56 protein-coding genes, 1 tRNA gene and 2 pseudogenes (2 of these 59 only partly in view) are annotated in these 57,671 nt (G+C 39.0%); 17 read left to right on the forward strand and 42 right to left on the reverse strand.

Translation table 11 applies throughout. The features are described 5' to 3' along the window. The 8 genes from CR194_RS11985 to CR194_RS12020 form a co-directional block, all read right to left on the reverse strand. On the reverse strand, window positions 1-191 hold the beginning of the coding sequence (locus CR194_RS11985) for a PTS fructose transporter subunit IIABC (RefSeq protein WP_110609877.1). 1,672 nt of this gene lie to the left of the window's left edge; 191 of the gene's 1,863 nt are visible here — the first part of the coding sequence; it begins with the start codon at window positions 189-191; its stop codon lies beyond the left edge, outside the window. Between the two features lie 15 nt (window positions 192-206). Then, window positions 207-1,118 (reverse strand): 1-phosphofructokinase, encoded by a 912-nt coding sequence (pfkB, locus tag CR194_RS11990; protein WP_110609878.1) that lies wholly within the window; start codon window positions 1,116-1,118, stop codon window positions 207-209. Beyond that, on the reverse strand, window positions 1,096-1,872 hold the full coding sequence (locus CR194_RS11995) for a DeoR/GlpR family DNA-binding transcription regulator (protein ID WP_110609879.1): 777 nt from the start codon (window positions 1,870-1,872) through the stop codon (window positions 1,096-1,098). The genes pfkB and CR194_RS11995 overlap by 23 nt, the downstream gene beginning before the upstream one ends. A 260-nt stretch (window positions 1,873-2,132) precedes the next feature. Next, a complete protein-coding gene (locus CR194_RS12000) occupies window positions 2,133-2,393 on the reverse strand; it encodes a metal-sensitive transcriptional regulator (protein WP_110609880.1) in 261 nt (86 codons plus the stop codon). Window positions 2,394-2,609: 216 nt separating this feature from the next. Then, window positions 2,610-3,098: a DsrE/DsrF/DrsH-like family protein gene (locus CR194_RS12005; RefSeq protein ID WP_110609881.1), complete on the reverse strand. Its 489-nt coding sequence runs from the start codon at window positions 3,096-3,098 to the stop codon at window positions 2,610-2,612. 221 nt (window positions 3,099-3,319) lie between these two features. Continuing rightward, a complete protein-coding gene (locus tag CR194_RS12010) occupies window positions 3,320-3,928 on the reverse strand; it encodes a DedA family protein (protein WP_110609882.1) in 609 nt (202 codons plus the stop codon). Between the two features lie 154 nt (window positions 3,929-4,082). After that, the gene (locus CR194_RS12015) at window positions 4,083-6,359 is read right to left on the reverse strand and encodes a glycoside hydrolase family 65 protein (protein ID WP_110609883.1); all 2,277 of its coding nucleotides are present in this window, start codon (window positions 6,357-6,359) and stop codon (window positions 4,083-4,085) included. 350 nt (window positions 6,360-6,709) lie between these two features. Further along, window positions 6,710-7,864 carry a PQQ-dependent sugar dehydrogenase gene (locus CR194_RS12020; RefSeq protein WP_110609884.1) on the reverse strand — a complete coding sequence of 385 codons (1,155 nt, stop codon included), beginning with the start codon at window positions 7,862-7,864 and terminating at the stop codon, window positions 6,710-6,712. A 196-nt stretch (window positions 7,865-8,060) separates the two neighbouring features. Between CR194_RS12020 and CR194_RS12025 the strand changes: the two genes are divergently transcribed. Both CR194_RS12025 and CR194_RS12030 read left to right on the forward strand, forming a co-directional pair. Further along, a complete protein-coding gene (locus CR194_RS12025) occupies window positions 8,061-9,281 on the forward strand; it encodes a processed acidic surface protein (RefSeq protein ID WP_158282249.1) in 1,221 nt (406 codons plus the stop codon). A gap of 1 nt (window position 9,282) precedes the next feature. Beyond that, complete coding sequence (locus tag CR194_RS12030) at window positions 9,283-9,987, forward strand: class D sortase (protein ID WP_233254353.1); 705 nt, start codon at window positions 9,283-9,285, stop codon at window positions 9,985-9,987. A gap of 104 nt (window positions 9,988-10,091) precedes the next feature. Here the strand turns inward: CR194_RS12030 and CR194_RS12035 are convergent, their stop codons facing one another. The 5 genes from CR194_RS12035 to CR194_RS12055 all read right to left on the reverse strand — a co-directional run bounded on the left by CR194_RS12035 (window position 10,092) and on the right by CR194_RS12055 (window position 14,618). Further along, complete coding sequence (locus tag CR194_RS12035) at window positions 10,092-11,288, reverse strand: D-alanine--D-alanine ligase family protein (RefSeq protein WP_110609886.1); 1,197 nt, start codon at window positions 11,286-11,288, stop codon at window positions 10,092-10,094. A gap of 31 nt (window positions 11,289-11,319) precedes the next feature. Then, a complete protein-coding gene (locus tag CR194_RS12040; protein ID WP_233254331.1) occupies window positions 11,320-12,918 on the reverse strand; it encodes a UDP-N-acetylmuramoyl-tripeptide--D-alanyl-D-alanine ligase in 1,599 nt (532 codons plus the stop codon). A 2-nt stretch (window positions 12,919-12,920) separates the two neighbouring features. Continuing rightward, window positions 12,921-13,694 carry an alpha/beta fold hydrolase gene (locus CR194_RS12045; protein WP_110609887.1) on the reverse strand — a complete coding sequence of 258 codons (774 nt, stop codon included), beginning with the start codon at window positions 13,692-13,694 and terminating at the stop codon, window positions 12,921-12,923. Between the two features lie 176 nt (window positions 13,695-13,870). After that, window positions 13,871-14,452: a Fic/DOC family protein gene (locus tag CR194_RS12050; RefSeq protein ID WP_110609888.1), complete on the reverse strand. Its 582-nt coding sequence runs from the start codon at window positions 14,450-14,452 to the stop codon at window positions 13,871-13,873. Beyond that, the gene (locus tag CR194_RS12055) at window positions 14,445-14,618 is read right to left on the reverse strand and encodes a hypothetical protein (RefSeq protein WP_233254332.1); all 174 of its coding nucleotides are present in this window, start codon (window positions 14,616-14,618) and stop codon (window positions 14,445-14,447) included. Before CR194_RS12055 ends, CR194_RS12050 begins: the two co-directional genes overlap by 8 nt. A gap of 459 nt (window positions 14,619-15,077) precedes the next feature. Here CR194_RS12055 and CR194_RS12060 point away from each other — a divergent pair, with 459 nt between their 5' ends. After that, window positions 15,078-15,935, forward strand: coding sequence for a DegV family protein (locus tag CR194_RS12060; protein ID WP_110609890.1), 858 nt, complete (start codon window positions 15,078-15,080; stop codon window positions 15,933-15,935). Window positions 15,936-16,062: 127 nt separating this feature from the next. After that, the gene (locus CR194_RS12065; protein ID WP_110609891.1) at window positions 16,063-16,992 is read left to right on the forward strand and encodes an EamA family transporter; all 930 of its coding nucleotides are present in this window, start codon (window positions 16,063-16,065) and stop codon (window positions 16,990-16,992) included. A 23-nt stretch (window positions 16,993-17,015) separates the two neighbouring features. On the opposite strand, the gene CR194_RS12070 is transcribed toward CR194_RS12065, so the two are convergent. The 6 genes from CR194_RS12070 to CR194_RS12090 all read right to left on the reverse strand — a co-directional run bounded on the left by CR194_RS12070 (window position 17,016) and on the right by CR194_RS12090 (window position 24,251). Next, window positions 17,016-18,467, reverse strand: a complete 1,452-nt coding sequence (locus tag CR194_RS12070) for an aldehyde dehydrogenase family protein (protein ID WP_110609892.1) — start codon at window positions 18,465-18,467, stop codon at window positions 17,016-17,018. Window positions 18,468-18,485: 18 nt separating this feature from the next. Further along, entirely contained in the window at window positions 18,486-19,532 is a 1,047-nt protein-coding gene (locus tag CR194_RS12075; protein WP_110610011.1) for a homoserine dehydrogenase, read from the reverse strand. Window positions 19,533-19,568: 36 nt separating this feature from the next. Then, the gene (locus CR194_RS12080; RefSeq protein WP_110609893.1) at window positions 19,569-20,768 is read right to left on the reverse strand and encodes a cystathionine gamma-synthase family protein; all 1,200 of its coding nucleotides are present in this window, start codon (window positions 20,766-20,768) and stop codon (window positions 19,569-19,571) included. Between the two features lie 121 nt (window positions 20,769-20,889). Next, on the reverse strand, window positions 20,890-22,098 hold the full coding sequence (locus CR194_RS12085) for a M24 family metallopeptidase (RefSeq protein ID WP_110609894.1): 1,209 nt from the start codon (window positions 22,096-22,098) through the stop codon (window positions 20,890-20,892). 160 nt (window positions 22,099-22,258) lie between these two features. Next, window positions 22,259-22,429, reverse strand: coding sequence for a hypothetical protein (locus CR194_RS20280; RefSeq protein WP_158282250.1), 171 nt, complete (start codon window positions 22,427-22,429; stop codon window positions 22,259-22,261). A gap of 139 nt (window positions 22,430-22,568) precedes the next feature. Continuing rightward, window positions 22,569-24,251, reverse strand: a complete 1,683-nt coding sequence (locus CR194_RS12090; RefSeq protein WP_110609895.1) for a PucR family transcriptional regulator — start codon at window positions 24,249-24,251, stop codon at window positions 22,569-22,571. A 262-nt stretch (window positions 24,252-24,513) separates the two neighbouring features. On the opposite strand from CR194_RS12090, the gene CR194_RS12095 reads away from it, so the two are divergent. Together CR194_RS12095 and CR194_RS12100 are read left to right on the forward strand one after the other, a co-directional pair. Beyond that, the gene (locus CR194_RS12095; protein ID WP_110609896.1) at window positions 24,514-25,863 is read left to right on the forward strand and encodes a sodium-dependent transporter; all 1,350 of its coding nucleotides are present in this window, start codon (window positions 24,514-24,516) and stop codon (window positions 25,861-25,863) included. 247 nt (window positions 25,864-26,110) lie between these two features. Then, window positions 26,111-27,001, forward strand: coding sequence for an ROK family protein (locus tag CR194_RS12100; protein ID WP_110609897.1), 891 nt, complete (start codon window positions 26,111-26,113; stop codon window positions 26,999-27,001). A gap of 7 nt (window positions 27,002-27,008) precedes the next feature. On the opposite strand, the gene CR194_RS12105 is transcribed toward CR194_RS12100, so the two are convergent. Then, window positions 27,009-27,740: a MurR/RpiR family transcriptional regulator gene (locus CR194_RS12105; protein ID WP_110609898.1), complete on the reverse strand. Its 732-nt coding sequence runs from the start codon at window positions 27,738-27,740 to the stop codon at window positions 27,009-27,011. Between the two features lie 89 nt (window positions 27,741-27,829). Here CR194_RS12105 and CR194_RS12110 point away from each other — a divergent pair, with 89 nt between their 5' ends. Continuing rightward, on the forward strand, window positions 27,830-29,149 hold the full coding sequence (locus CR194_RS12110) for a 6-phospho-beta-glucosidase (protein ID WP_110609899.1): 1,320 nt from the start codon (window positions 27,830-27,832) through the stop codon (window positions 29,147-29,149). A gap of 59 nt (window positions 29,150-29,208) precedes the next feature. On the opposite strand, the gene CR194_RS12115 is transcribed toward CR194_RS12110, so the two are convergent. From CR194_RS12115 to acsA, 7 genes are all read right to left on the reverse strand, one after another. Next, window positions 29,209-29,826, reverse strand: a complete 618-nt coding sequence (locus tag CR194_RS12115; RefSeq protein WP_110609900.1) for a fumarylacetoacetate hydrolase family protein — start codon at window positions 29,824-29,826, stop codon at window positions 29,209-29,211. A 29-nt stretch (window positions 29,827-29,855) separates the two neighbouring features. Continuing rightward, window positions 29,856-31,358: a S41 family peptidase gene (locus CR194_RS12120; RefSeq protein ID WP_158282251.1), complete on the reverse strand. Its 1,503-nt coding sequence runs from the start codon at window positions 31,356-31,358 to the stop codon at window positions 29,856-29,858. 418 nt (window positions 31,359-31,776) lie between these two features. Then, entirely contained in the window at window positions 31,777-32,139 is a 363-nt protein-coding gene (locus CR194_RS12125) for a hypothetical protein (RefSeq protein ID WP_110609902.1), read from the reverse strand. 127 nt (window positions 32,140-32,266) lie between these two features. Next, window positions 32,267-32,578 carry a redoxin domain-containing protein gene (locus tag CR194_RS12130; protein WP_110609903.1) on the reverse strand — a complete coding sequence of 104 codons (312 nt, stop codon included), beginning with the start codon at window positions 32,576-32,578 and terminating at the stop codon, window positions 32,267-32,269. 9 nt (window positions 32,579-32,587) lie between these two features. Continuing rightward, window positions 32,588-32,785 carry a hypothetical protein gene (locus CR194_RS12135; protein ID WP_110609904.1) on the reverse strand — a complete coding sequence of 66 codons (198 nt, stop codon included), beginning with the start codon at window positions 32,783-32,785 and terminating at the stop codon, window positions 32,588-32,590. A 200-nt stretch (window positions 32,786-32,985) separates the two neighbouring features. Further along, the gene (locus tag CR194_RS12140; protein ID WP_110609905.1) at window positions 32,986-34,248 is read right to left on the reverse strand and encodes an L-lactate MFS transporter; all 1,263 of its coding nucleotides are present in this window, start codon (window positions 34,246-34,248) and stop codon (window positions 32,986-32,988) included. A 133-nt stretch (window positions 34,249-34,381) separates the two neighbouring features. After that, entirely contained in the window at window positions 34,382-36,097 is a 1,716-nt protein-coding gene (gene acsA / locus CR194_RS12145) for an acetate--CoA ligase (RefSeq protein WP_110609906.1), read from the reverse strand. A 294-nt stretch (window positions 36,098-36,391) separates the two neighbouring features. On the opposite strand from acsA, the gene CR194_RS12150 reads away from it, so the two are divergent. From CR194_RS12150 to CR194_RS12160, 5 genes and pseudogenes are all read left to right on the forward strand, one after another. Continuing rightward, window positions 36,392-37,045, forward strand: coding sequence for a LytTR family DNA-binding domain-containing protein (locus CR194_RS12150; protein ID WP_158282252.1), 654 nt, complete (start codon window positions 36,392-36,394; stop codon window positions 37,043-37,045). Window positions 37,046-37,201: 156 nt separating this feature from the next. Beyond that, window positions 37,202-37,375 (forward strand): hypothetical protein, encoded by a 174-nt coding sequence (locus CR194_RS20285; protein WP_158282253.1) that lies wholly within the window; start codon window positions 37,202-37,204, stop codon window positions 37,373-37,375. Between the two features lie 83 nt (window positions 37,376-37,458). Continuing rightward, a pseudogene (locus CR194_RS20870) lies at window positions 37,459-37,506 on the forward strand (hypothetical protein); the annotation flags it as partial. Between the two features lie 77 nt (window positions 37,507-37,583). Further along, complete coding sequence (locus CR194_RS20875; RefSeq protein ID WP_408640759.1) at window positions 37,584-37,745, forward strand: DUF6241 domain-containing protein; 162 nt, start codon at window positions 37,584-37,586, stop codon at window positions 37,743-37,745. A gap of 279 nt (window positions 37,746-38,024) precedes the next feature. Beyond that, the gene (locus CR194_RS12160; RefSeq protein ID WP_110609909.1) at window positions 38,025-38,744 is read left to right on the forward strand and encodes an alpha/beta hydrolase; all 720 of its coding nucleotides are present in this window, start codon (window positions 38,025-38,027) and stop codon (window positions 38,742-38,744) included. A gap of 112 nt (window positions 38,745-38,856) precedes the next feature. Here the strand turns inward: CR194_RS12160 and CR194_RS12165 are convergent, their stop codons facing one another. The 8 genes from CR194_RS12165 to CR194_RS12200 form a co-directional block, all read right to left on the reverse strand. Further along, complete coding sequence (locus CR194_RS12165) at window positions 38,857-40,245, reverse strand: DUF2254 domain-containing protein (RefSeq protein ID WP_110609910.1); 1,389 nt, start codon at window positions 40,243-40,245, stop codon at window positions 38,857-38,859. Between the two features lie 362 nt (window positions 40,246-40,607). Next, the gene (fsa, locus tag CR194_RS12170; RefSeq protein WP_110609911.1) at window positions 40,608-41,273 is read right to left on the reverse strand and encodes a fructose-6-phosphate aldolase; all 666 of its coding nucleotides are present in this window, start codon (window positions 41,271-41,273) and stop codon (window positions 40,608-40,610) included. 51 nt (window positions 41,274-41,324) lie between these two features. Continuing rightward, window positions 41,325-43,352, reverse strand: coding sequence for a transketolase (tkt, locus tag CR194_RS12175; protein ID WP_110609912.1), 2,028 nt, complete (start codon window positions 43,350-43,352; stop codon window positions 41,325-41,327). A 170-nt stretch (window positions 43,353-43,522) separates the two neighbouring features. Continuing rightward, window positions 43,523-44,962 carry a PTS mannitol transporter subunit IICB gene (locus CR194_RS12180; protein WP_269845716.1) on the reverse strand — a complete coding sequence of 480 codons (1,440 nt, stop codon included), beginning with the start codon at window positions 44,960-44,962 and terminating at the stop codon, window positions 43,523-43,525. Between the two features lie 135 nt (window positions 44,963-45,097). Further along, window positions 45,098-45,556, reverse strand: coding sequence for a PTS sugar transporter subunit IIA (locus CR194_RS12185; protein WP_233254334.1), 459 nt, complete (start codon window positions 45,554-45,556; stop codon window positions 45,098-45,100). Then, complete coding sequence (locus CR194_RS12190; RefSeq protein WP_110609914.1) at window positions 45,553-46,740, reverse strand: mannitol-1-phosphate 5-dehydrogenase; 1,188 nt, start codon at window positions 46,738-46,740, stop codon at window positions 45,553-45,555. The genes CR194_RS12185 and CR194_RS12190 overlap by 4 nt, the downstream gene beginning before the upstream one ends. Window positions 46,741-46,819: 79 nt before the next feature. Then, complete coding sequence (hxlB, locus tag CR194_RS12195; protein ID WP_110609915.1) at window positions 46,820-47,377, reverse strand: 6-phospho-3-hexuloisomerase; 558 nt, start codon at window positions 47,375-47,377, stop codon at window positions 46,820-46,822. After that, complete coding sequence (locus CR194_RS12200) at window positions 47,377-48,087, reverse strand: ribulose-phosphate 3-epimerase (protein WP_110609916.1); 711 nt, start codon at window positions 48,085-48,087, stop codon at window positions 47,377-47,379. Before CR194_RS12200 ends, hxlB begins: the two co-directional genes overlap by 1 nt. 422 nt (window positions 48,088-48,509) lie before the next feature. On the opposite strand from CR194_RS12200, the gene CR194_RS12205 reads away from it, so the two are divergent. Together CR194_RS12205 and CR194_RS12210 are read left to right on the forward strand one after the other, a co-directional pair. Next, entirely contained in the window at window positions 48,510-49,262 is a 753-nt protein-coding gene (locus CR194_RS12205) for a DeoR/GlpR family DNA-binding transcription regulator (RefSeq protein ID WP_110609917.1), read from the forward strand. A gap of 102 nt (window positions 49,263-49,364) precedes the next feature. Beyond that, window positions 49,365-49,580: pseudogene (locus CR194_RS12210) on the forward strand (GyrI-like domain-containing protein); the annotation flags it as partial. Window positions 49,581-49,911: 331 nt separating this feature from the next. Here the strand turns inward: CR194_RS12210 and CR194_RS12215 are convergent. Both CR194_RS12215 and CR194_RS20415 read right to left on the reverse strand, forming a co-directional pair. Next, window positions 49,912-49,987 (reverse strand) — tRNA-Ala (locus tag CR194_RS12215). A gap of 91 nt (window positions 49,988-50,078) precedes the next feature. Further along, a complete protein-coding gene (locus CR194_RS20415; RefSeq protein WP_199228169.1) occupies window positions 50,079-50,237 on the reverse strand; it encodes a hypothetical protein in 159 nt (52 codons plus the stop codon). 102 nt (window positions 50,238-50,339) lie between these two features. Between CR194_RS20415 and CR194_RS12220 the strand changes: the two genes are divergently transcribed. Continuing rightward, on the forward strand, window positions 50,340-51,338 hold the full coding sequence (locus CR194_RS12220; protein WP_110609919.1) for a potassium channel family protein: 999 nt from the start codon (window positions 50,340-50,342) through the stop codon (window positions 51,336-51,338). A 2-nt stretch (window positions 51,339-51,340) separates the two neighbouring features. Here the strand turns inward: CR194_RS12220 and CR194_RS12225 are convergent, their stop codons facing one another. From CR194_RS12225 to CR194_RS12235, 3 genes are all read right to left on the reverse strand, one after another. Continuing rightward, on the reverse strand, window positions 51,341-51,766 hold the full coding sequence (locus CR194_RS12225) for a YugN-like family protein (RefSeq protein ID WP_110609920.1): 426 nt from the start codon (window positions 51,764-51,766) through the stop codon (window positions 51,341-51,343). Window positions 51,767-51,907: 141 nt separating this feature from the next. Continuing rightward, on the reverse strand, window positions 51,908-53,266 hold the full coding sequence (locus tag CR194_RS12230; protein WP_110609921.1) for a glucose-6-phosphate isomerase: 1,359 nt from the start codon (window positions 53,264-53,266) through the stop codon (window positions 51,908-51,910). Window positions 53,267-53,491: 225 nt separating this feature from the next. Next, window positions 53,492-54,658, reverse strand: a complete 1,167-nt coding sequence (locus tag CR194_RS12235; protein ID WP_110609922.1) for an iron-containing alcohol dehydrogenase — start codon at window positions 54,656-54,658, stop codon at window positions 53,492-53,494. Between the two features lie 319 nt (window positions 54,659-54,977). Between CR194_RS12235 and CR194_RS12240 the strand changes: the two genes are divergently transcribed. Then, window positions 54,978-55,205, forward strand: a complete 228-nt coding sequence (locus CR194_RS12240; protein WP_110609923.1) for a DUF378 domain-containing protein — start codon at window positions 54,978-54,980, stop codon at window positions 55,203-55,205. A gap of 155 nt (window positions 55,206-55,360) precedes the next feature. Here CR194_RS12240 and yugI read toward each other — a convergent pair whose 3' ends face one another. After that, window positions 55,361-55,795, reverse strand: a complete 435-nt coding sequence (gene yugI, locus CR194_RS12245; RefSeq protein ID WP_110609924.1) for a S1 domain-containing post-transcriptional regulator GSP13 — start codon at window positions 55,793-55,795, stop codon at window positions 55,361-55,363. 160 nt (window positions 55,796-55,955) lie between these two features. On the opposite strand from yugI, the gene CR194_RS12250 reads away from it, so the two are divergent. Beyond that, window positions 55,956-57,302, forward strand: a complete 1,347-nt coding sequence (locus CR194_RS12250) for a sodium-dependent transporter (RefSeq protein WP_110609925.1) — start codon at window positions 55,956-55,958, stop codon at window positions 57,300-57,302. 110 nt (window positions 57,303-57,412) lie between these two features. Here CR194_RS12250 and CR194_RS12255 read toward each other — a convergent pair whose 3' ends face one another. After that, a protein-coding gene (locus CR194_RS12255; protein ID WP_110609926.1) for an aminotransferase crosses the window boundary here: on the reverse strand, window positions 57,413-57,671 show its end. The gene runs 929 nt beyond the window's last position; 259 of the gene's 1,188 nt are visible here — the last part of the coding sequence; its start codon lies beyond the right edge, outside the window; the stop codon is at window positions 57,413-57,415.

Raw genomic sequence — 57,671 nt, forward strand, 5'->3', positions numbered from 1 at the left:
GCAATCCCTTCCCCGATTCCTGTGGAACTTTGCTCTTCTCTCTGATGAATTTCTTTTACGAAATTTTCTTTATTGCGAAGTTTCCCAGCCCGGTCCAACTTCGTTGCTAGTTCATCGATGGCATCATCTTTCGTCACTGAGACCAGATCCAAGATCATCGTCTCTTTTGTTAACAATTCAGTAATTTTCATTTCCCTCACCCTTTCTTAAATGATGTCAATGGATACTTCGGAAATCATTGATTGCACTTGTTCAAGAGTACAAAATCCTTCAGAAAAAGCGGTAGCACTTCCTGCTGCTACACTAAAGCGAAAAGCTTCTTCCACGTCCATGCCTTGCATATGAGCAAATAAGAAACCAGCTACCATGGAATCCCCTGCACCCACGGAGTTTTTTACGATCCCTTTTGGAACAGTAGCGACGTAACCTTTTTCCTTCGTGATCAACGCTGCTCCATCTCCAGCCATTGATACAAGTACATTCTCTACCCCTTTCTCGATTGTTTTTTTAGCTAATTTCACAGCTGAACCAAGGTCGGTCACTTTCTCTTGATAAAGGTCTTCCAATTCATCCTGATTTGGTTTAATTAGAAATGGACTTGCCTGAACCGCGGATTCAAGTGAAGCTCCACTCGTATCGACGAAGACAGGGACGTTTTTTGGTTTCACTCTTTCAATGATCCGTTTATATATATCACTAGGAAGAATAGAAGGCACGCTACCTGATAACACAAGCACATCATTTACTTCTAAGATGTCGAGTTGGGACAATAACTGTTCAATATGAGCTTTTTCAATTATTGGCGCCTGTCCGTTTATTTCTGTTTCTGTCTTCGTTTGAAGTTTGACGTTGATTCGAGTTTGGCCGTTCGTTTCAATAAAACGATGAGTGATCCCTTCTTTACTAAGTTCTTCTTTAATAAAATCCCCTGTGAATCCTGCTGTAAATCCAAATGCTTCGGAGCTAATTCCAAAACGTTTCAACACTCTTGACACATTGATTCCTTTCCCTCCAGGTACCATGGATTGTGCTTTTGCACGGTTCGTCTCACCTATTTGAAAAGGTTCCACTTCCAATAAATAATCTACTGAAGGATTAAGAGTTACCGTATAAATCATCGTTAGACACCACCTCAACATTCGCTATTTTTGAAACTTTTTCGAAATAGACATGATCATCACTCTCAGTGGTTATCAAGACGGCATCCTCTAAACTGGCAAACTTAGCGAATGTAGCATCACCAAACTTTGATGAGTCCGCTAAAACAAATGACTGGGAGGCTTGCTTCATTGCTAGTTGTTTAATTTGTGCCTCTTCAGGGTCTGGTGTAGAGTACCCAAATTGAATATCAACTCCGTTGGTTCCAATAAATGCCTTATCAAAACGGAATTGTTGTAGAGAATCGACTGCACCTTTCCCGATAAATGCATGTGTCCCTGATTTTACATAACCGCCGATCACATAAGTTCGAAACTGATGTTGGATGGCATCTTCGATAATATTCAATCCATTTGTAACAATCACCACATCTTTTGCTTGAATAAAAGGAATGATCGCTTGTGTAGACGTTCCTGCGTCTATGAATAGGCAGTCTCCATCTTGGATAAATTGGGCAGCTCTTTCGCCCATTTGTTTTTTCTCATTGGTGAATTGCTGTTGCTTTTCGAACATGGACGGTTCAGCCACTTTGCTTTTAAGTAAGGAGGCTCCACCATGAATACGCTTTAATTTCTTTTCGCCTTCAAGAATTGTTAAATCTCTTCGGATCGTTGATTCTGAAGCATCAGTGACTTCAACCAACTCAGCTAATTTCGCTACTTTATTATTTTCTAAATAATTTAATATTTTTTCATATCGCTCAAAAGTAAGCATTAATGTCACACCTCATCTCTTGTTACCGTTATCATATACGAAAATTCAATCAAAATCAACCAATAAATAATCAATTTATTTCACAAACGATCAAAAACAATCATTCTATTAAAAGTTTATTTGGCAATTATATTGGTTAAAAGTTAAAGAATCTTCATTTACATATGAATAAATAGGCTTTTAGTCAATCACTCAAGCCTTGATTCCTTTTCACACAAAAAAAAGAAACCAAATGCAATCACTTGGTTTCTTGCCAATCATTATCTGCTTTTCACGAGCATTTTAATGGCTTCTTCTATAACTTGTTCTCGTTCTTCGTCTGTGTCTGCTTCTTTTCTTAAACACGTCTCAAGATTTCTCGCAACAACATAAGCAGTTGCCCGATCCATCGCTGTACGAATTGCAGTCATTTGAGTAATGATTTCTTTACAGTCTTTTTCTTCTTCCATCATACGGAGAACACCGCGAACTTGGCCTTCTACACGCTTCAGGCGATTCTTCATATCTGATGAATATTCCATTTATTCCACCACCTTATGTTAATAAGCAATCATAGACATTGCATAAAAGTTAGTACATCCACTTAATCCATGTTTCTCTTATCATAATACTATAGAATAACTCGTTTATCTATCAATATGAATGTAACTAGTTTCCAACTTTATAAAGGTTCACAAAACGCTCGAGCAATTACTCAGCCCGAGCGTAAAGCGCCCATATGAATGTTAATTTAATAATTAGATAAACAGGTTCACGTTAGCATCTTCAGCTTCTGATAAGTAAGATGCTACCCCAGCAAATTCAATTCCATCCATTAATTCTTCTTCTTTAAGTCCCATAACGTCCATAGTCATAGTACAAGCGACCATTTTCACATCTAAATCCTGAGCCATTTCAATTAGTTCCGGTAGAGTGGAAACATTGTGTTCTTTCATCATTTTTTTCATTAGGTGAGAGCCTACTCCACCATAATTCATTTTAGATAGTTTTAATTTCTTAGGACCACGAGGCATCATTTTTGCAAACATTTTCTCTAAAAAGTTTTTATCTTTAATGTCGATATGTTCTTCCTTACGTAAGACATTTAATCCCCAAAACGTAAAGAACATGGTCACTTGTTTCCCCATTGCCGCTGCTCCTGTTGCAATGATAAAACTTGCAATGGCCTTATCTAAATCTCCGTCAAATACGATCATTGTCGCATTATTTTTTGTTTCTGTTGCCATCATAAATTCCTCCCTTTATTTATACCCAATATGGTATTTAACACTATATACATAGTCTATACCCCTTAAGGTATAAAGTCAAGGGATTTTCTTTTTTAATTTATGGAAAGTCTTCCTTAATACTCGCAGGCACAGAGCCTCTATTGATCATACTCCAAATGAGATTTCACCTTATTATGTTTCTAGAGAATATTGGCTATAAACAGACCGATTAAGCGTTGTTATTTCGTTGGTGCTTGAGAAGGACTCGTTTGATTTTCCTGTCTATATTTTTTTCTACGATAGAAACGAAAGCCGATATACATACTGATGGCAAGACCTAATAAAGTGAATATTAACCATTGTGCTTGTTGGAAACGATCCACCATCACTTCTAGATTTCCAAGCGTTCCAAGGTAAAACATCAACACAGATAAGGGATAAAAACCAACAAAAGTTAGCATGGCAAATTTCACTTTGTTCATTTTCCCTAGGCCTGCGATGTACGTAATATACCCCATCCCTATAAAACGTCCAACGGCGATCATCCAATCACCATAACGGTCAATCCATTTTTGAGCGAAGCGCATTTTTTGTTTCGGGAGTTTGTCTCTGACCACACCTTCGTAACGAATACTAATATAGTAAGGAACAAAGCTGACGGCCACATAAATGAATGAAGTAAAAAGAGAAAACAATAAAATCTCAACCCAAGAAGGGTCTAACAAATAACCGTATACAAGAACAAAAATAGCAGCCGGAAAAGGAATTGACAGAGCTTCTATTGCAACACCTAGTCCAAGTCCAATCCAACCTATGTCTCTTAGCACATCTAAAATGAACTGTATCATTTTTTGTTCTCCTTTATCATGTTTTGTAATATCGACTGTATCATGAACTTTTTAGTTTATTCCCGTAAAAAGCTAACTTTAACCCTTTCAATTCGAGGTATTAAATGTTAAAAAAAGGCTACACCCGAGGGTATAGCCTTTATACAATGAGTATTTACATTTTCTTTTCCACTGTTTTGTTACCGGTGAGGGTGACACTCTCATTTAAATGAATGAGAGAAAGTTCATCTCCTTCAATTAACGCGTATTTCACCGTATCTTTCATTAAATTTACCGACAGCGTTTTTCCCTCATATTGGACTCGGAACTGTAAGGAACTCCACTCTTCTGGAAGCTTAGGTTGGAAAGCAAGGCCTTCTTCTTTCACGCGAAGCCCTGCAAAACCATAGACAAGAGCTAACCATGTGCCCCCCATATTGGCCATATGCAAACCATCTTTCGTGTTTTTGTGGGTATTGTCCAAATCCAGTCTAGCTGTTTCATTGAAATAGTGATAAGCCTTCTCGTCGTAACCTAGTTTCGCTGCCATAATACTAAAAACACAATAGGACAAGGAAGAATCATGCGTCGTCACTTTCTCATAATAATCATAAGATTGTCTAATCGTTTCTATGTCTGCTTCATCTTCCAATAAGAAATGACCGAGAACCGTATCCGCTTGCTTACATACTTGATAGCGATACAAAGTTAAAGGATGGTAGTGTAGTAACAATGGGAATTTTTCTTTCGGTGTATCTTCAATATTCCAAATGTCTTTGTTTAAAAATGTATCGTCTTGAGCGTGAATGCCTAACTTCTCATCATATGGCAAAAACATTCGCTCGCCAGCACGTGTCCACTCAGCCAATTCTACTTGGGTAACAGATAAACGATTCAGCAATTGTTTGTAGGCATCTGCGTCATACCCTTTCACAATCTCCAAGGCTCTTACTGCCCATTGAAGGTTGTTTTTCGCCATAACATTTGTGTAATAATTATTATTTACGATACATGTATACTCATCCGGTCCTGTGACATCATCAATGCGGAATTGACCATCTTTTTCGTGTCCTGTATCGATCCACAATCTAGCCGTTTCCACTAATAATTCTGCTCCGTACTCTTTTAAAAACGTCTTATCTTTCGTTGCAAGATAATATTGGACGAAACTATAGGCAATATCAGCGCTAATATGGTATTGTGCTGTGCCGGCGGGAAAGAATCCTGAACATTCCGTTCCAGTAATTGTTCTCCAAGGGAATAACGCCCCCTTTTTATGGCCTACCTCTTTCGCGCGGTCTTTCGCTGCATCTAAAATAGAAAAACGATGTAACAACAATTGTTTCGCAATGTCAGGCTGAGTCATTAGAAAGACAGGGAACATATAGATTTCGGTGTCCCAGAAATAATGACCTTCATATCCCTCACCAGAGAGCCCTTTCGCCGAAATGTTACTGACTGAGTCCTTCCCAACAGATTGAAGGAGTTGATAAAGGTTAAATCGAATGCCTTGTTGCAGTTCATTATCTCCTGTAATTTGAATGTCTGACTTGTTCCAAAACGCATCTAAGTAATGTTTTTGCTTAGTCAATAGTTCTTCAAAAGAATCGGATGACAATTGTTCCTGCAATTTTAACCCGCATTCTTTTAGATTCTCCCCGTGACGGTAAGTGTCCGTATATACATTATATTTAGTAAACTGAACCGTTTGATCTGGGTTAAAGCGATACGTTTCGTTAACGGATGATTCCATTTTTTCAATATGGTAGTTATAATTTTCAGCTTTCATTTCCGTTCTCGTCACACATGACACACGAAGCTTCGTTTCATACGTTTCATTGATAACACTATGAGTATCCTCTTGTTGATCTACGTCAACAACGTGTAAGCGTTTCGCGTGACCGGATGCTACTCGAGGATCTGATGGATCTACAAAGTTAGAAACATCGCCATTCAATGTGGACGTAATTACCACTTCATCAATGGAAGAAATCGGTTCAATATGGATCGATTGAGCAAATAATTCCTTCGTCACAAATGAAATCAACCGGCGAAAACAAAGTTTCACTTCTTTCCCATTCGGCGATAACCAATGAATAAGACGTTCTGAGTATCCTTTGTCTAGATATAATGTACGGCTTGAAGAAAGTATTTTCCCTTCAAACATAGAGAAACGTTCTTGATCGATGTCAATAGTGATCGTTTGGCTATCGATGACGTTAACTAATTTTTGCTGAGTTTCAGGAAAAGCATGAAGCTTTTCTCCATACTCAATAGCTGTTTCATCATGGAAAGCGTTCAAATAAGTCCCCCTTATAGAGGTCATATTGTCTGTATATCCTTCTTCAAAATTGCCACGAACTCCTAAGTATCCATTCCCTTGAGAAAACAAACTTTCGTTGACAAGGAGCTGATCTTTATTTAAGCGGTTATCTGAGATTACCCAACTCATTCTCCCACACCCTATCTGATATATTTGTCTTTCTTTTAGTGTTAAAGTTGTGTGAAAACCTTTTCATATATTTATGAGTGTATCAAAAATACGCTCTTTTTTCTATATGGATTATCTTTTTGTTATCGTTATGTCATCAGCATCTCGAATGTTTTTCAATGACGACTGCTTGAATTAGTGAATGAAAAATATCAGTTTTATGTGAAATCGTTACCATGTTTATTTATTCGATCTCCATTTTCTAAATAAAACTGTATCACAAAGCTATTTCGATCATATAAGTCATCATCTATTTCAGTTTAAACGATTCCTGGCGCAAAAAGTCTACCCAAAAGGCAGACTTCAGTAAGTTAGTCATTCAATGTCAACTTGAGCAGCTTGTCATCATCTTCGTCAGGGGATCCTCTCCCATCCGTATTATTTGTTATGATATAGATAGAATTACCCTCAACCTTCACATCACGAAGGCGACCTTTGCCTTCAAATATTTGTACGATGTTGTTTTCTTCTTCATGATAGTAATAAAGACTTTCCCCTCTTAAACCGGTCATGAGAAGGTGATCGGTCCAAAAAGCGATTCCTGATGGAGCCCAAGTGTCCTCTCCTGAGTGAATGATAGGCTCTTCCATGTCATCCGCTGATTCGTCCCCTTCAATGACCGGCCAACCATAGTTCTTACCCGGTTCGATGAGATTCAGTTCATCTTGCGCAGCTGGCCCATGTTCGGAACTGTAAAGGTTTCCTTCACTATTCCAAGCTAATCCTTGAGGATTTCGATGCCCATAACTGTATACATAGGAACCTTCTAACGGATTATCTTCAGGTACTTCTCCTTTATGTGTCATTCTTAAAATACTTCCTGCAAGATTCGTTTCATCTTGCGAATCCTCTGGTATATTGGCATCCCCTGTAGTTACATACAACATATTATCTGGTCCTATCGCGAGACGCCCTCCGTTATGAATACGATCTCCGGGAATTTCGTCTAATAAAATCTCCGTTTCTTCCCAACCGTCATCATTTTCAATTTTGACTACTCGGTTCATTAAATTGCCTTGTTCGTTTACAAAAGTATAATATGCAATCCCTTCTCTACTATCTTCGTAGTCATCAGCAAGAACAAATCCTAATAAACCAGCCTCTCCTTCATGAGCAATTGGGTCTGATGTCATTAATTCTTGTCGTTCCATTTCGCTGCCATTGACTACGACTATGGATCCATTTCGTTCTGACATATAGAACGCATCTTCCTGGACCATGACTGACCAAGGGACATCTAAATTATTCGCAACCGTCTCCACTTCCCAATCTTCGGACGTTTTACCATTCAGTTGTCCATCTTCTGTATGGTCTTCTTGATTACCTCCATCATTATTTGACTCTTCCACATGAGGTAATTGTTCATTATTATCACTCTCTGAATTCGTCTGATCATTATTTTCACCTGCTTGACACGAGCTAAAAATGACTGCAGATATAACTAGAACTATAAACCGTTTTTTCATCATACACCCTCCTCATATTAGTAAAGCTATACCCTAATGATCGAGTACTTATTAGCAATAAAAATGATCAAGACCCTCTTTGCTCTTATATCAAATCAATAACTTGAAAATATTACAAAATTTCTGCTATCTTTTTCAAAAATAGCAGATTATAATATTCTAGAAATGACAATTGAATATTTTAGGAGGAATGGCAGTGAAAGGGTTATTGTTGTCGCTATTAGCTGGGTTCATGTTCGTCGTATTACCATCTGTTGGGGAGGCCGCTCCAAGCGGAAAAGAGTTAGATTCTTTTCTCAACGAAATTCAATGGACTGAAAGTGATTTACTAGAATACTTGGATTTCTATGATTTGGTTTTAGAAGATTTTGAGGACATGGAAGATTTGGACTCCTTCCTTGGACCAGTGTTAACGGAGGATAACCTGAATGATTTGCTGCAAGAGTATGGGCTTTCATTAGAAGAAGCTACGAAGCTCCTTATTCATAATGGAGAATTAGAAGAAGGACAAACAATCTTGGAGGAATATACTTTCCTTGATGATGTCGATATGGATTTATATTTTTACACGTTAACGCCTATAACTGACGAATCACTCGAAGAGTTATTACTAGAATACGAGCTATCTTATGATGAACTTCTTGCTCTTTTAGCTGAAAATGATGATAGTATCGAAAACTACGACTACATTGAGGATCTCGATTGGGTCGTCTGGTACTATTTATATGGAGAAGAAGAGTGGGATGATCTTGAGTTCGATTCGATGTTTACGGATATCGGTCTGACTGAAGAAGAGATAGAAAGATTGTTCAATCATTTTTTAGAACTTAATGTTGATGCTGATGATTTCTTAAATAAGTTAGAAGCTCTTGCTGATCGACTGGTTGCTTTTGAAGATTTTGATGGTATGACTGAATTAAGCGCTAGTCAAATAGCTGAATTACTAGATATCTTCACACAACTTCTGGACCTTTTTGAAATGGATGTGAAATTTTATCTTGTAAATGGTGAAGAGAAGAACCCAGTCTCTCTAGAAACGCTCTTTACAATGACTACAACGAATGGTTATGATCTTTTGATTGAACTATACAACAAACAAGGAGACTTTCTTGCGGATCTTTTATTAACAGCAGACATGCTGAATTCTGATTTGGTCCAAGAAACAGGAAAGGACTTGATTAAAACAGAAGAAATCATTGTAAAACATGAAGAAAACCAAGCAGAACAAATAGAAGTGAAAAAAGATCTTGGGCACCCACTATCGAAAGACCAATCGAAAGAAAGTAAGCCCTTGACCAAAACAGAACATGGTGCGAAGCTTCCAGAAACAGCAACGAACGCATTCGTTCAAGTAGCATTAGGTCTTTCATTGATCCTCACAGGGCTAGTCTTTGTTAGGAAATTCCGAGGTGCCTAAGATGAACGGAAAGAAACGAAGAATGAAGAAATTTATTTTTCTTTCATTTAGTTTCCTGATGATTAGTGGCGGGCTTTGGTTTACTACTACAAATGCTTTTACATTTTTAAGTGGCTATCTTATTTATAAAAGCGGAGAAGTGACGTCAGCTCAAGAGAGAACGGATCCTTCTTTCTTTAAAGAAAAAAGAGAAGTTGAAATTTCTCATCAATCACAAGTGGAAAATCATTCGGATGAAGACGCCCAGCCGTCTTCATTGTATTCAGAACGCCCTCAAAAAGGCGACCTCATGGGAGAATTGTATATTCCAAAGCTCGAGTCAACCCTTCCCATCTATCACAGTACGGATGAAGATGAATTATCAAAAGGGGTAGGACATTACGCCGGCAGTGTATTACCTGGTGAGAATGATAATGCTGTTCTGGCTGGCCACCGTGATACCGTATTTAGAAACTTGGGAGAGGTAGGAGTAAATGATCTGTTAGTGGTGACAACCTCAGCCGGTGAATTTACCTATAAAGTAAAGAATGTCCGCATTGTGGATGCAGATGACCGAACAGTGATCGTTCCTAAGCCTCGGGCCACGCTCACAGTCTCCACTTGCTATCCGTTTACGTTTGTAGGTGCTGCCCCTGAACGCTACGTCCTTGTAGCAGAACTTTTGGGCCAAGAAAGAATAAAGAAGGGTACTAAAAATAAACTTTAAGTTGGGTCAGTACGCATTTAGATAAACGTTGCAAAACATAATGAAAACACGTAAATCCTCGAAGGATTTACGTGTTTTTGTTTGGAATCACCTTTATGTTGTCACTATCTCTTTGAACCTTTGCTGCCTTTTGAACCACCGGTTTGTAACGAGAATAAGTTAGAATCAATGGAGAACATGAGCCTTCCACGATCTCGTTCGCGCTTCAATGCCAGCTGAATTAATTCGTCTAACATTTGTTTATATGGCTTGCCTGCTGGCTCCCACAAATAAAACGATAGAGAACCAGGAATCGTATTAATTTCATTAATGTAAACTTTGTCAGCGTCATTGTCGATAATGAAATCTATTCGAGATACACCGCTGCAACCAAGCATTTGGAATGATTTCTTAGCAATTTCCTGCACTTCCTTCGTTTTACCATCACCTATTTCGGCAGGGATGACACGATTCGTCGATTCCATTCCTTTACTAGCACCACCGTCTTTAGAGCCGCCGGCGTATTTATCTTCATAAGATAAAAATTCATCACTGCCTAATACTTGCTCACAAACAGAGGCTTCTACATGTTCATAATCGCCTAAAACAGAGCAATTAACTTCTGTCATGTTTTGCACCATTTTTTCAACAACTATTTTAAGGGCGAATTTCGAGGCCAAATCCACGGCTTCTTCTAATTCTTCTTCGTTTTCCGCCTTGCTAATACCTACACTTGAACCAAGATTAGCTGGTTTCACTATCACAGGGTAATCCAATTTTTCTTTGATTTTTGTTGTCCAGGCTTCCGGATCCTCCGTCCACTGCGTGGAATAAAACCAAACATAATCAAGAACAGGAAGATCAGAATCACGGTAAATATTCTTCATAATTACTTTATCCATCCCTGTACTAGATGAGAGAACGTCACAACCCACATAAGGCACATTAAGTAATTCTAAAAAGCCTTGTAAGACACCGTCTTCCCCAAATGTACCGTGGATAATCGGGAATGCCACGTCCACTTCTGATAGAATACTTTTACCGAAACGGGGGCGCGGCTCTTTCTGTACAACAACTTTCCCGTCCTCGGTTCGGGCCATAACTACTTTTTGTGCTTTAGAAAGGAGTCCTTTTAAATCTTTATAATTTTCAATATCGAGCATTTCTTCCCCTGTGAACCAAACTCGGTCCTTTGAAATATATAGTGGGATGATTTCATATTTATCTTGATTCATATTTTGGATCGCCTGTAGAGCTGAAATGACAGAAACTTCGTGCTCAACAGATACGCCACCAAAAATAACAGCTACTCTTGTTCTCATTCATACACCTTCCTTTTCCACATATTCATCATTACTCGTTAAATGTATCGGGTAAATCATTTTCTAGCAACACAATCGTGTTCGGCTTTGCCACAGTGTGCATTTGTTTAAGAGCATCCTGTAAATGTTCTGCAACATAAAATTGCTCAGCAGGATAGCCCGCTTCTTTCAACCCTTCTTGAAGTGGAATGGTTTGCTTTTTCCCTACAAGAATAATGTAGTCGCAATGATCTGCTGCATAACGGGCCCACTCTTTATTAATTTCGTACTCTTTGTCCCCAAGCTCAATCATCCCTGGAGTGACAAGCATCCTGAAGCCATCCATCCGACCTAGAACATCCGTGGCCATTTTTGAACCTACCGGATTTGAGTTAAAGCTATCATCGATAATCGTAATGTTGCCACTTTTTCGTTTTAATTCTAATCTATGAGGGACAGGATCGATATTTTTCACGGCAGGAACCATTTGTTTCAACGTCATGCCCATCTCTAAACCAATAGCTATGGCCGCTAGAAGATTATAGACATTGTGCTTTCCTAGCAATCTTGTTTTAAATGTTTCTACTTCGCCATTCTTGTAAGATACAGTAAATGACATGCCTTTAGCGCTAAATTCAATATTGGATGCGCGAAGATCTACCTCCTCTGCGTCAACTCCATAATAAATTTTACGACAAGGGTTTTTCGCCTGATAAGAAGTGATATTCTGATCGTCTTTATTTAAGATCCCCACTCCGTCCTTTTCAGGTAAGGTTTCTATAATTTCGTGTTTGGTTTTTTTAATAGTATCCAATGTTTTAAATGTTTCTAAATGTTGTTCACCAATAGCCGTCAAAATCCCATATTGTTGATTGACTAATTCACAAATCATCTCGATATCACCTTCTTGCTTTGCTCCCATTTCAGCAATAAAAATATCGTGATAAGGTTTTAAATGTTCATTGATTGTTCTTGTGACACCGAGCTTCGTGTTATAACTTTCCGGAGTCATTAAGACGTTGTGCTTCGTTGAAAGAACCGCATGAACAAAATGCTTCACACTCGTCTTACCGAAACTTCCGGTGATACCGATGATTTTCAAGTCAGGGGATGCTTTAAGTAAACGTTTCGCATCGTTTACGAAACCTTGGCTAATACGTGCTTCGATTGGTAGGTTAATCGTATTTGCTATAAGCACCATGTAAAATGGAACTACTGCTGTAGCCCCAAGAAGCACCAACACAATTCCTAAATGAACGAAAGCTCCTAATACAATCGCTGCGCAAGCAATCAGTCCGTATAGAATATATGTCATGGCTAAAAGTCGCTGAACTCTCTGCGTATAAACGAGTTTTTTCTTCTCAGTAGGCTTATTTTTCCAAAAGATTAGAAAAGCAATAATAAATACTGCGATCCCAATTGCGAATACCACCGTAGATGGAATAGGCATGAATACAAGGATGATAGGAAGAAGATAGATCGCTTCAAAGCCATGAAAAACTTTATCGCGATTGCTATTCATCCATTTCGTGTAGCGTTCGTTTCTATAGGTATTTAATTGAAGCATGTGCACACTCTGCTTAACCTTCAACGTCACAGGTAAAATCCAGGACGCAAGAAGAAGGATAAATAAGACCATTAAGATAGACATAATTATAGGCTCCTTCGATCATCTTCTAAGAATTTGTTTATAATCACATTAAACTGATTTAACTGATCCAAATAGGCATAATGCCCGGCATTTTTCAATACGACAAGGCCAGCATTAGGAATTAATTCTTCCATTCTCTTTCCATCGGCCACAGGTGTAGCCGTATCGTTCTCTCCAAAAACAAGTAGCGTTGGTACATCGATCTCTGGCATAAGGTGCTGTAGATCTTCATTCACCACTTTAACCATCGTTTGCTGCATGACACCACTTGCACTTTTATAATCACTAGAGCCTAGCATTTTTTTCACTTTTGAGAGGATTTGATCGGAATATCGATTTAACCCTGGCAATTTTAACACGTTTTTCGCTGTCTTAAACGTATACACCTTTAGATAATAACTGGCTTTTCTTTTCGGTTTAATCCCCGCACTATCTACAAGAATGACTTTTTCTACATCTTTATAAGTCGCCGAGTAACAAATGGACATTCTTCCACCGAAAGAGTGTCCCATTAAAATCGGTTTGGTGATGCCAATTTTCTCAATAAATTGTCGCAAGACCTCTGTATAGTCTTTGATACCCCATTGTTCAGGTGGCTCTGTACTTTCTCCAAATCCAGGTAAATCTAAAGAATACACTTTGAAGTTCTTTTCTAAGTTTTGGTGAATAGGGGCGAACGCTTGAATATTCGCTCCCCAGCCGTGAAGTAAAATCACTTCTTTCCCCTCACCGGAAACGTGGTAGTTCAATGTCACATCATTTAATTCAATCTTCATCGTTCCGCTCCTTATTTTTTGATATTCCTTATTTAAAAACTATGTAAGGAGAATACCCTCTATACGATTCGTTTAACACCTTGATTTTAAGACGATTTCACCGCATATCATTTTACCATATTCTCTTTCATCAAAGAAGGTGTCAGAAACGACCGTTACCGGCGCCTGACACCTTATCACTCTATCAACTCACTCATGACCTTTTTTAATGGGCCTAGCCTTGTTGTGGAATCGATGGATGCTTGTAGAATCTTTCTCTTATCGACTTTCGTCCAATCAAGCGTATACCCATGAGTTAATGCTAGCACTCGGATAAATTCTCGACAAGATCGACCATTTCCGTCCCTGAACGGATGGAGCACGTTAATTTCCGCCATATAAAAAGCTAATAAATGACAGATTTCGTCTTTTGAACGTTGATCAAATATTTCTTGCTGAAGCCTGCTAAATAGCTGATTTCCACTTTCTTGTAAATGAAGCGCAGGCGCAAAGGTAAAGTTCCCTTTAGAAATATTTTCAGATCTTAAAACACCTGCAAAAGGGTAAATATCTTGAAACAAATAGTAGTGAATTTTGTTTAGATGATTGAAACTAAAATCGCCTTTTATCGGATTTATTTGCAACTCAGACAGTCTTTTAGACGTAAGAATCGCATCTAATTTAGCCAGACGTTCATCATCTTTAACCTCAAAATGGTTTATTAATACGCTTGTCCCGGGATAACAATATTTTGACTCTCCCGTACCGTATTTACTCATTTAAAGACATTTCCAATGCTTTTTCCATGAAAGCCTCGTGACTAATCCTACCCAACAATTGATCTTTCACAAGCTGTTCTTGCTTAGAGTTCAATGACAGACCTTCCACAGCTAGAGAGGCTTTCGCAGATCTCAAGGCTGTTTCCACTTGATCTAAAGTTCTCACGGACACGTCCACACCTTCCCTTTATATCAATACTTATTTATCCTATTTAGGTTCTACACTCCATGTAGGCAGTTGTTAAAATTAGTTTGAGGGAATGAAGCCCTACCCTATATTATACTACAATTACACGTTCGTTCATATGCTAAGCATTTCTTTTTTTTAGAATAAACATGACCTTTTCTCAAAAAATCAAGGTTCAATCACTTATTTTTTCTACGAACCATGCTAGAGATTGAATAAAAACGCTTACACAAGTAAACTGGATAAAGGTACGGTGAATCAATGTCACCATTAAAATGACTCTCTATTGATGATGGAAAGAAAATGAAGATAAATAGGATCTCCTTATTTTTCTTTAATCCTTTACAATTTAGTACCTGAAATTAATACTTGGTATAAAAGCTCGAAACTTGTATAATTAAACTATTATGAGGAATATCAGGAAAGTGAGATGAGCATATGAGTAAAAAGAAAATTGCGTGGGTTACAGATAGTACCGCATACATGACTAAGGAACTCTTAGAACATCCCGATGTTTATGTCCTCCCTCTTGCAATTATTTTTAATGGGGAAGCTTTTGACGACGGAGTGGATTTAACAACGGAAGAATTGTATGAACGGATTCAATCAAATAAAGAAGTACCCAAAACATCTCAACCATCTGCTGGAAGATTTGCAGAACTTTATGAAGAACTAAAAGAAAATTACGATGCCGCAGTAGCGATTCATATATCACGTAAATTAAGTGGAACGTATGACAGCTCAGCTCAAGGACGAGATTTGTCAGGTTTCGAAGTTCATTTAGTGGACTCACATTCTATGTCTTATGCGATTACGACACTTATTGAAAAAGGAATGGGACTAGCTGAACAGGGTAAATCAGCGACAGACATTCAAAAGGATTTACAAACTGCTGCAAAGCGTTCAGAGAACTATATCCTTCTTGGGAGTCTCGATCAATTCTATAAAGGAGGTCGAATGTCGGGCACTTCTTTTCTACTCGGAAACTTATTACAAATCAAGCCGATTATTCGAATTACATCTGAGGGAGAGTTTGAGCTGTTCCAGAAGGTTCGTTCAGAGAAGAAAGCTGTGAAACGTATGCTCGAACTACTTGGTCAATCCTATGAAAAACATCAAATAAACCAAGTTCAAATTATGCATGGGAACGTGATAAATAAAGCTGAAGAACTAAAAGTAAAAGTCAAAGAACAATTTCCAAAGTTAGATGTTTTTATCGGTGAGATCAGTTCTTCGATCGCCGTTCATGCAGGGGAAGGAACAGTTGCTATGATTTGGCACAACGAAAACAAGTAGAACTTAAGAGAATCCACGTTCCCTTTGGAGCGTGAGATTCTTTTTTTGATGAACAACAGGTGCAATTTTTAAATATTCATATTAAACTGTAATTCTAGTCTTTCCAATTTCCAGGGGAGTTGATACATTGAACAAAAAAATTGCTTATGCCATGGTCATTCTCGGCGCTGCGTTATGGGGAATCACTGGCTTATTTGTACAAAATTTATATGGGTATGGCTTTACTCCCTGGGAAGTCGTAGGCATTCGGCTAATATTCTCAGCGGTGCTTATTTTTACATATTTGTTGTTGAGCAATCGTTCTTTGTTGGTGATTCGACTTCGTGACGTTCCTTTTTTTATCGGAACAGGAATCGTGAGTATCGCCTTTTTCAATTATTTTTTCTTTACAGTTATGGAGCAAGCTACGATCTCTCTTGCTGTCGTTCTTCTATATACAGGTCCTGTATTTGTCGCATTAATCTCCCGGTTTACGTTTAACGAACCTTTTACTCAAAATAAGCTGATCGCATTATTTCTTATGATGATCGGATGCAGCTTAACAGTTGGATTTCTTCCAACTGGCCAATTATCGATTGATTTCACTACCATTTTGTTTGGAATTGCGTCAGGGTTCTTTTACGCCCTTTATAGTATATTTGGAAAATATGTAAGTGCCAGGTATCATACCTTAACGATTACGGCTTACTCCATGTTGTTCGGTGCTCTTTTTTTACTACCAACGAGTCAATTGTGGACTAAAGCCTCGGCATTCTCTGATAGTGGCGTATTACTTAATGGGCTAAGCTTAGCATTGTTTGCAACGGTTCTTGCCTACGCCTTTTACACATTCGGACTGACATATGTGGAATCCAGTCGTGCAGCGATTCTTTCCACGGTAGAACCAGTTGTGGCTATTATCGTCGGCGTGGCTGTTTTCTCAGACATTCTAACTTTTTGGCAAGGACTTGGCATTCTGTTTGTCATTCTTTCTGTGTTACTCACGGTGAAAAAAAGGAAGGGATCTACTGAAGAGACCCCCAACAAATACCCTCAACAAATATCGAAAGCTGACTGATCAAATTCAGTCAGCTTCTCTACTTACACTCCCCACAAATTTCCTAATTTAAAACAAACCACTTTCGGTTCAGACATTTCGTTCATCGCATGGCGAATGCCTTCACGTCCTAACCCAGATCCTTTCACACCACCAAATGGCATTTCATCTATCCGGTAATCACTACTATCATTTACCATCACACCTCCCACATCCAAGTGCTGGATAGCATAGAAAGCATGATCTAAATTTTTGGTGAAAATCCCTGCCTGTAAACCGTAGTCCACTTCATTAGAAAACTTCACTGCTTCCTTTAAACTCTCAACAGATTCGATCATAACCACCGGGCCGAATACCTCTTCTTTATAAATTTTGGATTGATGAGAAACGTGTGTAAGAACGGTCGGTTCGAAAAACGCACCCTCTCTTATACCTCCTGCTTCGATTACAGCCCCCTCATAAACTGCTTCTTGAACCCACCCTTCTACCCGGATCGCTTCTTGTTCTGAAATCATAGGTCCAACATCCGTCCATTCAGCCATTTTATCTCCTACCTGCAGATCCCTCGTTCTTTCCACAAAGGCCTCAACGAAATCATCGTACACCGAAGATGCAACGAAAATTCGTTGGACACCAATACAATTTTGCCCTGCTGCTGAAAAGGCTCCAGATACAGTGGAAGATACTGCTTCTGCCAAACACGCATCTTCCAAGACAATGACAGGAGAATTAGATCCTAATTCCATGCCGATTTTTTTCAAACCTGCTTGGTGAGCAATTTTCTTCCCAGCAGCTAATCCACCAGTAAATGAGACCATTTTCACCGCGGGATGCGTCACTAGCGGTTCACCAATCTCTCGCCCAGCACCAGTTACAACAGACAGAAATCCTTTAGGTACTCCAGCTTCAGCAAATGCCTTTGCCAACATGAGTGCGCTCAGAGGAGTCATTGTCGCTGGCTTGACGACGACAGGATTACCACAAGCAAGTGCAGGTCCTACTTTATGAGCGACTAAATTTAATGGATCGTTAAAGGGAGTAATCGCACCAATGACCCCAATAGGAAACCGATAGTAGTACCCTGTTCGATTTTCACTACCTTCTCTTTGATCGAAATTGACCGTTTCGCCTTTCATTCTTCTTGCTTCTTCACCGCTAATTCGTAGGGTTTGAATCGCTCTTTTCACTTCTCCCCGTGCTTCAGTAATCGTTTTACTTCCTTCTAAAGCAATCGTTTCAGCAAACATCTCGTGATGAGCCTCAATATAATTTGCAGCTTTCGTCAAAACCTTGATACGCTCATGAGTAGGCCAAGATGAAAGGTTCTGAAAAGCCTCTTCCGCTCGTTCAATAGCCGTCAACATCTGTTGAACAGAAGCAGTGGGAACGTTGGCAACCACTTCACCATTTTGCGGATTGATCACGTCAAACATTTTCTTACCAGTGATCCACTCTCCTGCGATATACATTTTTTCAGTCCGCACTTTAGTTTGCATCGCGGGTCACCACCTCTCTTATACTTTCATCATCACCTTTTCTTTTTGATAGTGAATCAAGTCAATCAACAAGGAGAAACCCGTTTCCATCAGACCGGCTCCCGCACCTGTTAACATAATTGGTCCAGCTAAATCGCATTCATAAACAATTGCATTAGTTGCTCCGCTCACCGTTGCTAGAGAATCATCCATATCCAGTAATTCCGGCTTGACAGTGGCATTCACTTTTTCTCCATCTCGAGTGATTCTCGCTACGAGGCGCAGACGCTTATTTTTTGAAATGGCTTCCTGTAATTGATCTAAGCTAATATTCGTTATCCCAACGCATTTCACATCATTCGCTTTCATCGGGTAGTCCATTACCACATTAGATAAAATAACTGCTTTATATCGCGCATCATATCCTTCCACATCGCTTGTGGGATCCGCTTCAGCATATCCATGGCGTTGAGCAAGCTTCAATGCACTTTCGTAACTTAATCCTTTCTCCATTTCAGTAAGCATGAAATTTGTTGTGCCATTTAAAATCCCTCTGATTTCTGAAATCCGATTTCCAGCTAACGTTGTAAACGGAAGCCTTAAGGCGGGGGTACCGCTCATAACCGTTCCTTCAAATCCCCAGAACACATGATGCTTCTTTGCTAAAGCATGAAGTTCTTTATATGCAATAGCTACAGGACCTTTGTTCGTTGTCACAACACTTTTATTGTTTTCAAAAGCTGCTTTGCAATGGTCAATCGCCGGCTGGCCGGTTTTCACATCAGTATAGGTCACTTCAACGATTACATCTGCATTCGTTTCTCTAATCGTTCGCAAACTATCCCAGCCTTTTACAGTCGACGTGCTCTCTGGATAGTGCTCTAAATGATGATGTTCTGAAATTGTTTCTAGCAACATTTCTACATCTAATCCATTTGGATCGTAGACCGATCCTTTCATCATATCTGATACAGCCACAATTGTAGGCTCCATGTTGAACTCTTCTTTTAACTTTTCCCGCCGTTCTTGGATTATTTTCACTAGTGCCTGACCCACTCCACCGAATCCAATAAACGCAATGTTCATCAAATCACCTGCCTTCTGTTATTCATATTTATGATTTCACCTTTGGATAAACAGATGCTCTGGAAGTGATTGAAAAGCTTGTTCTAAATCTCCAATTAAATCCTCAATATCTTCAATTCCTGCTGAGTAGCGAATCAACCCTTCCGGAATGCCCATTGCTGCTCTTTCTTCCGGGGTGCATTCCACATGACTTGTCGTTCGCGTCGGCCCAACAATCGTTTCGACCGCCCCAAGGTTAGCTGCTCTGTTTGCATATTTTAATTTTGGCAGTAAGTGGCGGACAGTATCGACGCCCCCTTTAACGGAAAAACTTAGCATTCCTCCAAACCCACTCATTTGCTCTTTTGCAATCTCGTGACCTTGATGCTCTTCTAAACCTGGATAATACACGGATTCGACACCATCAACTGTTTTTAAATACCGAGCCACTTTCATGGCATTCTCATTTTGTTTATCAATTCGCAACTTCAACGTTTTCATGCCTCGAAGTAATAAATAAGCCGCCATAGGATCGAGCGTCGCTCCGTTAATTTCACGATAGTGATACACTTTCTCCACTAATTCCTTTGGTCCGCATAGAGACCCTCCAAGAGCATCAGCATGCCCACCTAAAAATTTCGTCGCGCTGTGTATAACCAAGTCTGCTCCTAATTCAAGGGGATTTTGATTCACAGGTGTAGCAAATGTATTGTCAACGATGACAATTGCTCCGACTTGTTTTCCTGCTTTTGCCATCCGTTTAATATCTGTGATCTTTACGGTTGGGTTCGTAGGCGTTTCCAAATAAACAACTTGGCACCCTTTAGCAATTTCTGCTTCGATCGCTTCATGATTCCCCGTTTCACATAATACAACCTCAATATTTTGCTTCGGTAAGAATTCTGTGAATATTTTATTCGTTCCCCCATACGTATCTTTAATCGATACGACTCGATCCCCAGGAAATAGAAACGTGCCTAACGTATTACTAATAGCCGCCATTCCAGTAGAAAAGCTTGTGGCCGCTTCCGCTCCTTCAAGTATGCGAATTTTATTCTCAAAAGCTTGCACTGTCGGATTCGTATTTCGACCGTAAATATGACCTTCCTTTTTCCCTATCGCCACGTCATACCACTCATCCATATCGTCATAGCCATAGGAGACACTATGCACAACGGGTACTTGAGTTGCTCCAAAAGCTAGATAATCTTGTTCTCCTGCCCAAATCGCTTTAGTTGATATTCTTGGTTCTTTCATGTCGTTTCCCCCTCGTATTTTGTATTATTAACCTTGACTAACTGAGACCACCGCCTTTGAACGAAGTAGAAAACTAACTATCTACTCATCGAAATATTTCACGACTGATTATTGAACGAGGCTATGAAATCTCTCCACCGTGTTGATGAATAATAAACGGATGTTTCACTGTTAATTCTCTTGGGTATTTCGTAAATGTCTCGCATCCTTGATCGGTGATTCTTAACGTTTCACTGATCTCGATGCCGTAGTTTTCAAACCATAGTGCTGGAATAAGATGAAACGTCATATTCGGCTGCAAAACGGTTGCATCTCCTTTACGAATGCTTGCTGTATGCTCACCCCAATCTGGCGGATAGCCAAGACCAACGGAATAGCCTAAACGGGCTTCTTTCTCAATTCCGTAGCGCCCAATACTTTTTCTCCAAACTTCTTCTAATTCTCCGCAAGTTAATCCGGGCTTTGCCGCTTCCAATACTTCATTCACCCCTTCAACAACGATAGGAGCTAGTCTCTCTAAATTAGGGGAGGGAGCACCGATACTCACGGTTCTTGCCAATGGAACGTGATATCGTTTATAGCAGCCTGCCAGTTCAACAATTACTGAGTCTCCTTCATCAAACTTTCGATCTGTCCACGTTAAATGTGGGATGCCTGTATTTTTCCCTGATGGTAATAATGGAACAATTGATGGATAATCCCCTCCAAACTCATCTGTTCCAGAGACCATGTGATAATAAATTTTAGCTGCTGTGTCGCATTCTCTCACCCCAGCACGAATACTTTCTACGCCGTGGAACATCGCTTGATCCGCAATCATGGCTGCTTTTTTCATATAGTCGATTTCTTGATCAGATTTAATGAGTCTTACGTTATTGACTAGTAAATCGCCATCTTTAAAGGTTGCATTCGGTAGAGCTTTCTTTAATCTATCAAATGCTTTAGCTGTAAAATAATAGTGGTCCATTTCCAAACCTATTGATCGTCTCCCCTGCCCAATTTGCGTTAATATTTCACCGATGAAATCCATCGGATGATGGGTCTCCGAATGAACATAATAATCAGGATAAGCAATAACATTCTCATCATAAATCCAAGTTTTAGCTTTTGCTCCGCTGGCATCCTGATATCTTCCTAACCAAATCGGCTGAGGTTCGTCAATGATAATGGCCACCATCTGATGTACATAAAATGACCAGGCATCATACCCTGTCAAATAATTCATATTTGCAGGATCTGAAATTAATAATACGTCAATCCCTTTCTCTTCCATTTTTATTTTTGTTAAATGAATTCTTCTTTGATACTCTAAAATATCAAACGGTAGCATTGAACTTCACCTCTTTCTTTAATTCTGAATATTTAGATTAATTACTTTAAGTATATGTACATAGTGGAATGAATGTAATGTGCAAAGTGTATGAAGTTTTTCGGACAGTTTTAATACACATTCAAGATTCAACATCGTTTCGCCATCTTTGATATTCAGTTTAGGGCTTTCTGTAGCTGGTTTGAGCTCTTCTGTATTCCGTTTGAGCGGTTCTGTAGCCCGGAGACCGATCTGTATCCCGTTTGGCACCTTCTGTAGTCGGTTTGAGCCCTTCTGTATTCCGTTTGAGCGGCTCTGTAGCCCGTAGACCGATCTGTATTCCGTTTGGCACCTTCTGTAGTCGGTTTGAGCCCTTTTGTATTCCGTTTGAGAAGTTCAGTAGCCCGCAACACGGGTTGAAGCCCTGTAACCCGTTCCAGTCACGAAATTAAAATGCCGCACCAAGAAATTTTCTCGATGCGGCTTCACTATTATTCAATTTTTCGTAGCATCCATAGACGTACGCTTAACTCTAATAGAAACACGTCATCGGAGTTGACTAGTGAGAGTTGTGTTAACGATTCAATATTTCGAAGTCGATATAATAGAGACTGCCGGTGTAAATTTAATGCCCTCGCCGTCTGACTCACGTTCCCTTTGAATTTATTGTAAGTCATAAAGGTATGAATTAAATCTGTCTGTCGTTTTTTATCATAATCAATGAGTGGCTTGATCGTATCTTTAACTATATGGTTAATTTCTTCATCTGATGATATGGCCATGAGGAGTCGATTAATTCGCGTATCCTTAAAAAAAGTCCGTTCTCCAGGACCCATTTTCTGTCTTCCAATCGCCAAAGCCGTTTTAGCCTCGGAATAACTTTCATGGAAGCCGCCATTTTCATTTTTATGTGCCGCAATCCCCCACGACAATTCAACTTCAGTTAACAATTCATTGAGTCTACGCTCAATCGTATCCAAGAATTGATTTGCCGTTTCTGTATGAAGATGGTGATCCGTTTCCAAATATACGATAACTTCTCCTTCATCAAAAGTGGCCATCGTTTTCCTATCAATTAATTTGCCAGCATTGGTAATTTCCTTTTGAATGTAATAATTCAAACTTTGCAAAGAAGACGTAGGTGGATTGTCTCGTTTAAATTTAGGAAAAGAGGCTGTTTCTTCTCGCAATCTGATATCTCCCACTATACAAATATACGTAAGGGTTAAGTCATATCCTAGTAATTCGGCCTTGGACGTTAAATGCTGCTGGTTTGAGTTCTTTTGCTTCGCCAATTGCAAAATGAAGTTATCTTTCAAACGGATTTCTGTCATTTCAATCGCATTTTCTTTTAAAAAATAGAGAGCACAGGCTGTTAATGTATGTTCTAGGACATTCATGACAAACCAAGTTAGCTGTTCATCTTTTTCAAGCTTAAACCAGAGAAACCCTTGTTTCCGATGGTTTGTGGCTATAAGAATTTGATACCACTTTTGCTCATCCACTAAATAACTCTCAATGTGCGGGTACAGAGGATGTTCCAAATACGTCACTTGAGGTGATGTAGCAGGAGAAACTAGTGTCTTCTCATTGTTTTTGAACTTGACTAACGTTTTCATTTCAATCTCTTTTGAAGCCCTTATGTGCCTTGTATAATCCGTAATCACGATAGGAAGTTGAATATGTTTGTGTAAGACATCAGCTAGTTCTTGTAAGCCTTTGTTTTGTAGAACATCATTAATGAGTTCTTGACGTATTTCTTCTGTTCGTTGTCGCTCAGATTTTTTGTCTTGATTGATTTCTTCAAGGACCACTTGCATGATATCGCCGAATCGGATTTCCCATGGTATATCCAAAATAATAAAATGATGCTCCTCAGCAAGTTTAATAATCCGATCTGGAATATCAAATACATAACGCCCTGTGGCAAATCCGAGTAATGAAGCTCCAGATTGGATTACATCTTTAACAAACTGCTCTAATAGCTGAGGGTCTCCGTGACAGCCGATGCCTGTTGTTAATACAAATTCATTTTCTCGGACGAAATTTTCTACTGGCATCTCTATAACGGAAATCCATTCAATTTCTCTCTTTTCCAGCCATTGTTCTCCAGATTTAACTGTCGCTGACTGCAATATAGGCTGCCTTAACATGTCCTTAGCTGATAAACTCATCTCCCCCACCTCATTTCTTTCGACTATCGGGATTCACTATTTATTTGATCATCCATTTAGAATATTCTGTTAATTTAATTTTCTCATGAAACGATTGTTTTGACAATCACATCATCTCGTCACTAGCTCCATTCGACTCAATCCCTTTATATTAGAGCGTTTATATAAAAAAATCTAAATAAACTGACACCTTTAAATACAATTATGATATAGTATTAATTAAATTAATTTTATACATCAACGTTTTAAAGGAGGAAAATTTATGAGTGATTTACAAAATGGCCGAGAGCAATGGGGGTCCAGGTTAGGTTTTATCCTAGCGGCAATGGGATCGGCTGTTGGATTGGGAAACATTTGGCGTTTTGCCTACGTAACGGGTGAAAGTGGAGGCGCTGCGTTCTTATTAATTTATATTTTATGTATTTTAGCCATCGGCATTCCTATTTTAATGGCCGAATTTACCATCGGTCGTCGTGCTCAAAGTGATGTTGTTGGATCGTTCCAAACACTAGCACCGGGAAGACCATGGGTATTAGCTGGATTTCTAGGTGTTGCATCTGCATTTATCATTTTATCCTTTTATGGTGTCGTCGCTGGTTGGTCTCTTCATTACTTCGTTCAATACTTTTCCGGAGGACCAGATGTTGGAAACGGTGGAGACTACGGAAGCTATTTTGGAGAATTTATAAGTAGTCCTCTTGCACCGCTTATTTGGCAATTTTTCTTCATGGCGTTAACCGTAGGGATTGTTTTCGTTGGTGTGAAAAAAGGAATCGAAAAATCAAATAAAATATTAATGCCATTATTAGCTGTTTTAGTTCTTGTTCTTGCAGGATATAGTTTAACTTTAGGGGGAGCACAAGAAGCCCTTTCCTTCTTATTTACTCCTGACTGGAGCTCATTAAGAGATCCAAATGTTTATTTCGCTGCCCTTGGACAAGCCTTTTTCTCATTAAGTTTAGGTATGGGTGCCCTCATTACTTATGGAAGTTACTTATCTAAAAAAGATAAGCTCCCAGGGGCTGCAGCCAGCGTCGCAGGGTTAGATACGTTATTTGCCATTGTAGCAGGTTTGATGATTTTCCCAGCTGTATTTGCATTTGGAATAGAACCTGACTCAGGTCCAGGACTTGTCTTCATCACCTTACCTGGAATTTTTGACAGTATGGCCGGTGGGGGATTGTACGGTCTGGCATTTTTCTTCCTATTATCCGCTGCTGCCTTATCATCAGGAGTCTCTCTACTAGAAGTAGCAGTAGCTTATTTCATGAGAAAGTTTCAATGGTCTCGTCAGAAAACATCGATCTTCGTGGGTCTAATCATTTTCGCGATTGGTATTCCTTCTTCATTAGGTATGGGTGTACTTGATCATGTAAGTATTTTTGGTCGGGATATTTTCGATACGATGGATTTCATTGCTTCTAATGTTTTCCTTCCAATTGGTGGACTCATTATTGCCTTGTTTATCGGTTGGGGTTGGAAGAAAGCAGATGTCCTTGAAGCTTCAGATTTGGGAGACTCCGTGATCGGAACGATTTGGATGGTGATTTTACGTTTCTTTGCACCAATTGCCATTTTCATCATTTTCCTCAGTTCCATTGGAATACTATAATATTGCTAAAAGAAGTCCTGCCATATGCAGGACTTCTTTTAGTTTGATATATAATTTGCTAAGAATCCCCTTGCAACTGGGGAATTTTGATAGTAAACGAAACGTGTTGTTCCTCTTAAGGAACAAGTTTCTTTTTCTCTTATCTATCCCTAAATGTCCTGACTATCTTTACCTGTCATTGAAATAGATCAATACTAGAAGAAACGATGCACCATTGATTGTGCGAAGTTGGAGGTGATTGATTGCGATGAAGCAAAAGCAGTATTTATGTTTTGATATTGGTGGAACTCATGTGAAGTGGGGATTGGTTCGTGAACAGGGAGAAATCATCGAAAAAGGATATTTTTCTTCGCAACAAGCTAATCATCGCATCATTTTACAAGGAGTTAGAGAAAAGATTATCAAATTTTCCTCAATGATTGAAGGAATTGCCATAAGTACACCTGGCTTCATAGACTCTTCTAGGGGTTATATTGAGCACGGAGGAGCGATTATCGGTTTTAATCAGTTTCATTTGCAAGACAGCTTGGAACAAGAATTTCATCTTCCCGTGTCCGTTGAAAATGACGTGAACTGTGTAGCTTTAGCTGAAAAGTGGCTAGGGAATGGGAGAGATTTATCTGACTTCATTTGCTTAACCGTTGGCACAGGCATTGGTGGTGCACTCGTGTTGAATGATCAATTATACCGGGGACATGCCTTTCGAGCAGGGGAGTTTGGGTATATGATCACGCAAGGAATTCAAGGAAACTCTCCGTTAAAATCCAGCCTTAACGGTTCCTCATCTTTAACTGCGATTCGAAAGAAATACGCCAGCTATAAGCAGCTGACGTTGGAAGAAGTTACTGGTGAAAAACTGTTTCAGGCTTATGATCAACACGATGCTTTCGCTAGAGAACTGATTGACACGTTTTATCAAAGCTTAGCCATTGGTATTTATAACACCACCTCCATCATCAACCCTCAAAAAGTACTGATTGGGGGAGGGGTTACCGGCCGTCCGACGTTTATCAATGAATTAGACCAAGCTCTTCATTGTGTTGACACTGTCTTCCATGTGGACATTGACTCCTGCCACTTCAAGAACGATGCTGGAATCGTTGGCGCATTGGCCTTCTTTCATGCTAAATACCAGTGATAATAATCTATCCCTTATTGAGTTCTTTATAAGTCGCTTTTCCTAACGTTTCAATTAAATAGAGAACTGGGAGCTGAGTTGTGATGTTCGCATCGTCTATAAACTCAGTATTCACATAATACGAAAGTGGATAGTCAGCTAACTGAGCGACCGTACTCGTTTTTCTGTTTGTAATACTGACGATAGACGCCCCTTTCTCACGCAACTGATGAACTTGAGAGATGATATGGGGAGTTTCACCCGATACAGAAAGAACAATGGCCGTGCTTTTTTTCAGGTACTTTCCATGAATCGGAAAGAATGGGTCATTTACGGCTAAAGAGAATTTTTTCAAGCTAGAAAAATAGCGAGATCCGTATTCAGCTAAGATACCTGAACTGCCTGTCCCTAAAAAAATCACATGCTCTGATTGGGCCACGAGCTGAGCGATTTGACTGATCGTCGATTGATAGTCCGTCATTAACGTTCGTTCAAGAAACTCGGTCATTGTTTCATAAGAGTCATGAACACGTTCAGCTTGATTTTTATCTAAATAAAGCTTTAATTTCGTTTTAAATTCTGAGAAACCGTCACAATCAAGTTTTTTACAAAATCTTAAAATAGTTGTTGGGGAGACATGAGTTACTTCGGCCAATTCACGAATGCGCATATAAGCCACTTTGTCACCATTGGCTAAAATGTATTGATATAAAATGGTATCCAAGTCAGAAAACTTCGCTAGCTGATTTGAGGTAAACATGTACGTCAACGCCTTTCTATGTATCCCCCTATTATAAATGATTTTGTTTTAAAATATAGAAACCATAGAGAAAAAAAGGAGAGTTATTTATGAATAATCAAAACGGACTTAAAATTGTCACGATCGGTGGAGGTTCCAGCTATACACCTGAATTAATTGAAGGATTTATTAAGAGATACGATTCTCTTCCAATAAGAGAGCTTTGGCTCGTTGATGTTCCAGAAGGAGAAGAGAAATTAAACATCGTTGGAGCTCTTGCTAAACGAATGGTAAAAGAAGCCGGTGTACCAATGGACGTTCATCTAACGTTAAATCGACAAGAAGCACTGAAAGATGCAGACTTTGTAACAACCCAGTTTCGCGTAGGTCTCCTTGATGCCAGAGCAAAAGATGAGCGTATTCCCCTGAAACACGGAGTGATCGGTCAAGAAACGAACGGTCCTGGAGGGCTCTTCAAAGGTTTGCGGACCATCCCTGTCATCCTTGATATTGTAAAAGATATGGAACGCCTTTGTCCGGATGCGTGGCTGATTAATTTCACAAACCCTGCTGGAATGGTGACGGAAGCTATTTACCGTCATTCAAATTGGAAGAAGGTCGTCGGTTTATGCAATGTACCTGTGGGGATGAGAATGGGTGTTGCTAAAGCTTTAGACGTTTCTCCTGAAAGAGTTCACGTGGACTTTGCTGGCTTAAACCATATGGTATTTGGGATGGACATGTATTTGGATGGTCAGAACGTCACAGATACAGTGATAGAGAAGATCACTTCCGGGGATTCTTCCATGACTATGAGGAACATCGTCGATTTAGGATGGGAGCCTGAATTTATCAAAGCGTTGAACATGCTCCCTTGTCCTTATCACCGATACTATTACAAAACGGATGAAATGTTAGCTCAAGAAATGAAAGACTCCGAAGAAAAAGGAACAAGAGCAGAAGTTGTTCAACAATTGGAAAATGAATTATTTGAACTTTACAAGGATGAGAACTTAAACGAAAAGCCTGAACAATTAGAAAAACGGGGCGGCGCTTATTATAGTGATGCGGCTTGTAGTTTAATTGACTCTATTTACAATGACCGAGGAGACATTCAACCGGTGAACACACTGAACCAAGGCGCAATTGGTAGCCTTCCTGATGATTCTGCTGTTGAAATAAACTGCATCATTACAAAGAGCGGACCAAAACCTATTGCCATTGGCGATCTGCCTGTAGCTGTTCGAGGTCTTGTTCAGCAAATTAAATCGTTTGAGCGTGTTTCAGCAGAAGCAGCGGTGACTGGCGACTATCATAAAGCGTTACTTGCCATGACAATCAACCCTCTAGTACCTTCTGATACATTAGCTAAAACGATTTTGGATGAAATGCTTGAAGCCCACAAAAAAGATCTTCCTCAGTTCAATTAAAATTAGCAAGGGTGCCCCAAAAAGTTTTCCTTTTGGGGCACCCCACTTCTTTCGCCTAACTACTTTATCATAGCCGTCCCTTTTAACTCTTCGTTATACCACATCGTGACTTCATCTCCATAGTTGATTTCCCCTACACCTTCAGGTGTCCCTGTGAATAACAAATCTCCTGCGCCTAAACCTATGTATTCATAACAATAAGCTAACAGATTATCCAACTGGAAAATCATATCGTTTGGATCTCCCTGTTGCACTCGAGTTCCGTTAATTTGAAGCGAAAAAGTAGATTGTAGAATGTTCTCTATCCCAGGAAATGCAAAAAATGGTGTAACCAAAGCTGCATTCGGAAAGCCTTTGGCAATCAGCCATGGATGGCCTTTCTTCTTTAATTTTTCTTGCTCTTCTCTCAAAGTAAAGTCGATACCCACCGCCATTTCTGTGAGGCAATCATTTGCTGTCATCCCTTTTTCATATTGACGGCCCAATCGATAAACCAGTTCCACTTCATAATGAACCGCTCCTCGATTTTTGGGCATCATAACTGATTGACCATTTGCCGTAACGAAAGAGTGAGTCGGTTTACTAAACATCATCGGCTTTGAAGGAACATCATTGCCTAGTTCTTGTGCGTGTTTCTTGAAGTTCCTGCCTACACAGTAAATATTATTAATTTTCATCTTAAGATCTCTCCTTTCAGAAATCATTCCTAATAATGATTTTCGATCCATGCAATCACTCGGTTTTTAGCGAACCGGGGGTAAATCCATAAATCAGGCTCAATGCCAACTCCTTCTTTCTCCATTAATCGAGGGTGATAAGAAAATTCGCTCGGCACAGACATCCTTATCTGGGAGTTAGGAAGTTCGAAATTAAGAGAGCGACTGCTGCTTAAAGCTCCAGCCGAAGGAACACCAACGACATACACTTGATTCACTTGCTTTAATTGTTTCGTCATACGCTCAGCGGCTGAAGAGGTCCCTTGATCTATTAAAACAAAAATAGGCGTATCGTTGTCATCAATGGACGTAAGATCCTTGTTTTCGATGTACCAGTTCGGCTCCCGGCGTTCATTTTCTTCATCCTCGTCTACATGATGAAGGGATTGTTCAATTAATGCTCCTTCTTCATCATATAATTTCACCGTTTCTTCTAGAAAAACATCATTCGTAGTTGTGGAAAGTTGAACTAAATATTCACCTAATCCTGCTTCTTGGTCAAACATTTCTTCATACCACTTCGCCACAAAATCAACGTTATCACTACCATTATTTCGAAGATCTAGAATAAAATATGGCGAGTCTTTTAATTCTTGAGCAGATTCAAGCATATCCTCATAGGTGTGCGAATCGTCTTCATAAACAGTCATATTGCGAAATTGAACAACGTCTACCTCATCTTTCTCATACATATTAAATGATCGGTCACTCAAGTAATCGAAGCCCACTCTGCGAACGAAGACCTCTCTATCGTCCTTACTTTCAAACTCTAACGACCAAGGATTGGTTACTGGTTCACTCGTATAATAACCGAGATAGTAGACCAACTTCCCATCATTATTTAAACTAGGTACAAGGAAATCTTCTACATCCGGCGCTCCGTTTATTGCGACGAGTTTATCAAGTAACTCGTCAGATTTATGAAGCCAATAATCACCGTTCTCATCTAAAATAAATTCCAATTCTTCTGTCGTATAAAAATCATGTTCACTTATGACTACAGAAGACCCGCCTATCTGAACATGTGGATCGGTGAGGAAGCCATAGTGATCACAAAGGTGTTCCGCTAATTCATCACCAGTTATTTCGTCTTCATCACTGTACTCTTGATCAATTGTCTCTGTTAAGTTGGTGTGAGCCTGATTAAAAGCCTCATCACCTCCGTGCCATGAATACATAGCATAAGAATATTTCCACGTCCTATGTAATAAATCAATATCTTCAAGGGTTTCCTCTTTGGACATCATTTGGTCTTCATTTTCAGTTATGCGCAACCTTTCTAATTGTTGGTCAGAAAGTTCCGTGCTTTCCCCATTGAAGGGATAAGTCGCTTCAAATGGTAGCTCACTATTAAATGACGTAAGCGTACGGTTTTGGTCAACAATCGTTTGCAGAAGATCGAGTTCGGTGGCAGGTTGTATCTTTTCTTCCATCGAAGAGCATCCAAAAGCACCACATATGAGCAACAGTAAACCGATAAGCATTTTAATCATGTCTTCCCTCCTTACTATATCTATCTTTACGATTCTTCCAGTAATGGGTTTCATATATTTAACACTTTTACCATATCTCTGTTTAACACGTTCCCTGTTTTAGAGATTTTCACACAATATATTTAGAAATTCTCAAATATAATTGTAAATGTTTTGAAATAAAGGGAGAGTAGTGGTTGCGAAACCTGTCGAAAATTGTTATATGAACGAATATGGATGCTATACGATGTAACTTCAACTCTATATAAACTAACCCACATACTATACGAGGTAACTCTGTTTCTATACGAACTAACCCCCGTCTTATACGTGCAACTGCTCATACTCACTTCGCTGTTGGCTACAACCCAAAATATACAGCTTTTCAAACAAAAAAAGCCCCTGAAATTCAGGAGCTCACTCTAAATGCATGAGTAAATTAGTTGTCTTTTAGCAATTCCTCATCAATATAAGCCTCTGTCTGCCTTAATTCTTGCAAAGCTTCTTCAATGTTCGCTTCTGCTACTTCAAACTCAAGAATATGTGTGAACTGTTCACGGTTATCTTTGAACACAAGGCTTTTCAACCGATCGACGCTACCTCCTACAGCAGCTGTACTCCCTGCGGCCGTTCCTGCTCCTGTTCCTGAATGAATGGCTGGAATAAGAACTAACCGCCCGTTACTTTCCTGTTCAGGTACTTTGTCTATGATTTGGTTTGTTGTGTTTACTTTTGCTAATTTTGCTGAAGCTCGTTCAGCGTCATTTTCATTTTTAAAAAAAGCTTGGATTCTTTTTGTCACCTTAAGCACATCCTTTCTTTTTTTACCATTTACCCTTCCTTCCTAAAATAAAACAAACAGCAGGATACAACAAAAGAGATCACCCTCAACTGTGTGGGTGATCTCTTAAGCATCCTCATTGGTTCTCTTATAAGTCTTCAAGATTAGCTATAACTTCATCGCTATTTTCACCGACCAAATAATCGGTCTCTGTAATCATAGCTCCTGAATCAGGGTTGACAGCCGTATATCCACGGAAAATATATCCTTCTTCCTCATCATAGAAACCTAATTCTGTGGCAAAATGTAACTCCATATCCGATAGCAATTCAAAATCAAAACCTTGAATTTGTTGAAGCATGCCGTGACTTTGAGAATCACTCGGGCTTACACCATAAACGGTATATCCCATTTGCTCAATTTCTTCTACATATGAATTCAGCTCAACTAGCTGAGAAATACAAAGTCCTCAGTCTACGCCTGTGAAATATAAGTAAAGTGCTTTTTCGTCTTCATTAAAGACTTCTCTATGTTCACCATTCGTATTAACAAGGGTTATATCATAATCGTCATGATTGTAGTCTGCTGAATCTTCATTGGAAGAACATGCGCCGAGAACGACAATCATTGACACCCCTAAAAAGAAAACAGATATGAATTTTTTCACTTGATAATTCCTCCTCAACCGTACTAGCATATAGCTTATCATTTATTTCTCCATTTCGAAAGAAAGTTGCTGAAAAGAGAAATGACACTAGCCCCTACTGAACGAGGAATAGTGTCATTATTGAAACATTTTATAAGATACACTTTTTTTTGACTAGCCATTTAGTTTTCGTGGTCGAAAGTCTTGCTTGAATTGAAGCCTTAGGCCGTCTTTTGCTGTTTGTGCTGTTTTTCCTTCTCGATCTTTTTAATATCTAATTGAAGGAAAATCGAGACGAAGAAAGCGACTAAAATCAGGCCTGTGAACACGTAGAAAACAGGAATATAGCTTTCTGTTCTCTCTCTGATCTGAGAGACTAGCAGAGGCCCTAAAATTCCTCCCAATGACCAAGTAGTTAAGAGGTAACCATGAATGGCACCAAGCTGTTTCGTTCCAAACAAATCACCAATGAATGCAGGTAAGTTTGAAAATCCCCCACCATAACAACTGACGACGATAAACACGAGTGCCTGGAACAGTAGGACATTTGTGATACTTGGCATGGTTATAAATGCGATCAATTGAAGGACGAAGAATGTAATGAATACTGTTGGCCGACCAACATAATCGGATATTGCTGCCCAACCAAGCCTGCCCCCTCCGTTAAAGATCCCCATAATTCCTACCATCGTAGCTGCACCAGCTGCGGATAAGCCAACCACTTCTTGAGCCATTGGGGAGGCAACGGAAATCATCATAATTCCGGCGGTAACGTTAATAAGCATCATACACCATAACATCCAAAATCGACTTGTTTTCACCGCTTCTCTAGCTGTTAATTGTGATAAATCTTTCTTTACTACCTTTTTCCCAGAAGCAATATCTTTCTCCATCCCTTCTGGCATCCAGCCCTCAGGAGGAGGTGCGATATAAGAAGCACCTATGACCATCAGGATAAAGTAACTAATCCCTAAAATATAAAAGGTCATGGATATACCAATGGTCCCCATTAAATTGGCTGCAATAGGTGCAGTAATAAGGGCTCCAGTACCAAAGCCTAACACAGCCATGCCCGTTGCCAGCCCTCTACGGTCAGGGAACCATTTCACTAAGGTGGAAACAGGTGCGATGTAGCCGATGCCCATGCCTAACCCACTTGCAAGACCGTATGTAAGTAGAAAAAGGAGCAATGAATCAACTGCCACGGCAACACCCGCTCCAGCTTGCCCTAGCCCAAACAGAATCGCTGCGAGGATCGCCGATTTTCTTGGTCCGTTTTTCTCAACGAACGGACCGAAGAATGCTGCGGCGATCCCTGCCAGTGCCATCATAATTGTAAAGGACAACGTAATCCCTGTCGTAGACCAGCCCAGAGTGTCGCGAATAGGGTTCGTATAGACACTGTATGCGTAAGCAGCACCAATAGAAAGATGAATAGCGATCGCTGATAAGGCTATGAGCCACCTGTTTTTAGTTACCTTCATACCGTTTCCTCCCTCGGTTATCATAAGGTCTTAGCTTATTACTCGAACGTGCAACAAGGTCATGGTCTTAATAAGGTTTTAACATTTTAGCCTCTTTTGAAGAAGCTCAAAATATTTAACGAAGAACTGCAACTTACTTTTCCATCGTAGACAAATCACCTGTTGGCAAATCAAGCTCCCATGCTTTTAACACTCTTCTCATGATCTTTCCGCTTCTCGTTTTCGGCAAGGTATCTTTAAATTCAATTTCCCTAGGTGCCGCGTGGGCAGATAATCCTTTTTTCACAAAATTACGGATTTCTTCTTGAAGCTCGTCGCTATATTCATACCCGTCTCTTAAAGCAATAAAGGCTTTGATAATTTCCCCTCTAACGGGATCCGGTTTACCGATCACTCCAGCCTCGGCCACAGCAGGATGTTCGACGAGTTTGCTCTCAATTTCAAAAGGTCCCACTCGCTCACCAGCGGTCATGATCACATCGTCTACACGCCCTTGGAACCAGAAGTATCCATCTTCATCCATGTAAGCAGAGTCTCCAGATACATACCAATCCCCAGCAAGGAAATACGACTGAAATTTTTCTGGACGGTTCCAGATGGCTCTCATCATCGATGGCCAGCCTTTTTTAATGGCGAGATTCCCCATTCGATTAGGCGGAAGAACATTTCCTTGGTCATCGACAATGGCGGCTTCAGTTCCTGGGATCGGTTTCCCCATGGACCCCGGTTTGATTTCCATCGAAGGGAAATTACAAATCAGTTGTGCTCCCGTTTCTGTCATCCACCATGTATCATGAATTCGCAAGTCCAACGCTTGCATTCCCCACCGGATCACTTCGGGATTTAACGGCTCACCAACACTCAACACATGTCTTAAAGAAGTTAAGTTGTATTTTTGAAGAATTTTATCTCCATAACTCATCAACATCCTGAAGGCTGTCGGTGCGCTATACCAAACGGATACTTGATAATCTTCGAGAGTTTGGTACCAATCTTCTGGACTAAAACGCCCTCCTCGAATCACATTTGACACACCTGCTAGCCATGGTGCAAAAATCCCGTAAGACGTTCCTGTTACCCAGCCCGGATCTGCTGTACACCAATACACATCATCATCTTTTAAATCAAGCACCCATTTAGCAGATTGATAATGTTGAATCATAGCATTATGAACGTGTAAAACTCCTTTTGGTTTACCAGTTGAACCAGATGTATAATGAAGGATCATTCCATCTTCACGATCTACCCATTCCATATCCAACGTTTTGCTTGCCCGTTCAAATTGCCTGTGAAAATCTATGGTTTGATCATCTTCTTTTACATCATTCCCAACGATCACTACTTTTTCAAGCTCTGGAAGTTCATCCACCGGAACACGACCAAGCAGTTCAGGTGTGGTGACAAGCACTTTGGATCCACTATCCTCTAAGCGATCCTTTACGGCTCCTTCCATAAAAGCTTCAAATAACGGTCCTACAATTCCCCCTAACTTAATTGTTCCTAGTAGCAAAAAATAGAGTTCAGGAGAACGAGGCATGAAAATAAATACGCGATCGCCTTTTACAACCCCTATATCTTTTAATACATTTCCTGCCTGGTTGGAGTAATCTCTCATTTCTTTAAACGTATATTCTTCTTTTCTGTCTTGATCTGAATAATATAAAGCAACTTTATTCCCTTTGTCAGACTCAGCATGCCGATCAATCGCTTCGTGAGCCATGTTTACCCGCCCTGTGTTTGACCAGGAAAATTCTTTCTCTACTTCTGACCATTGATATGAGTCGTAAACCTCATCATAATTTCCTAAGTTGTGATTTGCATTCGTTGAAGAAAGTGTTTTTGACATCATTTTTAATAGCCTCCTTGGCTGAATAGTCTTTTAGTGAATTACATCAGTTAATTAAAGCGCTTACATTTCACTCGAAAATAAAAAGGACACATCTCGATTGAAAGAGAATCCCATTTGTTCCTGTGTTAAAGCAACTTCTTACTGTTAGCAATATTGTTATGTTATTAATTCTATAGAAGAAACATTATTATGTCATAATAAATTGACAGAGCCTAATATTTGCAGATAGAATGTAAATAATTAAGACTAATCAAAAAATTCATAATAATTCGTTTTTGAAAAGGATGAGAAATGTTGGATAATAATCATTTTCGTCAATTTTCTACGTTCATTGAAGATTGGGTTCCTAAAGAGGCTTCCATTGCTATTGCGGATGAAGATAAATATGTCACGTATATACCAGGTAGCCATGACATTCAAATCAATCAAGGACAACCCATTCCTTCTGGGAGTATAACTGAGCGAGTTTATGCACAGAAGTGCAGAGTAGAGTCTTTGGTAGATAAATCAGTGTTTGGGGTTCCGTATTATGGAGTCGGCTACCCCCTTGAATACAAAGAAGTAGGAATTAACGGTGCATTAACCGTGATTTTACCACCTGAATACTATTCTTCTCCCGTATCTTTTATTGTTGGCCGAAAAGACGACCTTTGGATCCCCATCGCCGTTGACCAAATCATTTATATGGAAAGTCACCAAAAGAAAACTCACATCATTACAGAGGAAGACTGCTTCCAGTCTAAATATCCTCTGAAGACGCTAGAGCATCGTTTATCAAATTCGTTTATTCGAATCCATCGATCTTATATCGTTAATATTTCTTATATGAAACAAATTTCCCGTGATGTAGCGTCTAACTTGGAAATTACACTAAGTAAACCAGAAGGCACGACACTATCCATTAGCCAAAGTTATGTTCAGAAGGTCAGGGATACGTTGGGGTTTTAAGTCATGTGTGTCGCTACTGAAAAAAATTCTAAAAAACAGCATCTTTTGTCATTACGATCCGTCTATACTTAAGAGCATTTATATCACAGGAATACTAGAGGTGATTTTATAGAGCCCCTCAAATGATATAAAAGCATTAAGTCTAGGAGGATGATTATGATTATGACAAAAAAGAAAGAATACTTCGTCGGTGGAGCTATCCTGTTAGTAGCAATCACTGTTTCAGGTTTTCCTTATAATTCGGAGATTGAACCAGGTGGCGACATTCAAGTCGTTATGAGCGAAGAAGAGAACAATGATGAAGCCTCAGAACTTTTGAACTTTCATTAATAGAAGAAAAGAGAACGGAGCCAATCGAAGAAGAATTTCCTGAAGATATGACTGAGAGTGAGGTGCGTGAATCGATTCATAAAATGTCTCACCAAAAAATACGGGCAGATGAAAAATGGGGAGCGCTACTTATGACACAAGAACGAATTGAGCGATTAATCGTAGTGGTCAACTCAAATGAGTACAACACAGTGACATATACCTCGATATTCTTGAAAGATGGGAAGAGGGCGATTTTTCCCAAGCCGATGACGATCACAATGCCATTTGGCGACTACAAGGTGGTACAAAAGGCTATGCAGAAGGTTTGTTAACTGAAGAAGAAGAGAAGCAGTACATCGAAAACACTTTCGACGTGATAACTGAATAATCCATGGCATCCATTTATTTGGATGCTATTTTTATATCCATAAGACTTATAAGATATTATTGTCATCCTAATGTTGCCTCCCTTGTCTGCCCCCCCCCTTTGCTAGAAGAAATGATTTCTTTTTATCTGGCGGTATCTGATATTATGGATACATGGCGATCTATGAGCTTTTGGTCATATTTTGCTAAAACTAGCCGGTCCAATAATACTTTGGCGGAAGCCTCTATATAATAGACAACTGGCATATATGATACGCCTATAAAAAGAAGGGGAAATCTCATGAAAATAGTTAAAATTAGTGCACTCGTTATTGGAATCCTTATCATTTTTCTTCTGGGCGGTTTCTGGATCTGGTCCGAGATGACCTATGAAGCATCAGATGAATTGTATAATATCTTGGACAAGGAAGACATTGTCCGGGAGGATGGGGTACGCTTTTTGCCTGACAGTCCGAATGGAACCGGGATTATCATTTATCCAGGGGCGAAGGTTGAGCCTGAGGCATACAGTTATATTGGCGTTTCTCTAGCAGATAAAGGCTATACCGTACTGGTTCCTGAGGTGCGTTTTAACCTTGCTTTTTTCGAAATCAGCAAAGCTGAGTCTATTATAGAGGAATTTGAAGCCATTGATACGTGGGTAATTGGTGGACATTCATTGGGTGGTGTCGCAGCGGCCACCTATGCCTATGACTCGGATGTTGACGGTGTATTCTTCTTTGCCTCTTATCCGCAAGGAAGAAATGACTTTTCAGGACGTAGTCTTCCTATGTTATCCATTTATGCTGATCGTGACGGATTAACCACGTTAGAGGATATTGACGACACTTCAACTCTCTTATCAGACGAAGCGACTTTTTATAAAATCGAAGGAGGAAACCATGCCCAGTTTGGTGTTTACGGAGAGCAGCAAGGAGACATGGACGCGACCATAAGCATTTTGGAACAGCAGAACGAAATTGTTAACACGATGCTAAATTGGTTGGATGAGGTAAAGTAGAAATTGAACTTTTTTTGGAGACGAGCATAAAAAAGGACAGAAAAGTATCATTCTTCTTTTCTGTCCTTTTTTGATTCAAATAAATAATGCATCATCATTCAATACAACTTTTTTATGAATCTATCGTACGTCCACTATATGATTTAACAAAATCTTCATACGCCTGTTTATTCCCAGTTGTTTCAGATATTCTCTGAAGGGAGTTATAAAACTTCTCTTCATTATATGAGAGCGAAAAGGGAGCACTATAACCTTTAGCTACTAAAAGGGAAAACTCCCATAAATCCTTATGGTATTCCGTTCCTATTACGTCTACTAATAAGCTTAGCGTTGCAAGAATGTCATTCGTAATTACTGGGTCTTCATTCGCATAAATCGTAAGGTGGGAAAAAGTTGAATTCAAATAATATTCAAAGGATTCTTTTTTTATGATCACTCGTAAGGTATTATCTTTATCCGTCAGATAAGGAGTAAAATTCGTAATTTTTGAGATGGATAATAGGAGATCTCCCAATTGATAAATGGCATTACTCGCCGAATTGGGGTCATTATTTCCTATAGATTTAATGGCAATTTCCTTTAACTTATTAACACCAAATTCAATATCTTGAACTTCTGTTTTTTTCATTCCAATGAAAATCCTTCTTTTAATCGGATCTTCATCTACCTCTTTTCCCACTCTTTTCCAATAAGTGATTAATTCGGTTCCTTCTAATACATATTCTCCAACTCTTTTTTCGAAACGCATTAACAAATCTTCTTCCTTTGCATAGGCAATTAACCGCTTATAGTCTACGATCTGCAAAAAGCCAGAAGTTTTAGCACGGACTTTATGCCCTTCTTCTTCATTTACTTCTATCTCTGCGCTGTTTGGTTCCCTTGTACGATAACGCTCTAAGTCTTCCACTAACGTCGTTAGGATATGTTTGGTCGACTCCATCTTCATATTTTGCATAATCGTAGGAACCTGCATCCATTTAACCGCATGATTAATAAAATAGACAAAGGTCGCTAACGCACCAAACATGAATAAGATCGTTAATATCGGGAAAGTAAAATAGACAGAAATCACTGATTCATCAATAATGAAAAATGAGAACAAGATAAAAACGAATACCAAATTAAATATCCCAATACAGTGCTGTGTTCGTTTATCGGAAATAAACGTGCTGAGCATTCTCGGAGTAAATTGACCGGAAAAATTCGTCAATACTACTAGAATTGAGTTTAAAGTAAAAGCGTTAAGAGTAATGATTCCAGCAATAAGTGTACCAATAATTTGTTGCGTCAAGTCATAATCTACTTGAAAAAACGAAGTGACTTCTTCTCCAATAAACATCCGCATATCAAGCCAATAAGCGACACCAGTTAAAATAAATCCTATTAGACCATATAGTAAACAGATAAATATTAAATTTGAACGGACTTCATATCTTAGTTGATGCGTCGAAAGGCTTCGGTACTTCAGCAATGACCTGGGAAGCCATTTTGAAATCTTCATATAAAACCTCCATTTAATAAGTAAAACCATTCAGAAAGGATGATATTTTTTCTTTAATAAATGTTCCTATGTGGATAATAGCAAAGTCAAATCATGAGTAGGCCTAAATTTACTGCCACGCATAAACGCCGCTACCGGCCTTCACTTACTCCTCCATTCACAGTTAGAAATACTTGAATCCTTATACCCTTCACCTAGAAATTAAAACAAATACTATTATTGTATTAGCACTTCAAAGTTAAATCTTGCGGTGACCTTTAATCCAGCTATAACAAAAGCCGGACTTGAGAAAATTCTTCAAGTCCGGCTTTTTAACATGACGTTAAAGGTGGCATCATTCGCCAACTGACATACAAGTCCTTTTAGTTATTCGCTTTTTCCCAATCAGTAGCAAATTTTTCCATACCTTGATCAGTTAGTGGGTGCTTAGAAAGTTGCTCAATTACACTATAAGGAACCGTCGAAATATGAGCACCTTCCAGAGCCACACGGGTTATATGATCTGGGTGACGAACAGAAGCTGCAATAATTTGTGATTCTAAATTTTGAACACGGAATAATTCAGCAATCTTGCTTACTAATTGTACGCCATCTTCAGAAATATCATCTAAACGCCCTAAAAATGGTGAAACATATGTGGCACCTGCACGGGCAGCCAAGAGGGCTTGGTTTACAGTGAAAATAAGTGTAACATTCGTTTTAACACCTTTGTCTGCAAGATAACGGCAAGCCTCTAAACCAGCTAATGTCATTGGAAGTTTAATTGTAACTTTCTCATCCCCACCGTTAATATTAATAAGTTCTTCAGCTTGAGCGATCATTTCATCAGCTGTTATCGCATCTGGAGTTACTTCAGCCGATACGGATTCTACATGTGGAACTGCTTGGCAGATTTCTTCAATACGTTCTTCGAATTTCACACCTTCTTTAGCTACTAAAGATGGATTGGTTGTGACACCTCCTAAAATACCAATTCTATATGCTTTTTTGATCTCCTCAAGATTTGCAGTATCAATAAAAAATTTCATAGTCTCCTCCATTATTTTATATTTTTTCAATTATCAAACTTAAAACTGATTTTATAAACTGTGTATAGATTTTATTAACCCTCTTACTTTAGACACGACATTATCTACGGTAAAACCGTATTCTTTCAATACTTTGGATTCTGCACCTGAAGCACCGAAACGATTAATACCTAACACATCCCCGTGGTCTCCTACATAACGTTCCCATCCTAAAGATGATCCCATTTCAATTGCTAATCGAGCCTTTACATTAGATGGAAGAACTGATTCTTGGTAATCCTTTGATTGGGATTCAAATCGATCCCATGATGGAAAACTAATGACGGATACAGGGATATTTTCCTTAGCCAATTCACGCTGTGCTTTTAAAGCTAACTGCACTTCCGAACCCGTTGCCAACAACAGTGCTTGTGGTACATCAGTTTCTGATTTAGAAACCACATATGCCCCTTTTCTCACACCATCATATGCATGTTCCTTTGTTCCAGTTATTGTCGGAAGATTCTGACGAGACAAGATCAAAGCTGTCGGAGTTTTGGTAGATTCCACTGCAAGTTGCCATGCCGCTACCGTTTCATTTCCATCTGCCGGACGAATCACGCTAATATTCGGTAATGCTCTTAAGGAAGCAAGTTGTTCAATCGGTTGGTGAGTTGGCCCGTCTTCACCTACCGCAACACTGTCATGTGTAAAAACATAGGTTACTGGCAAGTTCATTAAAGCAGCTAAACGAATTGCAGGACGAAGGTAGTCAGAGAATACAAAAAATGTACCGCCGAAAACCTTAATACCGCCATGAAGTGCCATTCCATTTAATGCCGCTCCCATCGCAAACTCACGTACACCAAACCAAATGTTACGTGCTGCATAATTAGTTGCAAAAAAGTCACCAGCATCTTTAATCGTTGTTTTGTTTGAACCTGCTAAATCAGCTGACCCACCAAAAAATTGAGGGACTGCATTTGCAATAGCATTTATAGACTCACCTGAAGATGCGCGTGATGCTAGGCTTGTTCCTGTTTCATATGAGGGCAACTGATCTGCCCATTTTTCAGGAAGTTCATTATTAATCGTATCTTCAAGCTGTTTTGCCAAATCGGGATATTCTTTTTTATAAGCAGAAAATAATTGATTCCACTCTTCTTCTATCTGATGACCTGCTTCCATTACTTCAGACTGGAAGTGGCTATATACTTCTTCAGGAACAAAAAAATCTTCTTCGTATGGCCACTTATAAACTTCCTTTGTTAATTTTATTTCCTCTTTTCCTAGTGGTGCACCGTGTACATTAGATGTACCTGAAAGGTTGGGTGATCCATAACCAATCATTGTTTTTACTTCAATTAATGTTGGGTGATCTCGTTCATTCTTTGCTTCTTCTAACGCTTCATTAATTTCAACTAAATTATTTCCGTCTTCTACACGAATAACTTGCCATCCGTAGGCTTTAAAACGACTTTCTACACTCTCGGAGAAGGAACGGTTCAGGTCACCATCGAGCGAGATATCGTTTGAATCATATAATACGACTAACCCTCCCAGTTTCAAATGCCCTGCTAATGATGCAGCTTCAGCAGATACACCTTCCATTAAATCTCCATCTCCACAAATGCTATAGGTAAAATGGTTAACCAGTTCGTAACCTTCTTTATTATAAGTTGCGGCAAGATGACGTTCGGCCATTGCCATCCCAACTGCCATGGCAATTCCTTGTCCTAGAGGACCGGTAGTTGCTTCTACACCTGGTGTATGGCCAAATTCGGGATGGCCTGGTGTTTTACTATCCCATTGACGAAAGTTTTTAAGGTCTTCCATTGTCAGTTCATAGCCTGATAAATGTAACAGACTGTACAATAACATCGAACCATGCCCTGCTGATAACACAAATCGGTCTCTATTGAACCATGTTGGATTGTTAGGATTATGATTCATGTGCTTGGCCCATAATTCATAAGCCATAGGAGCCGCTCCCATAGGTAAACCAGGATGGCCCGAGTTGGCCTTTTCAATAGCATCAATTGATAGTGTACGAATCGTATTGATCGATAACTGATCAATAGGTTTTATTTCAGTCTGCATATCCATCCCACCAAATCTCTAATTTTGCTTAATTACTAACACTTATCTTTAAGTTCCTTTTTCTGCTGCGCCAAAATAAATGGTAAAAGGGAAACATGAAAAATTCCCCTTTTTACCTGCATTTTAAATAATTGAGTTCAGATATATTAACTCCCTGAACACGACTATAGTTATCTCTCTTTCAACTCATCTAATAATTCTTCAAGTTTTGGATCTCCAATATAATTCTCGATAGTGATAATCTCATAATCTGCAAAAGACATTTTTGTTCTGTCTAACAGATTTTTGTGAACGACAATAATGTCTGAATCTTTAGGGACATCTTCAATTCTATAGTGTTTGACTTCGATATCTTCAATGTTCGCTTTTTGAAGTTTTTTTCTAAAGGTTGTAGCACCTAACGCACTACTGCCAGCACCAGCATCACAAGCAAAAGAAATTTTGTTAATTGCTTTTTTGTCAGCTGCATCAGTAGAAGGATTAAAAATGTCTTTTCCTTCTGATTTCATAGTTTTAGATTTTTCGATAGACTCGGTTAAACCATCTTCATCATCTGATTTTTTGTCTAATTTCAAGATTATAGAAGTAACAATAAATGAAACGACGGTCGCCACAATGACACCTAAAACAATTCCCGTAAAGCTTCCCCTAGGAGTTAATGCTAAATATGCGAATATCGAACCTGGGCTAGGACCGGCAACAAGACCCGCATCGAAAAGTTGGATAGTGGCTATACCTGACATACCACCAGCAATCATACCGATTATTGTAAGTGGTTTCATTAAAACGTAAGGAAAATATAATTCATGGATACCACCAAAGAAATGGATAATAATCGCACCAGGTGCAGTCCTTCTAGCAATTTTGTTGCCAAAGAAAGTATAAGCTAAAAGCAACCCTAAACCTGGCCCTGGATTAGACGCTACAGTGAAATAAATAGATTTACCCGCTTCAAGCGTTTGTTGCATACCTAGAGGATAATAGATCCCTTGGTCAATGACGTTATTCAAAAACAATACTTTAGCTGGTTCATTAATAAGAGATAACAACGGTAAGAAACCTGTAGCAACTAACGCTTCAATCGCCACTGTAACAGATTGGTTAGCAGCTTGAATGACTGGACCTATTACTGTATAAGAAAGAAGTAATAAAAAGAATCCTAAAATACCGATAGAGAAATTGTTAATAACCATTTCAAATCCAGCAGGAATTTTCTTCTCTATCAATTTATCAAACCGTTTTATAATCCAACCACCTAAAGGTCCAATAATCATCGCACCTAGGAACATTGGAATATCGGAGCCAATAATTAAACCTATTGCACCTATCGACCCCATTACAGCTCCTCTTTGACCACCAACCATTCGCCCACCTGTGTAAGCTAAGAGTAATGGTAATAAGTAAGTGATAGTTGGGCCAACCAATTCTGCCAAATGCTCATTCGGAAGCCAACCCGTTTCAATAAATAGTGCAGTAAGGAGCCCCCACGCTATAAAAGCTCCTATGTTAGGAAGCACCATGTTTGTCAAGAAGCCGCCGAATGCTTGAACTTTGGCACGGATAGACGATTTTGGTTTAGACGTTTCTGTCATTTCATTTTCAGTTGACATACATTTCCACCCTTTCATTAATAGGTAAGATTAAAAAGTAAAATGAAATAAGAGCCATAAATTAAAGTGACATATTACCTGAACCCAGAAATGAACAAGAAGAAGATCCCCATTTTATTAGAAACTTAATGAAGATTACTCAGCAGTCTTAATTATGCTAAGTATTTCATCCTTACTTTTAGCGTTCTCTAAGCTTTTCTTTATATCTTCATCAGCCAATACAGCAGACAAATCTGAAATTAGATCAAGGTGCCCATCACTATCAGTTGCTGCCAAAACCATCACAATATTGACTTCTTTATCCTCTGGATAAAAAACTGGATTTTCCAGCTTCAATAGAGAAACACCATTCTTATTTACGCCACCATTATTTTGGGCATGTGGCATAGCGAATCCAGGTACAATGACAATATAGGGACCAAATTTATGGACGTTACTAATCATGTCCTCGATATAACTTTCATCAATGTTTCCGTTATTTAACAATGGTTCAGCAGCTACCTTAATAGACTCCTCCCAAGTTGCAACTGAATCCATCAGCTCGATTGTATCTTCCAAATAATGACCTAACATATTTTCATCCCTTTCTTTCAATAATCGTTTAATAATGTCATTAAACCTTTATCCTTTTGCTTTTGCAGGTTGTCAAAATGATCTTTTATAGAATTTAATAATCTTATATCAGTTATCTTAGTAACGTGTTTAATTGCCTCTTCCAGTCCATGCTCTTGGATCAAGTTTTGCAATGCGACTGATTCGTCATCATCAGGATTATCAAATAAGAACCCAGCAGCAACAGCTGCAGTAAGGTGTTTGATTGGTAAGTTCAACTCGAATAATTCTGTTGTTGGCTTAACTAATCTTTCATTGTGTCCAAGTTTTCTAAGAGGGGATCTTCCAACTCGATAAATATTGTCACTAATATTTTTGTTTTTAAATCGAATGATTATTTTTTCGATATAATTATCCATCTCTTCTTGTTTAACATTAAATTTTTGAATAAAGTACTGAGCTGATTCTTTCATTGTTTCTCTGACGAACTGTTCAATTTCGTGATTATCTAATGCACTTTGAATTGTCGGCTTATTGAAAAGGTATGCAATATAAGCAGTGGTTGCATGTCCCATGTTAACCATATATAGTTTCCTCTCTATAAATGGTTTTAATTCCTCCACATATGTGGCACCTGTAATAGATGGAAGCTCTTCATTTATCATTTCTTTCTGATTTATTAACCACTCATAAAAGGGTTCTACTAACGCAATTTCATCTTTTTCAGTTTCCTTTGATAAAGCAAGACGGTCTATTGAAGAATTTGGAAAACTGACAAAAGTCAAAATTTTCTCCATATCTTCAGGTGAAACTTGCTTTTCTATTTCTGCTTTTAAGGTTGAAGAAGCATTAATGGCATTTTCGTTGGCAATAATATCAAGCTTGTGTTCATTCCATTTGATCCGCTCTAAAAGCCCCTTTGAGATGACACCTGCAATACGAGAGAGGTTACTAACCCCAATGGAGGTTGTAATCAAATTAGCGCTTTCAATTTTTCTAATGACATCTTCTTCTTGAGTTGAAACATTTAGTGCTGAAACTGGGGAAACAACTTCAACTGTATGGGCATCATCTAACGTTTCAACAAGATACCTATTGTTAGAATTAAATTTATCAATAGCTTCTTGATTAACATCAACAAAACAAAGTTCGTAACCTGTTTTATTTAACAAATAACCGATAAATCCCTTTCCAATGTTCCCCGCACCAAAATGCAATGCATGCATCCTGTCTCCTCCTTTCTACAAACCACTGAACAATGTATAATAGTCGCCATTTATTCGCAAAAATTCCGACATTCAATCATTACTCTAAGTTAGCGTGATACTCCCAGAGACTAGGCATATCAATATTTTGTTCGCGAATTAGCATTAATGCTAACGAATCACCTAATAATAGCAAACTTTGTTCAAATAAACTCGTCATGGGCTGAACGGACGGAATTTCATTAGGTAATTGTAGTTTGGTACTAACCGGGATCCTTACAAAATGATCCGAATACGCCTTCATTGAACAGTCAGGATTAGCCCCAATGTGAGCAACTCTAGCATTATATTTCTTTGCTTTTTCAGCAATAATTAATGGGAATGCAGACTCACCACTACCTGAACCGACTATTAATAAATCTTTATCTGTAATGGCCGGTTCTGTGATTTGCCCCACCACATAAGTTTTAACACCGAGATGTGCCAATCGCTTAGCTACCGCTTCTAATGAAAGCAGCACTCTTCCGACACCTACAAAAAATACTTTATCCGCTTGTTTAATCTCGGTTAATAACCTCTCTACGCTTTCACTATCAATCTGCCCCAATGTATTTGAAATTTCTGCTTTGATTTCATTTTGAACGTCGTTGTAATTCATTATTTTACTGCCTCCTCTTTATTAAGCCCTTTGGAAATTTGTTCTTCCATGATTTGTTTATTTTCAGCCAGGCTTCTATTTTTAATGAATAAGCTTGTACTTCCTGCAACTAAGATATCCGCTCCAGCTTCAACTAAGCCTGGAATAGTTTCCAAGGAAACTCTGCCATCTACCTCGATTTTGGTATTTAAGCCTTTCTCTTTAATGAGCTGGTTTAGATCTTTTACTTTTTGAACAGCATACGGTATTTGCTTTTCGTTCTTATTTGTTGCAAACCCAGGATTGATTAGCATTAACAACACCGTGTCGCATTGAGGTAATATATACTCCAAAGCTGACAATGGCGTTGAAGGAGTCAATGCGACACCTACTTTTGTTCCGCTTTCTTTAATTAAGTTCACATAACGATCAATATGAACGCTGGTTTCTAAATGGAAGGAAATTTGTTCCACACCTATATCAATCATCTCTTGAATAAAAAATTCATTATCATTGACCATTAAGTGAACATCGAAATCTATATCTGTAATTTTTCTCAATTGTTTAACTGTATCGATACCTAAAGGCATACTCGGACTAAAAGCACCGTCTATGATATCAATGTGTAAAGTGTCTATTCCTTCTCTTTCAATCTCCTTCACACTTTTTTCTAAATTACATAGATCCGAACTCATAATGGACGGAGCAATAGTTATTTCCCTTTTCTGCATGTTACTGCCTCCTTGTGCTTTTTTTCAAAAGTTTAAAAGTATAATAGCAATTATTTCTTAATTTTCATGTTCTTTACCATTTTCGGCTTGCATCTTTTTATGTTACATATAATACTTTCCCCGATAGAGTTAAGCTTTTTACAACAGGTTTAATTTAATAAATTCGAGTGGTAAGTCTTTCATCGGACTAAAAGATTCGTAAATGACATTTACGCATACCCCCTAATTCCATTTGCTTGTTTGTGCATTTATATGCTGTTTTTTAAAGTATAAAGCGTTTACTTTAAAAAGTAAACAACTTTTTGCGCTTATTTACGTTTTATTTTGCGTTTATTTGCATGTTTGTGTTAATTTTTGCGTATTCGTCTTTGATTGTGATAACATTAAATATAAATTAGATAATTGTAAAGGGTGAAAATGACTTGCTAAAACAAGAGCGGCAACAGAAAATATTAAATATCTTAAATGATGAACAAAAGGTGATTGCTAGTGATCTAAGCCAACGACTTTCCGTTTCAGAAGATACAATACGCAGAGACTTAAAAGAACTTGATAAAAAGGATTTAATACGGAGAGTACACAGCGGAGCATTGAGAGTAGGCCCACCAGTAGTAGACTTTTATACAAGGCAGCAAGTAAAGAGTGAAATTAAAATGGATTTGGCCAATAAGGCATTAGAATTTGTGAAGGAAAACATGGTCTTATTAATAGATGGAGGAACTACAAATTTACACTTCGTAAATCAGCTGCCTTTAACGTTAAAAGCAACAGTCATTACAAACAGTCCGCCAATTGCCATGGCGTTAAAAAATCATAACCATATTGAAGTCATCATGATCGGAGGGACTTTATTCAAAGAATCCATGGTAAACTTAGGGATTGAAACGGTGGAATCCTTAAATAATATGAGGGCTGACTTGTACTTAATGGGCATTCATAAAATCGATGCTAACATTGGAATTAGTTTACCCAATTTAGCTGAAGCTGCTGTTAAAAGAAAAATGGCAGCTATATCAAATGAGATACTAGCTATGGTCACATCTGATAAATTAAATACTTTTTCGAATCACATTGTTTCCCCTTCAAACGTCTTAACTTATTTAATTACAGATAATATTCAACCAGATGTTATAAGATTATACGAAAGTCAACAAATATCTGTAATCACTGAATAATCACACTGGAGGAATAAACCAAACAACAGCACGGTGTTGTTTGGTTTATTTATTTTGTACTTATAAATACGGTTAAATCTATAAGAAAAACCGGAGTATTCATTCATTGTATACTTGGACGGTGAGTACAAAGAAAGAGATTTTGAGGTGGAGTTTTGCGAAGCCGTAGAAACCTTTGAGGTAGAGACAGACACTATTACGTTCAAACGAATAAACAGCGTTCAGGCTGTCACCCTCCTGCATAAAGGGCCCTACAATCAGCTAGGTGAAGCCTATGCCTACGTATTCAAATGGATTCAAGACAACGAAGAAGATTAACTCACAGAATTGCAAGTACCCGTTGAGAAAAAATGAATAAACTAAGTTTCGCCCCTTTCTGAGCACAGAAAGGGCTTTTAAGAATGAATGGGGGGACCCTAAAACTTGGTAAATATCGGATATTAAAAGAGGTAGCTATTGTCTTTGTTACTTCTCCCTTTTCCCATGGAATGAATTTGAAAAAGTTCGGCTTTCAGTCATTAGGCTAAGCCCTCTCCCAACCGAGCTATCAATAAAACTTAAGCTAACTTAATGAGCACATACCCCACAATAAAAAAACGACACAACTCCTCGTTAAGACGAAGAACCGCGTCGTTATACACATTATGTATGGTGGAGCATAGCGGGCTCGAACCGCTGACCTCTTGGCTGCCAGCCAAGCGCTCTCCCAGCTGAGCTAATGCCCCATAAACCATTTGTGAAGAATGTTACTCACAATTTAAAATTATATATAGAAATGTGTCGAAAGGCAAGAGGTTTTGCGAAATTTGTTTACATTTAAAAAATAATAAACAATATGTACCATACGAAGCCTGCAACAACGGCTGCGATAAAGCCTGAAATCACGTTTTCTTTAATGACTTTTTTATGTTTAATTGCATCGAAAATAATCCATCCGATGAACATGGTAATGGCGAAAACAACTGCTTGGAACATGGCCTTTCCTCCTTCACTTGTCCTATCGTACCAAAATTGTGAATGAATTGCATTATGTTTTGACCATAATGAAGGAGAGAACCGTTTGAAAGGAAGAAGATCATGTTCCGAGAAGCATTGTTATCAGAAATATACGGAAAAAAGATGATGTTAATAAAAGTGGTCTTAGGAATTTTCTTGTTTGTCGTAATGATTGGGTTCATCATGCACGAAATCGAGCCGAACGTTTTTCCTGACGTGTTCTCAGGAATATGGTGGACGGTCGTGACCATTTCTACAGTAGGGTATGGTGATTATGTCCCTGAAAGTTTACTTGGGCGAGTGTTAGGAATGTTACTAATTCTTACAGGGATCGCAATTTTTTCTTTTTTCGTTACGAATCTAGCTGCTTCCACGCTCGTGATCAAAGAGCAACGTGAGAAAGGGTTAGGGTCTTTCAAAAATAGTGGACATTTGCTCGTTATCGGATGGAATGAGCGAAGTAGAATGCTCATTCGTGAAACCCATCGACTTTATCCTTATAAAGAAATCGTCTTAATCGATGAAACGCTCCCTAAACTCCCTCATGAATATAAATCCGTTCGTTTTATCAAAGGGAGTCCTAGAGAAGACGAAGCCTTGGTCCGTGGAAACATTAAAGATGCAGAAACCGTCGTGATCACAGCTAACCTTCATGTGGAAGAAAGGTTGGCCGATGCTAACACCATTTTGACATTGATATCGATGAAAGGTTTAAACCCCAACCTTTATTGTATTGCAGAAATCATTACACAAGATCAACTGAAAAATGCTAAAAGAGCCGGAGCAGACGAGGTCATAGAAGCTTCTTTTCACGTCAGTTTGCTCTTGATGAATGCATCTCTCTATCACGGGTTAACAGATGTCATTGCGCAAATGCTTGATCACTCTCAAAAAGATCATCTTTGTATCCACTCTTTACCTGATACCCTTGTTGGGAAAACATTTGCCGATGCCACTGAAAAGGAAAATAGCCGGGAAAAATTTTTGCTCGGTGTTAGACGTAGGACTGAAACGATTCTTCATCCTGCTGATGACTTTTTCTTAAAAGAAGATGACGAACTCATTTATGTGAAACGATAGTGCTAATTACGTGGAGAGATTTCCACATCATTTAAAATAATTTGTTCCAATTCACGAACATAGTCCTGTCCAGATTGGATCCATTCCTTAGGAAATTCCGCATCTGGATCTTGAGGTTCAGAAAACTGATTCAGCAAAGGATTGGGATCATGGACCTCATCGTCCAGTCCCCGTTGATACTTGTGTGCTAACAAGAAAGGTCGTCCAAGCGTGACATGGACCCCTTTCACATCCAATTCCTCACCTTCCACCGCTTCAAAGGGGAGCCTTACAAACAAATAACTTCCATTATCCTCCATCTGATAATCAAAGTATCCATGATCATACTCCCATCCTCCGCCAATCACATAACCGATCGGCTTCAGTTTTTTCTCTAAGTCATACAATTTGAACGTTTGATTTTCTAGTCGTGATGGCACCTCAATCATGATCTATTCCTCCCTGATATTATTCAAGTAGGATTAGTTTTCCCAAATTAAATGAGCTTATGAATTCATTCGCTTTTGGTCAAATCATGCATGCGAAATAAAAAAAGCACGCCTCATTCACATGAGACGTGCTCGGATCGATTACTTTTCTTCTAAACGCTTTTCTAATTCAGCTTTTTGCTTTTCAAAACCAGGCTTTCCTAGTAAAGCAAACATGTTCTTTTTGTATGCTTCTACGCCAGGCTGATCAAATGGATTCACCCCTAATAAGTATCCGCTGATCGCACACGCTTTCTCAAAGAAATAGATCAACTGACCGAAATGATATTCATTGAGCTCAGGTATTTCAATGATGAGGTTTGGTACGCCTCCATCAAGGTGAGCTAGCAATGTTCCTTCGTATGCCTTGTCATTAACGAATCCCATCGTTTTTCCAGCTAAGTAGTTTAAGCCGTCCAAATCAGTTTCCGCTTTCTCGATCGTCATTTCTTCTTTGGCATTTCCAACATGAAGAACCGTTTCAAAAAGGTCACGACGTCCATCTTGGACATATTGACCTAATGAATGCAAGTCCGTGGAGAAATCAGCCGCTGCTGGGAAAATCCCTTTACCGTCTTTTCCTTCACTCTCGCCATAAAGCTGCTTCCACCATTCACCTACGTAATGTAAGGCAGGCTCATAGTTCACCATCAATTCAACGAGTTTTCCTTTGTTATAAAGAGCATTTCTAACTGCTGCATATTGGTAAGCTTCATTGTTCGCTAATTCAGGAGAGCTGTAAGTATCGCGAGCATCGGCCGCTCCTTTCATCATCGCTTCAATGTCAAGGCCAGCAGCTGCAATTGGAAGCAATCCTACCGCTGTGAAAATAGAGAAACGCCCGCCCACATCGTCAGGAATGATAAAGGATTCATAGCCTTCTTCATTGGCTAATTGCTTAAGAGCTCCTTTTTCCTTGTCTGTCGTAGCATAAATACGCTTACGAGCTTCTTCTACTCCGTATTTATTCTCTACATACTCACGAAGAATTCGAAAGGCAATAGCCGGTTCTGTCGTTGTTCCAGACTTTGAAATCACGTTTAAGGAAACATCTTTTCCTTCAATGACTTCAAGAAGGTGACGAGCATACGTGGAACTAATATTGTTTCCAATATAGAAAATTTGCGGAGTTTTGCGATCTTCTTTATCTAACTCGTTATAAAACGTGTGAGTTAACGCTTCTATCGCCGCTCTCGCTCCTAAGTAAGAGCCGCCAATCCCAATGACGATCAGCACATCAGAGTCAGATTTGATCTTGTCTGCCGACTTTTGGATCCGGGAAAATTCTTCTTTATCATAATTTACCGGTAAATCTACCCATCCTAAAAACTCACTACCTGCGCCCGTTCCGTTGTGAAGAGCGTCGTGAGCAGATTTCACTGTCTCTGCCATATAATCTACTTCATGTTGTGCCAAAAATGATGAAGCTTTTGAATAATCAAATGAAAGGGTCTTTGTCATAATTGATCTCCTCCGTATATTTAACTTCTTCCACTCTTCACTTTATTAAAACGAATGACAAGAATCAAGTAAACCTCCGTATGTAAACGATTGCAATTGTGAACTTTTTCTGAAATGAGTATTTACAAGCCAAACAAATCCCGGGGAAACAATTTATTCCATATTTTCAACGAACATTTCGATATAAAAAACCGGAAGATGAATATCTCCCGGAATAAATGTAGATTATAACGATGCCTTTAGAATAGCTAACACATCGTCTTTATTTAATTTATTAAAGTTCCCAAACTCTCCGTTAATCATCGCTTTATCAGCAATAACATCCAGTTGACTGTCATCAATATCATAATCAGCCAATCGGCTTGGAGCACCTAAAGATGTCCAAAATTCTTCCAGCTTTTGAATGCCTTCTTCGGCTATTTGCTGGCTAGATTTTCCTTCAGGGTCAACTCCCCAGACTCGTGTGGCCAATTGAACTAATTTATCTTCTCCTTGGTTCAGGTGATGCCTCATCCATTGTGGGAATAAAATCGCCAAACCTCCTGCGTGAGGAATATCGTAAACAGCAGACACTGCGTGTTCGATGTTATGAGACGCCCAGTCTCCTCGTGTCCCCATTTGCAACGTTCCGTTTAACGCAATGGTCCCTGAATAAAGAACTGTTTCACGACGCTCAACATCGTCTAAATTATTTACTAATTCAGGACCTGCTTCGATTACCGTATGCAAAACTGCTTCACACATTCTTTCCTGAAGTGGCGTATTTTCCTGAACATGGAAGTATTGTTCTAGCACGTGTGTCATCATGTCGACAATTCCATAAATAGTATGATCTTTTGGAACCGATAATGTATTTTCCGGATCTAGGATTGAGAATTTAGGAAATACTAAAGGACTTCCCCATCCATATTTTTCATGCGTTTCCCAATTTGTAATAACCGATCCTGCATTCATTTCCGATCCCGTTGCAGCAAGGGTAAGAATCGTACCAAAAGGCAAAGCGTCTTTTGGGGTCTCTTTTTTCGTTACAAGGTCCCAAGCATCTCCATCATATTTCGCACCTGCTGCGATGGCTTTCGTACAATCAATGACACTTCCACCTCCGACAGCTAAAATCACATCGATGTCTTTCTCTTTACATATCTCTACACCACGACGAACACTTGAAAGTCGTGGATTAGGCTCCACACCTTCTAGTTCTGAGATGAAAAAATTATGAGCTTTCAATAACGAAATCACTTCATCGTAAAGGCCATTTCGCTTAATGCTTCCTCCACCATAAACGAGCAGAACTTTTTGACCAAAAGGCTTAAGCTGCTCTACTAGTTGTTCTTGAACTTGACCTTGACCAAAAATCAATTTAGTTGGATTTTGATAAATAAATCGATCCATAAATATCTTACTCCTTTCAACTGTTTGTTCGGTTGCCATGTATATTATCTCTTATAGGTTTGCTAAAAAGCAAAAGATTGGATTTTAATTAAGCTGTTGATTTTATGATGCGATAGACTAAAACCTTTTCAACCGTTAAAAATTTATATTCAGCTGGATATTCGCAAGAAAAATCCTTGAGTTATATAGGATTCAAAGAATTTATCGCTATATCTTTTCAGTTTATGAATAATTTTAGTTTACTTTCATCATTCTAAAGGGAGAAGCAGCTTTGCTTCGATGATGACTAATTTACCCCTTATAAGGAGGTGAGGAGCGCATGAACGGAATTCAAAGAACAGCTTTAGTATTAACCATTATCGGTGCTGTGAATTGGGGATTAATAGGTTTCTTCCGATTTGATCTCGTAGCAGCGATGTTTGGAGGTCAAGCAGCTGGATTTTCTCGCTTCATTTATGCCCTCGTAGGATTGGCAGGGTTATATTGTATCTCGCTATTGTTTAAGCCATCAGAAGAATATGAGAGAAGCCCTGAACCACAAAGGTAATTTCGGTTCCCTTTATCGGCTTCTAGTCCATTCTAATGAAACCATTCGAATGTTTCCATGAACCAATATGGCTTAACACAATCTCAGAAGACGAAAGAAAAGAGGTAGCCCCTGGGGAGCTACCTCTTTATCGTTTCAGAAAAGCTGAAAACCAATTATTTTTTGATGCGCTTGTTTAAATCAGCTTGAATTTCGTTAGATTGCTTTAACCAATCTTTCAACTTATCTTCAAGCGTGTTAAACCCTTGTGCTTGGCTTTGTTGTCCGCCACCAGCACGCTTGTTTCCACCACCGCCGCCACGAGGAGCTCCGCCTTGTGGACGAGGACGCTCTGTGCGCTCTGGCTTAGGTTGCGTTTCTTTAATGGAAAGAGAAATCTTACCTGACTCTTCATCCACAGAAAGAACTTTTACTTTCACTTGATCTCCAACAGTTAATTGCTCGTTAATATCTTTAACGTACCCGTGAGCAATGTGTGAAATGTGAACAAGTCCTTGCTTCTTCTCATCTAACGCAACAAAGGCACCAAATGGCTTAATTCCAGTTACTTTTCCTTCAACGATACTTCCTACTTCATATTGACCTGACATGAAAACAACTCCTAATTATTTATTAACTGTGTAATTATAACACAGGTTTCTACACATGACAAAAAAATTATCAAGCTTCTTTAAATTTAATTTTTCTTGACATGCGTCATCTTCAGATTTATATTATAACAATTGCCTTAATAGAGGAGGTTACTTACTTATGCCACAAAAAACGGATCAGTGGACATCGAAATTAGGATTTATTTTAGCAGCTGCTGGCTCAGCTATAGGATTAGGAGCCATTTGGAAACTTCCATATGTTGCCGGAACAAGTGGGGGAGGCGCATTTTTTGTCATCTTTTTATTATTTACCATTTTATTAGGCCTCCCGTTATTGTTAGCAGAATTTACAGTCGGTCGCCATACGCAAAAAGAAGCGATCTCAGCCTATCGGACCATAGCCCCCGGCAGTAAATGGCACTGGATAGGAAAACTAGGTGTATGTACTTCTTTCCTATTATTGTCTTTCTACAGTGTTGTAGGGGGATGGATAGTCGTTTACTTGTATCGAGCATTTACGTTAAATATCAACGGAATGTCACCAGATGAATTCGGAGCGATGTTTGAGAATACCATTGCTAATCCTTACTTGGCTGTCTTTGCCCATCTAATTTTCATTTTAATGACGATTCTCGTCGTTCAAGGTGGTGTCCAGAAGGGAATTGAAAGGTCTTCCAAATGGATGATGCCAGCATTGTTTGTCTTGTTTATTCTTATCGTTATCCGCTCTCTTACATTGGATGGCGCTGCAGAGGGAGTCCGGTTCTTCTTATTACCCGACTTCTCATCTATGACAGGGGATACGATATTATATGCTTTAGGTCAGGCTTTCTTTTCACTAAGCCTTGGAGTTTCAATCATGGTTACGTACAGTTCTTATTTGAAATCAAAAGAAAGCTTACCGAAATCAGCCGTTTCCATCGTAGGGTTGACCATTTTCATTTCCCTGTTAGCAGGGTTAGCTATTTTCCCAGCTGTATTTGCTTTTGGATTAGAGCCAACGGAAGGGCCGCCTTTACTATTTATAGTTCTTCCAGCAGTGTTTAGCAGTATTCCTTTAGGGAATTTGTTCTTTATCTTATTTATGGCTTTGCTGTTATTTGCTACCTTAACGTCTGCCTTTTCTTTACTTGAAATGGTCGTAGCATCCATGACAAAAAATGACCCAACTAAACGAAAAAAATCAGCTTGGATCGCTGGTATGCTAATCTTTATGATGGGCATTCCATCAGCTCTATCTTATGGTGTTCTTTCTGACCCGTATTTTTTCGGACTAACATTTTTTGATTTTCTTGACTTTGTCGTCAGTAACATCCTTTTACCGATAGGAGCCTTGCTTATTGCGATCTTTGTACCTCTGAAAATCAATAAGAAAACCCTCGCCGCAGAGATTCAGCAAGGGTCTTCGATTAAGATGTTCTGGTTTAACATTTGGTTTGTCTTAGTGAAGTATATTATCCCAATCGCCATAGTATTCGCATTCTTACATGTTTTAGGGATTATTTAGGACAAAATGACCCGGTCATGTATAGAATGATCAACAATGGCTAAAATATCAACTATACAACCTAGTATTCCCCCTTTTGTTAAGGGCCCCATGAAAAGGGGCTCTTTTTTCTATGCTCGTTTTCGCTTTATTAAAAACTCGCCCATTCTGTCTACGGCCTCTTCTAATTGGCTCATTGATGCGGCATACGAACAACGAATGTGCCCTTCACCGCCTTCACCAAATACATGGCCTGGCACGACAGCCACTCTTTGTTCCAACAGCAGTTGTTCAGCAAATTGTTCTGAAGAAAGGTTAGTATCTGTTATCGATGGAAAGGCATAAAAAGCTCCTCCAGGTGTATGACACGTTAAGCCAATTTCCCTTAAA

Source organism: Salipaludibacillus keqinensis, from assembly GCF_003226325.1.
Lineage (GTDB): Bacteria > Bacillota > Bacilli > Bacillales > Salisediminibacteriaceae > Salipaludibacillus > Salipaludibacillus keqinensis.

Excerpts from the sequence above, each read along its gene's own strand:
- pfkB (WP_110609878.1), bottom strand. The coding sequence starts at position 1,118 with ATGATTTATACGGTAACTCTTAATCCTTCAGTAGATTATTTATTGGAA.
- CR194_RS11995 (WP_110609879.1), bottom strand. The coding sequence starts at position 1,872 with ATGCTTACTTTTGAGCGATATGAAAAAATATTAAATTATTTAGAAAAT.
- CR194_RS12000 (WP_110609880.1), bottom strand. The coding sequence starts at position 2,393 with ATGGAATATTCATCAGATATGAAGAATCGCCTGAAGCGTGTAGAAGGC.
- CR194_RS12005 (WP_110609881.1), bottom strand. The coding sequence starts at position 3,098 with ATGGCAACAGAAACAAAAAATAATGCGACAATGATCGTATTTGACGGA.
- CR194_RS12010 (WP_110609882.1), bottom strand. The coding sequence starts at position 3,928 with ATGATACAGTTCATTTTAGATGTGCTAAGAGACATAGGTTGGATTGGA.
- CR194_RS12015 (WP_110609883.1), bottom strand. The coding sequence starts at position 6,359 with ATGAGTTGGGTAATCTCAGATAACCGCTTAAATAAAGATCAGCTCCTT.
- CR194_RS12020 (WP_110609884.1), bottom strand. The coding sequence starts at position 7,864 with ATGAAAAAACGGTTTATAGTTCTAGTTATATCTGCAGTCATTTTTAGC.
- CR194_RS12030 (WP_233254353.1), top strand. The coding sequence starts at position 9,283 with ATGAACGGAAAGAAACGAAGAATGAAGAAATTTATTTTTCTTTCATTT.
- CR194_RS12035 (WP_110609886.1), bottom strand. The coding sequence starts at position 11,288 with ATGAGAACAAGAGTAGCTGTTATTTTTGGTGGCGTATCTGTTGAGCAC.
- CR194_RS12040 (WP_233254331.1), bottom strand. The coding sequence starts at position 12,918 with ATGTCTATCTTAATGGTCTTATTTATCCTTCTTCTTGCGTCCTGGATT.
- CR194_RS12045 (WP_110609887.1), bottom strand. The coding sequence starts at position 13,694 with ATGAAGATTGAATTAAATGATGTGACATTGAACTACCACGTTTCCGGT.
- CR194_RS12050 (WP_110609888.1), bottom strand. The coding sequence starts at position 14,452 with ATGAGTAAATACGGTACGGGAGAGTCAAAATATTGTTATCCCGGGACA.
- CR194_RS12060 (WP_110609890.1), top strand. The coding sequence starts at position 15,078 with ATGAGTAAAAAGAAAATTGCGTGGGTTACAGATAGTACCGCATACATG.
- CR194_RS12070 (WP_110609892.1), bottom strand. The coding sequence starts at position 18,467 with ATGCAAACTAAAGTGCGGACTGAAAAAATGTATATCGCAGGAGAGTGG.
- CR194_RS12075 (WP_110610011.1), bottom strand. The coding sequence starts at position 19,532 with ATGAACATTGCGTTTATTGGATTCGGTGGAGTGGGTCAGGCACTAGTG.
- CR194_RS12080 (WP_110609893.1), bottom strand. The coding sequence starts at position 20,768 with ATGAAAGAACCAAGAATATCAACTAAAGCGATTTGGGCAGGAGAACAA.
- CR194_RS12085 (WP_110609894.1), bottom strand. The coding sequence starts at position 22,098 with ATGCTACCGTTTGATATTTTAGAGTATCAAAGAAGAATTCATTTAACA.
- CR194_RS12090 (WP_110609895.1), bottom strand. The coding sequence starts at position 24,251 with ATGAGTTTATCAGCTAAGGACATGTTAAGGCAGCCTATATTGCAGTCA.
- CR194_RS12095 (WP_110609896.1), top strand. The coding sequence starts at position 24,514 with ATGAGTGATTTACAAAATGGCCGAGAGCAATGGGGGTCCAGGTTAGGT.
- CR194_RS12100 (WP_110609897.1), top strand. The coding sequence starts at position 26,111 with ATGAAGCAAAAGCAGTATTTATGTTTTGATATTGGTGGAACTCATGTG.
- CR194_RS12105 (WP_110609898.1), bottom strand. The coding sequence starts at position 27,740 with ATGTTTACCTCAAATCAGCTAGCGAAGTTTTCTGACTTGGATACCATT.
- CR194_RS12110 (WP_110609899.1), top strand. The coding sequence starts at position 27,830 with ATGAATAATCAAAACGGACTTAAAATTGTCACGATCGGTGGAGGTTCC.
- CR194_RS12115 (WP_110609900.1), bottom strand. The coding sequence starts at position 29,826 with ATGAAAATTAATAATATTTACTGTGTAGGCAGGAACTTCAAGAAACAC.
- CR194_RS12120 (WP_158282251.1), bottom strand. The coding sequence starts at position 31,358 with ATGATTAAAATGCTTATCGGTTTACTGTTGCTCATATGTGGTGCTTTT.
- CR194_RS12140 (WP_110609905.1), bottom strand. The coding sequence starts at position 34,248 with ATGAAGGTAACTAAAAACAGGTGGCTCATAGCCTTATCAGCGATCGCT.
- acsA (WP_110609906.1), bottom strand. The coding sequence starts at position 36,097 with ATGATGTCAAAAACACTTTCTTCAACGAATGCAAATCACAACTTAGGA.
- CR194_RS20285 (WP_158282253.1), top strand. The coding sequence starts at position 37,202 with ATGATTATGACAAAAAAGAAAGAATACTTCGTCGGTGGAGCTATCCTG.
- CR194_RS12160 (WP_110609909.1), top strand. The coding sequence starts at position 38,025 with ATGAAAATAGTTAAAATTAGTGCACTCGTTATTGGAATCCTTATCATT.
- CR194_RS12165 (WP_110609910.1), bottom strand. The coding sequence starts at position 40,245 with ATGAAGATTTCAAAATGGCTTCCCAGGTCATTGCTGAAGTACCGAAGC.
- fsa (WP_110609911.1), bottom strand. The coding sequence starts at position 41,273 with ATGAAATTTTTTATTGATACTGCAAATCTTGAGGAGATCAAAAAAGCA.
- tkt (WP_110609912.1), bottom strand. The coding sequence starts at position 43,352 with ATGCAGACTGAAATAAAACCTATTGATCAGTTATCGATCAATACGATT.
- CR194_RS12180 (WP_269845716.1), bottom strand. The coding sequence starts at position 44,962 with ATGTCAACTGAAAATGAAATGACAGAAACGTCTAAACCAAAATCGTCT.
- CR194_RS12190 (WP_110609914.1), bottom strand. The coding sequence starts at position 46,740 with ATGCATGCATTGCATTTTGGTGCGGGGAACATTGGAAAGGGATTTATC.
- hxlB (WP_110609915.1), bottom strand. The coding sequence starts at position 47,377 with ATGAATTACAACGACGTTCAAAATGAAATCAAAGCAGAAATTTCAAAT.
- CR194_RS12200 (WP_110609916.1), bottom strand. The coding sequence starts at position 48,087 with ATGCAGAAAAGGGAAATAACTATTGCTCCGTCCATTATGAGTTCGGAT.
- CR194_RS20415 (WP_199228169.1), bottom strand. The coding sequence starts at position 50,237 with ATGTTCCAAGCAGTTGTTTTCGCCATTACCATGTTCATCGGATGGATT.
- CR194_RS12220 (WP_110609919.1), top strand. The coding sequence starts at position 50,340 with ATGTTCCGAGAAGCATTGTTATCAGAAATATACGGAAAAAAGATGATG.
- CR194_RS12225 (WP_110609920.1), bottom strand. The coding sequence starts at position 51,766 with ATGATTGAGGTGCCATCACGACTAGAAAATCAAACGTTCAAATTGTAT.
- CR194_RS12230 (WP_110609921.1), bottom strand. The coding sequence starts at position 53,266 with ATGACAAAGACCCTTTCATTTGATTATTCAAAAGCTTCATCATTTTTG.
- CR194_RS12235 (WP_110609922.1), bottom strand. The coding sequence starts at position 54,658 with ATGGATCGATTTATTTATCAAAATCCAACTAAATTGATTTTTGGTCAA.
- CR194_RS12240 (WP_110609923.1), top strand. The coding sequence starts at position 54,978 with ATGAACGGAATTCAAAGAACAGCTTTAGTATTAACCATTATCGGTGCT.
- yugI (WP_110609924.1), bottom strand. The coding sequence starts at position 55,795 with ATGTCAGGTCAATATGAAGTAGGAAGTATCGTTGAAGGAAAAGTAACT.
- CR194_RS12250 (WP_110609925.1), top strand. The coding sequence starts at position 55,956 with ATGCCACAAAAAACGGATCAGTGGACATCGAAATTAGGATTTATTTTA.